The 57,671-nt window shown below is 38.3% G+C and carries 50 protein-coding genes (2 of these 50 cut by a window edge); 36 read left to right on the plus strand and 14 right to left on the minus strand.

Going from position 1 to position 57,671, the window contains the following annotated elements:
• The 3 genes from cas7e to PT281_RS00545 form a co-directional block, all read left to right on the plus strand.
• On the plus strand, nt 1 holds a 1-nt sliver of the coding sequence (cas7e, locus tag PT281_RS00535) for a type I-E CRISPR-associated protein Cas7/Cse4/CasC (RefSeq protein WP_277151082.1). The gene continues 1,085 nt to the left of window position 1, outside the view; only 1 of the gene's 1,086 nt is visible here; the start codon falls outside the window, past its left edge; the stop codon is cut by the window's left edge — 1 of its three bases falls inside, at nt 1.
• Between the two features lie 34 nt (nt 2-35).
• On the plus strand, nt 36-659 hold the full coding sequence (gene cas6e, locus PT281_RS00540) for a type I-E CRISPR-associated protein Cas6/Cse3/CasE (RefSeq protein WP_277151083.1): 624 nt from the start codon (nt 36-38) through the stop codon (nt 657-659).
• A 169-nt stretch (nt 660-828) separates the two neighbouring features.
• Nucleotides 829-2,583 carry a thiamine pyrophosphate-dependent enzyme gene (locus PT281_RS00545; protein ID WP_277151084.1) on the plus strand — a complete coding sequence of 585 codons (1,755 nt, stop codon included), beginning with the start codon at nt 829-831 and terminating at the stop codon, nt 2,581-2,583.
• A 61-nt stretch (nt 2,584-2,644) separates the two neighbouring features.
• Here PT281_RS00545 and PT281_RS00550 read toward each other — a convergent pair whose 3' ends face one another.
• Nucleotides 2,645-3,310, minus strand: coding sequence for a cobalamin biosynthesis protein CobQ (locus tag PT281_RS00550; RefSeq protein WP_277151085.1), 666 nt, complete (start codon nt 3,308-3,310; stop codon nt 2,645-2,647).
• Between the two features lie 225 nt (nt 3,311-3,535).
• Here PT281_RS00550 and PT281_RS00555 point away from each other — a divergent pair, with 225 nt between their 5' ends.
• Nucleotides 3,536-4,129 (plus strand): hypothetical protein, encoded by a 594-nt coding sequence (locus tag PT281_RS00555; RefSeq protein WP_277151086.1) that lies wholly within the window; start codon nt 3,536-3,538, stop codon nt 4,127-4,129.
• 37 nt (nt 4,130-4,166) lie between these two features.
• On the opposite strand, the gene thiD is transcribed toward PT281_RS00555, so the two are convergent.
• Nucleotides 4,167-4,979, minus strand: a complete 813-nt coding sequence (gene thiD / locus PT281_RS00560) for a bifunctional hydroxymethylpyrimidine kinase/phosphomethylpyrimidine kinase (protein ID WP_277151087.1) — start codon at nt 4,977-4,979, stop codon at nt 4,167-4,169.
• A gap of 140 nt (nt 4,980-5,119) precedes the next feature.
• Here thiD and glpK point away from each other — a divergent pair, with 140 nt between their 5' ends.
• The 3 genes from glpK to PT281_RS00575 are packed head-to-tail and all read left to right on the plus strand — an operon-like array spanning nt 5,120 to nt 7,929.
• Nucleotides 5,120-6,622 carry a glycerol kinase GlpK gene (gene glpK, locus PT281_RS00565; protein WP_277151088.1) on the plus strand — a complete coding sequence of 501 codons (1,503 nt, stop codon included), beginning with the start codon at nt 5,120-5,122 and terminating at the stop codon, nt 6,620-6,622.
• A 33-nt stretch (nt 6,623-6,655) separates the two neighbouring features.
• Nucleotides 6,656-7,429 (plus strand): tyrosine-protein phosphatase, encoded by a 774-nt coding sequence (locus tag PT281_RS00570; RefSeq protein ID WP_277151089.1) that lies wholly within the window; start codon nt 6,656-6,658, stop codon nt 7,427-7,429.
• On the plus strand, nt 7,429-7,929 hold the full coding sequence (locus tag PT281_RS00575) for an O-acetyl-ADP-ribose deacetylase (RefSeq protein ID WP_277151090.1): 501 nt from the start codon (nt 7,429-7,431) through the stop codon (nt 7,927-7,929). The genes PT281_RS00570 and PT281_RS00575 overlap by 1 nt, the downstream gene beginning before the upstream one ends.
• A gap of 56 nt (nt 7,930-7,985) precedes the next feature.
• On the opposite strand, the gene PT281_RS00580 is transcribed toward PT281_RS00575, so the two are convergent.
• Nucleotides 7,986-9,059, minus strand: a complete 1,074-nt coding sequence (locus tag PT281_RS00580; protein WP_277151091.1) for a P1 family peptidase — start codon at nt 9,057-9,059, stop codon at nt 7,986-7,988.
• A gap of 24 nt (nt 9,060-9,083) precedes the next feature.
• The gene (locus PT281_RS00585) at nt 9,084-10,307 is read right to left on the minus strand and encodes a C39 family peptidase (RefSeq protein WP_277151092.1); all 1,224 of its coding nucleotides are present in this window, start codon (nt 10,305-10,307) and stop codon (nt 9,084-9,086) included.
• Nucleotides 10,308-10,585: 278 nt separating this feature from the next.
• Here PT281_RS00585 and PT281_RS00590 point away from each other — a divergent pair, with 278 nt between their 5' ends.
• The 6 genes from PT281_RS00590 (at nt 10,586) to PT281_RS00615 (ending at nt 18,088) form a co-directional block, all read left to right on the plus strand.
• Nucleotides 10,586-11,956: an amino acid permease gene (locus PT281_RS00590; RefSeq protein WP_277151093.1), complete on the plus strand. Its 1,371-nt coding sequence runs from the start codon at nt 10,586-10,588 to the stop codon at nt 11,954-11,956.
• A gap of 10 nt (nt 11,957-11,966) precedes the next feature.
• Nucleotides 11,967-12,554 carry a M15 family metallopeptidase gene (locus tag PT281_RS00595; protein WP_277151094.1) on the plus strand — a complete coding sequence of 196 codons (588 nt, stop codon included), beginning with the start codon at nt 11,967-11,969 and terminating at the stop codon, nt 12,552-12,554.
• A 238-nt stretch (nt 12,555-12,792) separates the two neighbouring features.
• A complete protein-coding gene (locus tag PT281_RS07820) occupies nt 12,793-13,683 on the plus strand; it encodes a PRD domain-containing protein (protein WP_277151095.1) in 891 nt (296 codons plus the stop codon).
• A 129-nt stretch (nt 13,684-13,812) separates the two neighbouring features.
• Nucleotides 13,813-15,780 carry a beta-glucoside-specific PTS transporter subunit IIABC gene (locus PT281_RS00605; protein WP_277151096.1) on the plus strand — a complete coding sequence of 656 codons (1,968 nt, stop codon included), beginning with the start codon at nt 13,813-13,815 and terminating at the stop codon, nt 15,778-15,780.
• A 21-nt stretch (nt 15,781-15,801) separates the two neighbouring features.
• Nucleotides 15,802-17,247 carry a 6-phospho-beta-glucosidase gene (locus tag PT281_RS00610; protein ID WP_277151097.1) on the plus strand — a complete coding sequence of 482 codons (1,446 nt, stop codon included), beginning with the start codon at nt 15,802-15,804 and terminating at the stop codon, nt 17,245-17,247.
• 13 nt (nt 17,248-17,260) lie between these two features.
• The gene (locus PT281_RS00615) at nt 17,261-18,088 is read left to right on the plus strand and encodes a histidine phosphatase family protein (protein WP_277151098.1); all 828 of its coding nucleotides are present in this window, start codon (nt 17,261-17,263) and stop codon (nt 18,086-18,088) included.
• Between the two features lie 76 nt (nt 18,089-18,164).
• On the opposite strand, the gene PT281_RS00620 is transcribed toward PT281_RS00615, so the two are convergent.
• Nucleotides 18,165-19,406 carry an MFS transporter gene (locus PT281_RS00620; RefSeq protein ID WP_277151376.1) on the minus strand — a complete coding sequence of 414 codons (1,242 nt, stop codon included), beginning with the start codon at nt 19,404-19,406 and terminating at the stop codon, nt 18,165-18,167.
• Nucleotides 19,407-19,541: 135 nt separating this feature from the next.
• Here PT281_RS00620 and PT281_RS00625 point away from each other — a divergent pair, with 135 nt between their 5' ends.
• Both PT281_RS00625 and PT281_RS00630 read left to right on the plus strand, forming a co-directional pair.
• A complete protein-coding gene (locus PT281_RS00625) occupies nt 19,542-20,477 on the plus strand; it encodes a cytochrome C5 (protein ID WP_277151099.1) in 936 nt (311 codons plus the stop codon).
• 64 nt (nt 20,478-20,541) lie between these two features.
• Nucleotides 20,542-20,826: a hypothetical protein gene (locus PT281_RS00630; protein WP_277151100.1), complete on the plus strand. Its 285-nt coding sequence runs from the start codon at nt 20,542-20,544 to the stop codon at nt 20,824-20,826.
• 33 nt (nt 20,827-20,859) lie between these two features.
• Here the strand turns inward: PT281_RS00630 and PT281_RS00635 are convergent, their stop codons facing one another.
• Nucleotides 20,860-22,119, minus strand: a complete 1,260-nt coding sequence (locus PT281_RS00635; RefSeq protein WP_277151101.1) for an MFS transporter — start codon at nt 22,117-22,119, stop codon at nt 20,860-20,862.
• A 130-nt stretch (nt 22,120-22,249) separates the two neighbouring features.
• Between PT281_RS00635 and PT281_RS00640 the strand changes: the two genes are divergently transcribed.
• Nucleotides 22,250-23,095: an Rgg/GadR/MutR family transcriptional regulator gene (locus PT281_RS00640; RefSeq protein ID WP_277151102.1), complete on the plus strand. Its 846-nt coding sequence runs from the start codon at nt 22,250-22,252 to the stop codon at nt 23,093-23,095.
• Nucleotides 23,096-23,099: 4 nt separating this feature from the next.
• Here PT281_RS00640 and PT281_RS00645 read toward each other — a convergent pair whose 3' ends face one another.
• A complete protein-coding gene (locus PT281_RS00645; protein ID WP_277151103.1) occupies nt 23,100-25,109 on the minus strand; it encodes a DNA topoisomerase in 2,010 nt (669 codons plus the stop codon).
• A gap of 210 nt (nt 25,110-25,319) precedes the next feature.
• Complete coding sequence (locus PT281_RS00650) at nt 25,320-28,310, minus strand: TIM-barrel domain-containing protein (protein ID WP_277151104.1); 2,991 nt, start codon at nt 28,308-28,310, stop codon at nt 25,320-25,322.
• A 152-nt stretch (nt 28,311-28,462) separates the two neighbouring features.
• Here PT281_RS00650 and nagA point away from each other — a divergent pair, with 152 nt between their 5' ends.
• Nucleotides 28,463-29,617 carry an N-acetylglucosamine-6-phosphate deacetylase gene (gene nagA, locus PT281_RS00655; protein ID WP_277151105.1) on the plus strand — a complete coding sequence of 385 codons (1,155 nt, stop codon included), beginning with the start codon at nt 28,463-28,465 and terminating at the stop codon, nt 29,615-29,617.
• A 55-nt stretch (nt 29,618-29,672) separates the two neighbouring features.
• Here the strand turns inward: nagA and PT281_RS00660 are convergent, their stop codons facing one another.
• Both PT281_RS00660 and PT281_RS00665 read right to left on the minus strand, forming a co-directional pair.
• Nucleotides 29,673-30,149 carry a nucleoside 2-deoxyribosyltransferase gene (locus PT281_RS00660; protein ID WP_277151106.1) on the minus strand — a complete coding sequence of 159 codons (477 nt, stop codon included), beginning with the start codon at nt 30,147-30,149 and terminating at the stop codon, nt 29,673-29,675.
• Between the two features lie 19 nt (nt 30,150-30,168).
• Nucleotides 30,169-30,969 (minus strand): tyrosine-protein phosphatase, encoded by an 801-nt coding sequence (locus tag PT281_RS00665; protein ID WP_277151107.1) that lies wholly within the window; start codon nt 30,967-30,969, stop codon nt 30,169-30,171.
• Nucleotides 30,970-31,112: 143 nt separating this feature from the next.
• Here PT281_RS00665 and PT281_RS00670 point away from each other — a divergent pair, with 143 nt between their 5' ends.
• The 8 genes from PT281_RS00670 (at nt 31,113) to phnE (PT281_RS00705) (ending at nt 37,872) form a co-directional block, all read left to right on the plus strand.
• Nucleotides 31,113-31,592 (plus strand): universal stress protein, encoded by a 480-nt coding sequence (locus PT281_RS00670; protein ID WP_277130247.1) that lies wholly within the window; start codon nt 31,113-31,115, stop codon nt 31,590-31,592.
• 268 nt (nt 31,593-31,860) lie between these two features.
• Nucleotides 31,861-32,787 carry a phosphate/phosphite/phosphonate ABC transporter substrate-binding protein gene (locus tag PT281_RS00675; RefSeq protein WP_277151108.1) on the plus strand — a complete coding sequence of 309 codons (927 nt, stop codon included), beginning with the start codon at nt 31,861-31,863 and terminating at the stop codon, nt 32,785-32,787.
• Between the two features lie 326 nt (nt 32,788-33,113).
• Complete coding sequence (locus PT281_RS00680; RefSeq protein ID WP_277151109.1) at nt 33,114-34,052, plus strand: phosphate/phosphite/phosphonate ABC transporter substrate-binding protein; 939 nt, start codon at nt 33,114-33,116, stop codon at nt 34,050-34,052.
• Between the two features lie 315 nt (nt 34,053-34,367).
• On the plus strand, nt 34,368-34,526 hold the full coding sequence (locus PT281_RS00685; protein WP_277130250.1) for a hypothetical protein: 159 nt from the start codon (nt 34,368-34,370) through the stop codon (nt 34,524-34,526).
• Between the two features lie 16 nt (nt 34,527-34,542).
• Nucleotides 34,543-35,469, plus strand: coding sequence for a phosphate/phosphite/phosphonate ABC transporter substrate-binding protein (locus PT281_RS00690; RefSeq protein WP_277151110.1), 927 nt, complete (start codon nt 34,543-34,545; stop codon nt 35,467-35,469).
• Between the two features lie 21 nt (nt 35,470-35,490).
• On the plus strand, nt 35,491-36,264 hold the full coding sequence (gene phnC, locus PT281_RS00695; RefSeq protein ID WP_277151111.1) for a phosphonate ABC transporter ATP-binding protein: 774 nt from the start codon (nt 35,491-35,493) through the stop codon (nt 36,262-36,264).
• The gene (gene phnE, locus PT281_RS00700; protein ID WP_277151112.1) at nt 36,257-37,060 is read left to right on the plus strand and encodes a phosphonate ABC transporter, permease protein PhnE; all 804 of its coding nucleotides are present in this window, start codon (nt 36,257-36,259) and stop codon (nt 37,058-37,060) included. Before phnC ends, phnE (PT281_RS00700) begins: the two co-directional genes overlap by 8 nt.
• Entirely contained in the window at nt 37,060-37,872 is an 813-nt protein-coding gene (phnE, locus tag PT281_RS00705) for a phosphonate ABC transporter, permease protein PhnE (protein ID WP_277151113.1), read from the plus strand. Before phnE (PT281_RS00700) ends, phnE (PT281_RS00705) begins: the two co-directional genes overlap by 1 nt.
• Nucleotides 37,873-38,168: 296 nt before the next feature.
• On the opposite strand, the gene PT281_RS00710 is transcribed toward phnE (PT281_RS00705), so the two are convergent.
• Nucleotides 38,169-38,735, minus strand: coding sequence for a DNA-3-methyladenine glycosylase I (locus tag PT281_RS00710; protein ID WP_277151114.1), 567 nt, complete (start codon nt 38,733-38,735; stop codon nt 38,169-38,171).
• 168 nt (nt 38,736-38,903) lie between these two features.
• Here PT281_RS00710 and PT281_RS00715 point away from each other — a divergent pair, with 168 nt between their 5' ends.
• On the plus strand, nt 38,904-39,950 hold the full coding sequence (locus PT281_RS00715) for an aldose epimerase family protein (protein ID WP_277151115.1): 1,047 nt from the start codon (nt 38,904-38,906) through the stop codon (nt 39,948-39,950).
• A 62-nt stretch (nt 39,951-40,012) separates the two neighbouring features.
• On the opposite strand, the gene PT281_RS00720 is transcribed toward PT281_RS00715, so the two are convergent.
• Together PT281_RS00720 and PT281_RS00725 are read right to left on the minus strand one after the other, a co-directional pair.
• Nucleotides 40,013-41,410, minus strand: a complete 1,398-nt coding sequence (locus PT281_RS00720; RefSeq protein ID WP_277151116.1) for a basic amino acid/polyamine antiporter — start codon at nt 41,408-41,410, stop codon at nt 40,013-40,015.
• Nucleotides 41,411-41,675: 265 nt separating this feature from the next.
• On the minus strand, nt 41,676-42,326 hold the full coding sequence (locus PT281_RS00725; RefSeq protein ID WP_277151117.1) for a GntR family transcriptional regulator: 651 nt from the start codon (nt 42,324-42,326) through the stop codon (nt 41,676-41,678).
• Between the two features lie 165 nt (nt 42,327-42,491).
• Here PT281_RS00725 and arcA point away from each other — a divergent pair, with 165 nt between their 5' ends.
• From arcA to PT281_RS00775, 10 genes are all read left to right on the plus strand, one after another.
• Entirely contained in the window at nt 42,492-43,721 is a 1,230-nt protein-coding gene (gene arcA / locus PT281_RS00730) for an arginine deiminase (protein WP_277140881.1), read from the plus strand.
• 27 nt (nt 43,722-43,748) lie between these two features.
• Nucleotides 43,749-44,789 (plus strand): ornithine carbamoyltransferase, encoded by a 1,041-nt coding sequence (gene argF / locus PT281_RS00735; RefSeq protein WP_277151118.1) that lies wholly within the window; start codon nt 43,749-43,751, stop codon nt 44,787-44,789.
• Nucleotides 44,790-44,900: 111 nt separating this feature from the next.
• Nucleotides 44,901-46,319, plus strand: a complete 1,419-nt coding sequence (locus PT281_RS00740; protein WP_277151119.1) for a basic amino acid/polyamine antiporter — start codon at nt 44,901-44,903, stop codon at nt 46,317-46,319.
• Nucleotides 46,320-46,343: 24 nt separating this feature from the next.
• Complete coding sequence (arcC, locus tag PT281_RS00745; RefSeq protein WP_277151120.1) at nt 46,344-47,285, plus strand: carbamate kinase; 942 nt, start codon at nt 46,344-46,346, stop codon at nt 47,283-47,285.
• Between the two features lie 165 nt (nt 47,286-47,450).
• The gene (locus PT281_RS00750; protein ID WP_277151121.1) at nt 47,451-47,936 is read left to right on the plus strand and encodes a hypothetical protein; all 486 of its coding nucleotides are present in this window, start codon (nt 47,451-47,453) and stop codon (nt 47,934-47,936) included.
• Between the two features lie 53 nt (nt 47,937-47,989).
• Nucleotides 47,990-49,387: a metallophosphoesterase gene (locus tag PT281_RS00755; protein WP_277151122.1), complete on the plus strand. Its 1,398-nt coding sequence runs from the start codon at nt 47,990-47,992 to the stop codon at nt 49,385-49,387.
• Between the two features lie 108 nt (nt 49,388-49,495).
• The gene (asnB, locus tag PT281_RS00760) at nt 49,496-51,445 is read left to right on the plus strand and encodes an asparagine synthase (glutamine-hydrolyzing) (RefSeq protein ID WP_277151123.1); all 1,950 of its coding nucleotides are present in this window, start codon (nt 49,496-49,498) and stop codon (nt 51,443-51,445) included.
• A 13-nt stretch (nt 51,446-51,458) separates the two neighbouring features.
• The gene (locus PT281_RS00765; RefSeq protein WP_277151124.1) at nt 51,459-52,733 is read left to right on the plus strand and encodes a carboxylate--amine ligase; all 1,275 of its coding nucleotides are present in this window, start codon (nt 51,459-51,461) and stop codon (nt 52,731-52,733) included.
• Between the two features lie 109 nt (nt 52,734-52,842).
• Entirely contained in the window at nt 52,843-54,063 is a 1,221-nt protein-coding gene (locus PT281_RS00770) for an MFS transporter (protein WP_277151126.1), read from the plus strand.
• Nucleotides 54,064-54,153: 90 nt separating this feature from the next.
• On the plus strand, nt 54,154-56,103 hold the full coding sequence (locus tag PT281_RS00775) for a M13 family metallopeptidase (protein WP_277151127.1): 1,950 nt from the start codon (nt 54,154-54,156) through the stop codon (nt 56,101-56,103).
• Between the two features lie 62 nt (nt 56,104-56,165).
• On the opposite strand, the gene PT281_RS00780 is transcribed toward PT281_RS00775, so the two are convergent.
• Nucleotides 56,166-57,671 carry the 3' portion of a KUP/HAK/KT family potassium transporter gene (locus tag PT281_RS00780; RefSeq protein WP_277151129.1) on the minus strand. The gene runs 522 nt beyond the window's last position, so only the last 1,506 of its 2,028 coding nucleotides appear in the window; its start codon lies off the right edge, out of view — the gene reads right to left on this strand; the stop codon is at nt 56,166-56,168.

Here is a 57,671-nt window from a genome sequence, read left to right on the forward strand (position 1 = left end):
ATAGCTTATAAGGTAATTGAAGGAGGGAAGCAGAAGTGTATCTATCAAGAGTTGAAATTGATGTTAACAATTGGCCGAAAGCTAAGGAATTAACGCAACTTTCTGCGTTTCACAATTGGGTAGAACAAAGTTTTCCTGATGAGGTCGAATCTGAGGATCAAGAGCCCCATTTATGGCGAATTGATCGTTTGGTGAATAAGGAATATCTATTAATTGTTAGCAAAAGCAAACCTGATTCTAGCAGCCTCTTAGAGTATGGTGTTTCAGGTACTGTTGATATTGTGGATTATGATGAATTTTTAAGTAAAATTAAATCAGATCAAGTCATGCAATTTAGATTAGCTGCAGATCCATCGTTTAAATCAAAAGATGGTAAAGTAAAGCCTGCTGTTACTGTAAAAGAGCAAGTACGGTGGTTGCTTGAGCAAGCAGAAAAAAATGGCTTTCAAGTAAAAATTCCAGAATTACAAATTATTAGTCGAGATTGGCCGATAGCATTCCATCAAGATAGTCGAAGAGTACGCCTTAGTGGCATAATGTTTGAAGGTAAGTTAGTAGTAAAAGGTGTTGACATATTTAAACAAGCTTTAACTAATGGTGTCGGGTTAGAGAAGACTTTCGGTATGGGTCTCATGACAGTTATTCCTCAAGCTGAATAATATTTTAGAATAAAAAGCGATTCATGATGGATCGCTTTTTTTTGTATATTTGAAAAACTCTGACAGAAGTAAGGTATTATATCTTTACTTACAAAAAGTAAGTGATATTATTTAGAAATGCTTACAAAAAGTAAGCTTAATGATTAATTCAAAGAATGGAGTTTTGACAATGACAAAGATGATGGCAGGTCAAGCACTTGCAAAAGTATTAGAGAAGTGGAATATTGATCATGTTTACGGCATTACTGCTGATTCAATTAATAATACAGTTGACGGTTTATACCAAGAACGTGACCAAATTAAGTATATTCAAGTACGTCATGAGGAAGTTGGTGCTTTGGCAGCAGCAGCTGATGCCAAGCTAACTGGTAAGATTGGGGTTGCCTTTGGTTCTGCCGGTCCTGGATCAGTTCACATGTTAAATGGTCTTTACGATGCCAAGATGGATCATGTACCCGTACTAGCTTTAGTTGGTCAGACTTTAACGGCTTTTATGAATACTAATTTCTTCCAAGAATTAAATCAGGATCCGATTTATGCTGATGTCGCACAATTTCATAAGTTAGCTGCTAATGCTGAGCAAATTCCTAGTCTAATTGATGAGGCAATTCGTTCAGCTTATGCAACTAAGTCAGTGTCAGTTGTCGTCTTGCCTGATGATCTTTCAGGACAAGAAATTGAATACGTAGCAGCTAAGACAGCCACACTAAGTACAACTAATAACAAGATTGCAGCTAAGGAAGCGGATGTAGACGCTATTTCTGCCGCAATTAAGAATGCTAAAAAGCCAGTGATGTGGCTAGGTCAGGGTGCGCGAGGCAGTCGTGATGCCGCAGTTCTAGTTGCTGATAAGTTTAGTTTACCAGTTTTGACTACTGCACCGGCAGCTGATGTCTTTCCTACCGATCACCCTAACTACATGGGTGCGCGTGGACGTTTGGGAACTAAACCTGCCTTTGATGTTTCTCAAGACAGCGACCTGATTTTGTATGTTGGTACTAATTATCCGTTTGCGCGCTTTTTGCCAAATGACAAGACAATTATTCAGGTTAACAACAATTTGGCTGATTTGGGTAAGCAATATGACGCTGATATTACTGTTTTGGCTGATGCAGAGGACTTTTTAGCAAAATTAGCCGCAGTAGATTATCAAGCAGAACCAACTGCATTTTTAAAGGCAGCTCAACAAGACCGCGTTTTATGGGTAAACTGGTTAGAAAAGCTTGCTGCTGATGATCATGATGGTTTGCGTGCTGAAAGTGTAATCCAAGCAGTTAAGTACAATTCATCAAAGGATGCCGTCTTTGGTCTTGATGTCGGCAATAATACAGAGTGGGCCTTACGGCAATTGCCATTTGATCGGGAACAGAAATTCGCAATGTCTGCTTGGTATGGTACGATGGGCTTTGGCTTGCCAGCAGGGCTTGCAGCTAAGTTATCATTTGCTGACCGCCAAGTTTGGACAATTTCTGGTGATGGTGGCTATTCAATGGTAATGCCCGACTTGTTAACGGAAGTTAAGTATCATTTACCTGTAATTAACGTGGTTTTAGAGAACAAGTCGTTTGGTTTCATTGGTCATGAAAAATTGCAGGCAGGACAAGCACCTTATGGTATTGACTTGGTTGGTGCAGATTGGGCCAAGGCAGCCGAGAGTATGGGCGCAATTGGTTTAACTGTCACTAATTTGGCGGAATTAAAAGAGGCAATGGTTAAGATTAAGCAGCTGCAAGATAGTGGTAATGATTTACCGATTGTTTTGGATGCTAAGATTTTAGATATTGATCCAATTGATACCAACATTGTTATGACTGACGAAAATGTGTTTGGTACAGAAGCCGTAGCTGATTATCGTAAGACTTATGAATTAGATGCAGCAGACCAACCAACATTTAGTGAATTGTTGGCTGCCGCAAACAAGTAATAAAACAAAAATAAAAACATCTTCAGTTTAATCTGAAGATGTTTTTATTTTGGCATAATGATTAGTCAGTTACACGTTCTTGGTGCCAATCAAGAACCATCTTGACAATGGCATTGGCGATATTCAAGTTGCGCAAAATTGGTCCGTGAGAATAAGTCCCAATGAAGTTATTATAGTGCAAACCTTCAAGCCCATCTTGAGGATTGTTGCCATAACCGGTGATCATTTTGCCTAATGGCTGCAAACTTTGGTCGTCAAAATAAGTTTGACCTGAATGATTTTCAAAGGCTTTAACTTCACCCCATTTGGTGTTGTAGTGAGTATCACCGATCATGCGCTTGTCTGCTTTAAAAACGGTGTGAAATGGTAAGATATCCAATCCTTTAATTGTGGCGCCGCCAATTGTTTTGTAGTAAGTGCCAACAAGCTGGTAACCGCCACAAACGCCGAGCATTGGGTGACCAGCATTAATATAATTAGTTAATGTTTCTTTATGCCGTGGCAGATCTTTAGCAACAACAGTTTGCTCGAAGTCCTGTCCCCCACCAAAAAAGACAAAGTCATAATCAAAGGCATTGAATGGATCACCTAGGGAAACATTGTCAATTTGAGTGTTATAGTTTTGTTTCTTTAATAGGTAACGAATAATTTTAACGTCACCAGAATCACCATAGGTATTCATTAAATCTTCGTATAAGTATGCAATTTTAATTGTCTTGTCTGCCATCGCGTTTCAACCTCGTATTTTTGTAATAAATTATAGCGTAAAAAGTTGGTATTAAGCAAAAGAAGATTCTAATTATGAGGTAAATTAACTGTTTTTTAAGAACCAATGGATAAACTAAATGTCATGTGGAAATAATTGTAACAAGCTTGTTATAATATAACAATTGTTATTGATCTATAATATTTGGTGAAGATGATATTTATTTTAGATAAAAGGAGAATTTAAATGAAGCATTCAAATTTATTAGCTTTACTTGCAGCTGCAGCACTTGCTAGTGCAGCTGGAGCAAGCACAACTGTCCAAGCTCAAACTATTAAACCAGTTAAGTCTGTTACCCAAAAAGTTACCAATACTTATTCTTTCCCTAAGAAGTGGCGCGGTAAATGGTATAGTAGCAATATTTTAACTCCTAAGCCCTTAATCATTAAGTTAGGCAGCTATACATCACCTAAAACTGGTCAGACTGTTAAAATGACCAGTGTCGCTAACGCACCAACTACTGGTAAATTAACTTCAGAAATAACTAGTGTTAGTCAGGATCAAGATTCTACTAAGCTTGCAGCATTAGCGACAGGGACTACAAAGAAAATTAATCATATTACTTGGTCACTTGTGACACCAGCTGGTAAAGATGCAGAAAGTGCAGCTTATTCAATGAAAGTTGAAAAGCTCAACGGCAAGAAAGTTCAAGTATTGTTCCAAGCACAACCAGATACTGGTAAAGTTTATAACCAATACTTTAAGTCAAAGAAATTAGCTAAAAAATACGGTAATCATCATTTTAAGAAGATTAGTTATACAGAATATAATTATCGTTAATCAAAAAAGAGTCATACGACTCTTTTTTTGATTAGGATTATTTCATGTCTTGCTGGGCAGCAAAGTGATTGATTGGACCGTATTTAGAACCCACGGCAATCGGATGAGCGATTGCTTCATAAGTAAAATCTTTGGCAATTTTGACACTGTCGATAATTGATTTACCTTTGGCTAATTCAGCGGCAATCACGGCAGATAGGGTGTCGCCAGTACCGTTAATTCGGTTAGTATCAATAAAAGGCTTGGTAAATTCATAAAAAGCTCCGTCAGCCGTCAATAAGATATCTGTAACAGCTGACTGCTTGTTATTATCGTGGCGGCCCTTCATTAGAACGTTTTTGGCACCCATTTCTTGTAATTTTCGGGCACCTTGTTTGATTTCTTCCTTAGTAGTTAATGCAAGACCAGTTAGCTTTTGTTGTTCATAAAAATTAGGGGTGATGATATCAGCCAGCGGTAATAATTCGTCCAAAAAGGCTTGATAAGCATCATCGTCAAGCAAAGTATTGCCATGCTTGGTCATGATAACAGGGTCAAGAACAATTTTGCCCATGTTGTATTGGCGCAGATTAGTCGCGACACAATTAATGACCTCTTTGTTAGCCAGCATGCCAGTCTTTAATGCGTCAATTTTAAAATCTTCATTTAAAACATCAAATTGTTTTTGAATAAAGGGTAGTGGCATTACTTCTTGAGCATAAATTCCAGTAGTGTTGCCAGCAACGGCTGCGGTGAGCAATCCCATACCGTATACTTTTCGTGCATAAAAGGAGTGTAAGTCAGCCGTCATACCTGCACTACCATCACTATCATTACCAGCAATTGTTAGAGCGATAATTTCTTTGTTCATAATTTTGCCTTCCTCTTTAATCCAAGTTTTAGTTTCAAGTATAACTTAAAATGGGGACAATGATATAATTATTTCTTGTAAAATCGCAGCTAGATAAGTAAAATTATTTTAAAACCGCTTTCTTGAGAAAGGATATAATTATGTTAAAAAAATATATTATGGCGATTGACGAGGGCACGACTTCAACTCGGGCAATGATTATTGATCATCAAGGCAAGAAAGTTGCGTCATCGCAAAAGGAATTTCCGCAATATTTTCCTCAACCAGGTTGGGTTGAGCACAAGGCCGAAGAAATTTGGCATGCTGTGCAGACAACAATTGCTAATGCAATTATTAATTCTGGCTTGCGGCCAGATCAGATTGCCGGTATCGGGATTACTAACCAAAGAGAAACAACTGTTATCTGGGATAAGAAGACCGGTAAGCCAATTTATAATGCGATTGTATGGCAATCGCGGCAGACGACTGCTTTAGCTGAAGAATTGAAAAAAGCTGGTTACAGTGACATGATTCATAAAAAGACGGGTCTCATTATTGACCCGTACTTTAGTGCAACGAAAATTCGCTGGATTTTAGATCATGTTGATGGTGCTCAGGAAAAAGCTGAAAATGGCGATTTACTGTTTGGGACGATTGATTCCTGGCTATTATGGAAATTAACTGATGGTGAGGTACATGTGACCGATTATACCAACGCTTCAAGAACCATGCTCTTTAACATTCATGATTTGAAGTGGGATGATGATATTCTTAAAATACTGAATATTCCTAAGAAAATGCTGCCGGAAGTTAAGTCAAATTCAGAAGTTTATGGTTATACCAAGTCTTATACCTTTTTTGGCGGCAAAGTGCCGATTTGCGGGATGGCCGGCGACCAGCAGGCAGCACTTGTAGGTCAACTTGCGTTAAAGAAGGGTATGGTTAAGAATACTTATGGTACCGGGTCATTCATTGTGATGAATACGGGTGAGGAACCGACTGAGTCTGATAATAACTTGTTAACTACGATTGCCTATGGGATTAACGGTAAGGTTTCTTATGCACTTGAGGGTTCTGTCTTTGTTTCTGGAAGTGCGGTTCAATGGCTGCGTGATTCAATGAAAATGATTAAAACGGCGGCAGAATCGGAGACAGCAGCACGTGCATCTAAGTCAGAAAATGAAGTATATGTAGTACCAGCATTTACAGGACTGGGTGCGCCATATTGGGATTCTGAGGCACGAGGTTCTGTCTTTGGTGTTACACGTGGAACAGATAGAAATGACTTTATTAAGGCAACACTGCAGTCGCTTGCTTATCAAACTAGAGATGTTGTTGATACAATGCAGATTGATTCTGGGATTGATATTCCGACACTGCGGGTCGATGGCGGTGCTTCTAATAATGATTATCTTTTGCAATTTCAAGCCGATATCTTAGGAATTAAGATTGATCGTTCAAAAACGCTTGAGACAACGGCAATGGGTGCTGCCTTTTTGGCTGGTCTTGCAGTTGGCTATTGGAAAGATGTTGATGAACTGAAAAATATTTTTGTTGTTGGCAAGACTTTTGATGCGCGAATGCCTAAGGAAGAACGCGATCATTTGTATGCTGGTTGGAAGCGTGCGGTTAAGGCGACCCAAGTTTATGCTCATGGCGAATAGTAAAGAAATTTAAGGGAAAAGAAGTGAGAACTTATGGCACACAAGCGAATTGTGGCTCTTGATGGTCCGCTAAATTTTAGAGATGTCGGTGGTTATCAAACTAAGACTGGTCAGACGGTTAAATGGAATAAAATTTATCGCGCGGACTCATTAAGTTCACTTACGCCCAATGACCAACAAAAACTGGCAGATTTGCATGTTACTATTGATTGTGATTTACGTTCAGCGTATGAAAAGGAGACGTCTCCTGATAAGTCATGGTTTAAACGTGAATTTGTCGATGTTCCTGTTTATTCTGAAGATATTGCTGATCAGCAAAATGACCATAAGGTGTATCGTTTTTTACATCATATTCCAGATATGAAGGATAATTTTATCGGGCGAATATACCAACAGACACTTCTCAGTTCCCATAGTCAGGACATTTTTACCCGAATTTTTGCACAACTGCTGGAATTACCAGAAGATGAGGCACTTGTCTATCATTGTAGTGCTGGTAAGGATAGGACGGGAATGGTATCTGCCCTGATTTTAATGGCGTTGGGTGTCGATGATGATACCATTGCCCGTGATTATTTATTGACTAATGAATTATTTGATTTTGCTATTTCGCGGCAGTTGCCTAGTAATGACGACATTTCTAAAATGGTTGCTAAGATGAATGTTACTAAAGGTGAAGGTGTTGCTATTCGCGGCATTACAGAAACCATACGCGGCGGCTGGGGTGACTTTGCCAATTTCTTTCAAAAACAGTTGGGTTTTACTGCAGATGATTTGGCTCAATTAAGGCGGATGTATTTAGAATAATGTTGAAAATTAAAGTTATTAAAGGTGACATTACTAAACTAAAAGTTGATGCGGTTGTGAATGCGGCCAACGAAACATTACTTGGTGGTTTAGGAGTAGATGGTGCAATTCATAAAGCAGCTGGACCGGAATTATTGGCTGAGTGCCAAACCTTGCATGGCTGTAAAACTGGTCAGGCTAAGATAACGCAAGGCTATCATTTACCGGCTAAGTATGTTATTCATACTGTTGGGCCCATTTATTCGGGACGGGCAAGAGATGACGCGTTTTTGCGGGCATGTTATGTTAATTCACTTGATCTAGCTAAAGAAAACAACTTGCATAGTATTGCTTTTCCTGCAATTTCAACGGGAGCGTATGGGTTCCCAACTGGTCGAGCAGCCTTAATTGCTTTCCAAACGGTTAAAAAATGGCTGCGAAAAAATGAGGCAGCTAAAATAGAAGTAATAATGTGTGCGTTTGATGACAAGACGGCAGCACTTTATCAAAAACAAGTATAAAAATAGGACCATCGAATTATTATAATTCGATGGTCCTATTTAGTTAAAGAAACAAATTAAAGTCCCAATTGTTCCTTTAACTTAATGGCATCTGGATCATTGCCCAACTCGTTTAAAGCATCTGGCAAACCGTAAACAGGCTTGCCGTTACAGTTGATAAAGGTTTTGCCATGAGCTAATGAACTTAAAATAGCTTCATTAACAATATCAACCGTGATTCTGAAGTAGCGGTCAATCTTGTCATCAGTAATTGCTTGAATTGAGCTTAGTTCACTTTCTGGGAAGTGGCTTACCCGATTGGCAGTTGAAAAGGCAAGGGTGATTTCACCGCTGCCGTTACCAGTGAAGGAGCCACTACGGGTAATCCCAACACTTGAGCGGCGTGCAATTCGTTTTAGTTGTCGTGAATTGAAAGGAATATCGGTAGCAATAATTGTGATAATACTGCCTTTTTCCTTATCTTTCTTCATTTGGGTGATTTTCTTGCCAATATGCTCACCATAGATATTTAAATCTTCGCCAAAACCAAAGTTGGACATTACCAGTGCGCCCATTGTGAAGGTTTTGCCGTCGATCTCAACTTGCCGTGATGCAGAACCGATCCCGCCTTTGAGGTCATAACAGCACATACCGGTACCGCCGCCAACGGGTCCTTCTTTAAAAGTAACGTCAGCTGCCGCAAAAGCATCATTAACGTCATCCTCTGTAACACCCAAATCACGAATATGGTTAATATTGCTGTCATTACATTCCATGACAATCGGATTAACGCTACCAGTTGTAGTCCCGATTTCCGGATTTTCAGCGAGCATCTGTTTAACTAAGGCAGTATAACCAGTCCCGACACTTAGCGTGTTGGTTAAGACCAGCGGTGTTTCAATAGTTCCGAGTTCTTCTACTTGAACCAGACCGGTGCTTTTGCCGAAACCGTTAATTACTTGAACTGCGGCGGGCATTTTTTCTCTAAAGATATTGTCTTGGCAAGGCTTGATTACTGTGACTCCAGTGTTTAGACGGTCAGTCTTGACTGTTTTGTGTCCGACAGTAATTCCAGCAACATCAGTAATTAAATTCTTTGGTCCTCTCTTGGCATCGCTGAGTGCGTTTAAAAGTGGTTTGTTAAGTCCCATAATTTTTCTTCTTTCTTAAATATACTACATAATTTCGATTGCCCATTGTCTAACATTATATGCTTGCATAAAAGTGGATTTTGTCAACCAATAATGACCGTCAATGGGGTCAGAAACATGAAACAAATCTTCACTGAAGCCATCTAATAAGACGGCGTGATTGTTTTTGTAAGTTTTGCCCCATGGGTAAGTGTCTGGGTCTGGCGGCGTGAAATTGGTGGTGACATAAGTTAGAACTGGGTTGCCGCGTTTAATGGCGGCAATTAGTTCTGGCTCACTAGCACCATTCAAGTCACGCAAAGTTGTAAATTTTTGTCCCCAAGTTAATAGCGCTGGCGGAAAAATCGCTTCAAAACGACCGGTTACGTTCTCGTAAGGTGAGCCGCCAAAGCCAAGATATGGATTGTAGTCTGGGGATAGCGGCATCTCATCAATGAAAGTTTGGTAATTCGTTGTTTTCAGTTTGCCTTGATAATGCAGCCCCATTAGTAAAGCAGCAGCTTCACAGCCATTTTGGATACCCCAAAACATTTGGTTAATATTTTCAGTAATAAGCAGCTGCGGCGATTGCGGTTTTAATTGCTGCGGGTAATCATGCAAAAGGCAATCTGTTGTTGGAATAAAAGTATCTGGTCCAATTTGCAGGTATTCATTACCAAATATATCTTCTTTAACTGCTGTGACTGAAAGCGGCTTGTTTGGCTTAATCATGTCGAAATTTTGTCCTAGATGATCGCGGGCAATTGAACCATGAGGATTGATAACTAGAGTTTTGGTTTGGCTTAGATCATGAGCACGCTTGATTAACGGCTCGCCATCAAGCCAGACATCACGTTTTTTAAGCCAAGTGCCATTAGAAGTCATTAACCAAGTTTGGTGAAATAAGTCCTCACCCTGACCGAAAAATTGCAGGCTGCTTGCCAACGGTTGCTGTGTGAGCAATTGGTGCTGGTTAGAATAGGTATTTGTGCCATGTGGGTTTTTGATTTTTCCCCACTTAACTTGAGTAAAAAGGTCAAGCCCACTAAAGTAATTTAATTTTTCAAAATATGCATCATTAAATGATAATAAGCCTTGTGAAGTGTCAAAATAAATCTTTTTCTGATGATTTTTGACCAAATTATTAACTAAAAATTTTTGACCGATTTCACAGGTAGTACTAATTTGCAAATTCTCATTAATTAAAACGGCAGTTTGGTTATTAATAATAATTGTCTGAGGATTATGAAAGTGATAAATGATTTCCATTCAAGACTCCTTCTAAATAATTAAATCTATCATAGCATATTATTTGCAATTAGATTGCATTAAATCAAACAATTATTAATGCAGTATATTGACAAATAGTATGTTTTGCCTTAATCTTTTTTTAAGTTAAATGGTAACGCAATAGAAGTTGCAGGACATTGTCTTGATTATCTAAGGAGCGCTAGCTAATTTGTCTAAAATGATTAAATTTAGTCTCATTGTTTTGTTAGGATAATGAGGCTTTTGTTTGGGTTAGCTTGATTTTAAGAGGTGTTATTTTGAAGGAAAAAAGTGAAGAAAACGCGCCGCAGCTAAAGAAGTCGATTGGCGTGTTTGGTGGTAGTAATATTTTAATTGGGATCATGATTGGCTCAGGGATTTTTTACATTGGGTCATATGTTCTGCAGCGTTCGCAAATGTCAATGGGCTATGCGCTACTTGCATGGTTAATTGGCGGTCTAGTTACTCTGATGGGGAGTTTGTGTTTTGCGGAATTAGGTGCTATGAATCCCGAAACTGGCGGTATCTATGTCTATCTGTCAGATGCTTATTCACCAGTAGTTGGGTATATGTTTACTTTTCAAAGTATGGTGATTGGCGGTCCTGGTTCAATTGCGGCAATTGCGATTGCGCTGCCGATGGCCTTGACAAGCTTTTTCCATTTTAGTGATTTAACAGTAAAAATAATTGCCATTTTGTTAATTATTATTTTCACGGTTGTTAATTACTTTGGTGTTAATGTTGGCGAATGGGTGCAAAATTTCTTCACGGTTTTGAAGGTTTTGCCGCTGGTCTTAATTATTGGCTTAGGTGTCTTCTTTGGTCACTATACGCCGAACTTATCATTGTCGTTTCCTGCTGGTAAAGGCAATGTAGTTGATATTATTCAGATGATCGCCTTTGCGGTCATCGCCTCGCTTTGGGCCTTTGAGGGCTGGACCAACCTCAATACGGTTGCTGGTGAAATGAAAAATCCGCAAAAGAATTTGCCTAAAGCATTAATCTTATCAGTTGGTTTTACAACTATTGTTTACGTGCTGTTCAACTTTGCGATATATCGTTCACTACCAGCTAAGGCAATTGCTAAGTCAATTAAGGCGGGACAATTGTATTTGGGTACTAATGTTGCGCAAACATTCATGGGCTATGCTGGTACGATTTTAGTTGCAGTTACAATGGTTTTGGCAATGATTAGTTCGCTAAATGGCATGATTTTAGCCTTTTCACGTTACTATTATGCCGTTGCCAAAGACGGTTTATTATGGAAAACATTTGAACATATCCATCCCAAATACCGCACCCCAGATCACGGTTTGATTATGCAGATGATTATCTCAATTGCCCTAGTTTTGACTCGGGACTTAAATGAACTTACTTCCTTAGTTGTCTTCAGTGGTGCAATTTTTAACTTGCTGTCAATTTTAGCTGTGCCGGTTTTGCGTTACCGTAAGCCAAATCTTGCTAGACCATATAAAGTTTGGGCTTATCCGTGGACAGTCATCATTGCTGTTATTGCCTTTTTGATTATTTTAATCAATAACTTCTTTGATGATCCGGTAACTTCACTATTAGGTTTACTAATTCCGGCAATTTCTGTTGGTGTTTACTATTACTTTAGACACAAGTATCCAGTTAATGAGTTAAATTAGGGGGTAAGTAATGACTAAAGAGAAAATTATCGCGGCCGCTAAGGCAATTAAGCCCGATCCAGCATTTTTGAATATTCAAACAGTTGATCCATCAATTATCGTGGATTTGAAATATGCCACGATGGATAATTTTACAAGTCATGTGATTTACGATTTTACAACAGCAATTGCTCGTGCTGGTACCGCTAGAAAATTGGGCGTGGCAGCTAAACTATTAAAAGAGCAGGGTTACCGGATTAAAGTTTGGGATGCTTTTCGACCAAGTACGGCTCAAATTAAAATGTACCAAGTTTATCCCCATGATGAATGGGTGGCTGCACCTAATCCTAATTACAGCCATGAAAAGGGGGTTACCTTTGATCTGACAATTACGGATATGGCAGGGAATGAACTCTTGATGCAAAGTGGCTTTGATGATTTTACCGGTAAGGCTTTGCGTTCATATCCACGTACCAAGGAGCAGGAACATAATTACCAAATTTTAGATGATGCAATGGCGAAGGCTGGCTTTCATGGTTATGAAAGTGAATGGTGGGATTATCAAGATGATGATTCTGATTTATATCAGCCAGCACAAGCTGATCCTAATGATTATTAAGTATATATGATTACTTATTTGGTAAATTTAACATAATATAAGTTAGCTATTTATATTAAAAATAATACTGATAAAAAATATGCAAATAACTATTGAAATCGCTTTAATACTGATTTATAATTTTAAGAGTAAATAAGCGTGTTACTGATTCGATCAGGCATTAACCTATAAATAAACAATAACTCATAATTTGCTATTGGTTATTTGTAGGTTTTTTTATTAAAAAGAGGTTAGCAAAGTGAAATTTGTCAAGAATTTTAATAACAATGCTGCTTTAGTGTCTGATGAATCCGGTGTTGACTGGGTTGTAATTGGTAATGGGATCGGCTTTGGCAAAAAAGCTGGCGACGAGATTGATGAGAGCAAGATCAGTCGACGGTTTGTTGCGGTTGAGAAGAATATTGAGTTAGCCAATAGTATCGGTGATATTGATACGCGTACATTAGCACTGACCACTGAGGTTATTCAACTTGCTTCGCAAAAATTGCAAACTAGGTTTTCTGATTATCAATATTTCGCGTTAGCTGATCATATTGATTTTGTGCTTAAAAGAGCTGATGAAGGTATTGACTTGGGTCAAGAAACGGTCCGTTGGGAAATACATAAACTATTCCCCAAAGAGTACGATGCAGCTCTTGCAGCAATTAAGTTGATTGAAGATAAGACAAATTTGACTTTGCCGCGTAGTGAAGCAGTTTATCTGACATATCACTTTATTAATGCTGGTTCTGATCAAACTAAGCTGCAGGACACGATTAAGATTACTAAGTTAATCCATGGTGTCATTGCTATTATCGAGTATCAATATGGGATGCAGCTTGACACCGAATCATTTAGTTTTAACCGTTTTATGACGCATTTACGAGCATTTATGGTTCGACATATTTGCGGTATCAATGATGATAGTGGGAGTGAGCTTGACCGGTCTTTACTGGAATTAATGAAAGTAAAGTATCGGATGGCTTATGACACGGTCTTAAAGATTGGCACTTATTTACAAAAGCAAGCTGGTTGGGAATTGCAGCCTGATGATCAGGTTTATCTGACTTTGCATGTTTGGCGGGTAACGCACAGGCAGAATAGTTCAGAACCTGATGATGAGGCTGAACAATTAACAACCGGCAAATAATATTGTTTATCTGGTGTGTTACTGGTAAGGCAGGCATTAACCCGAGAACATGAGTAAATCCTTTGCTAACAGCTAGGTAATGCTTTTTATGTCCGCGGGTTTTATTTTGTCTATTTTTTAGGAGGAATTATGGCTTACGAAGATTTAAGTCAAAAGATTATCACCAATGTTGGTGGTAAGGACAACGTAGCCAGTGTTGTTCACTGTACAACACGGTTACGCTTTAAGTTGAAGGATGAAAAGAAGGCTAACGATGCTGCAATGAAATCAACCGATGGGGTTATTTCATTGGTTAAATCTGGTGGGCAGTATCAAGTAGTTATCGGTAATAATGTAGCTGATGTTTACGATACTTTGATTAAGGTCGGTGGCTTTTCCGATGGCGGCGAAGTTGATGATGATTATGTTGATACCAGTAATATGAGTATCGCTGACCGCTTTATTGATCTGATTTCTGGTATTTTCAACCCAATCTTAGGACCAATGTGTGCGGCCGGAATGATTAAAGGTTTCAATGCCATGTTCGTTGCATTGGGCTGGGAAGCACAAACTTCAGGTACCTATGTAGTATTAAATGCCATTGGCGACAGTTTGTTCTACTTCTTGCCAGTTATCTTAGGTATTTCTGCTGCTAAGAAGTTTAAGCTTGATGGTTACCTCGGCGCGACAATTGGTGCTGCACTTTGTTACCCAACAATTGTTGCAATGAATAGCAGTAAGACAACTCTGTTCACTTTATTCAAGGGAACAATTTTCCAAGCTCCAATCCACATGACTTTCCTGGGTATTCCGGTAATTTCGATGAACTATACTTCATCAGTTATTCCGATTATCTTGGCTATTTGGTTTGCTTCCAAAGTACATAAATTAGCACGGAAGATTATTCCTGACGTTGTTAAGACATTCCTAGTGCCATTTATGGTTCTGCTGATTACTATTCCAGTAACTTTTATCGTAATTGGACCAATTGCTACTTGGCTTGGTAATGCAATCGCTGCTGGTGTTAGTGCCGTTTACAACTTCAGCCCAATCTTAGCTGGTGTTCTGATGGGTGCATTCTGGCAAGTATTCGTTATCTTTGGTGTTCACTGGGGCTTTGTTGCCGTTATGATGACCAACATTGCAGCTATGGGTTATGACCCAATCTTAGGTTTATCACTTGCTGCATCATTTGCCCAAACTGGTGTTGTAGCTGCTATTATTTTCCAAACTAAGAACGAAAAGACTCGTAGTTTAGCTATTCCGGCTGTTGTTTCAGGAATCTTTGGTGTTACTGAGCCAGCTATTTATGGTGTTACTTTACCGCGTAAGAAGCCGTTCTACATCAGTTGTATTGCTTCCGCAATCGGTGGTGGTTTAATCGGAATGTTTGGTACTAAAGTTTACATTATGGCCGGAATGGGAATCTTCTCAATTCCAGACGCAATTAGTAAAAATGGTATCGACATGCGTGTTTATGGTTTGATTATTGCCATGGCAGTTGCTACTGTTTTAGGTTTTGTAATGCAGATGTTATTCGGTAAGAGTAGTGTTGATGCTCCGCTTGATGGTGAAGCAGTTCCTGCTGGCGCAGCCGTTGCTGAAGGTAACGCTAACGCTGAAGTTGAAACCATTGCTAATGATGAAGCTGCTGATACTGCAGTTAAAGCTGAAGTAGTTGCTGCCCCATTAAATGGTACAGTTGTTGATTTAAAAGATGTTAAAGATAAAGTATTTTCAAGTGGTGCCATGGGTCAAGGTGCCGCAATTGAACCAAGTGAAGGCAAAGTTTATTCACCAGTTAATGGTAAGATTGCCATGGTCTTCCCAACCGGACATGCGATTGGCTTAAGATCTGATAATGGTGCCGAAGTAATGATCCATATTGGTATGGATACAGTTGAACTTGATGGTAAGGGCTTTAAGACCTTAGTTGAAAAGGATCAAACTGTTAAAGTTGGCGATCCATTAATTGAATTTGACATTGCTGCCATTAAAAAAGCCGGTTATGTTGTTACAACTCCAGTAATCGTAACTAATTCAAAGGACTATAATGATGTTAAGGTGCTTGCAGATGGTCAAGTTAAGGCCACTGACGCCTTTATTGACTTAAAATAGTTACAGAAAGGTTAGATAAAGATGGATACAAGTAATTTTCCGAAAGACTTTTTATGGGGTGGCGCTACTGCTGCCAATCAATTAGAAGGAGCTTATCAAGAAGGCGGTAAGGGGCTATCACTACCTGATGTTTTGCCAGGTGGTAAGGAACGGATGACTGTTGTTAATGCACCTGATTTTGACTTTACGATTGATCCTAAGCGCTTCTATCCTAACCATATTGGGATTGACCACTATCACCATTTTAAAGAAGATATTGCACTGTTTGCAGAGATGGGCTTTAAGTGTTACCGCTTTTCAATTGCATGGTCTAGAATTTTTCCTAATGGTGATGAAACTGAACCTAATGAAGAAGGTTTGAAGTTTTACGATGCCCTAATTGATGAATGTTTGAAATACAAGATTGAGCCTGTAATTACCATTTCGCACTATGAATTACCATTGAACTTGGTTAAGAAGTACGGTGGCTGGAAGAACAAGCAATTAATCGACTTTTATGAGCGGTTTGCTCAGACAGTATTAACTCGTTATCATGATAAAGTTAAATATTGGATGACTTTTAACGAAATTAACAGTGCTGCGCACTTCCCAGTAATGAGTCAAGGTCTAGTTGCTTCTAACGGTGCTAATGATAAGAAGAATATCTATCAAGCATGGCACAACCAATTTGTTGGTAGTAGTAAAGCTGTTAAGATTGGTCATGAATTAGATCCTGATTTAAAGATTGGCTGCATGATTTTATATGCTACTACTTACAGTTATGATTGTGATCCTAAGAACCAATTAGCTGCATTGCAAGATAACCAAGCCAATAACTTCTTCTGTGCTGATGTTCAAGTACGCGGTCACTATCCAGCTTACACTAAGAGTTTACTAGCTCGTAATGGGGTTAAGTTGAGCGATCTTGACTACACTCAAGAGGAATTAGATCTATTAGCTAAGTATCCTGTTGATTACATTGGTTTTAGTTATTACATGTCATCAGTTGTTGATGTTACTCATGAAAAGCAAGAAACAGTTAATGGTAACTTAATGGGCGGTGTTAAGAACCCATTCCTGAAGAGTAGTGATTGGGGCTGGCAAATTGACCCAACTGGATTACGAATTGCTTTGAACCAATTATCTGATCGTTACCAAAAGCCTGTCTTTGTCGTTGAAAATGGTCTTGGTGCAATTGATAAGCCAGATGAAAACCACTATGTCGTTGATGATTACCGCATTGATTATTTACGTGAACATATCGAAGCAATTTCAGGCGCGATTGATGATGGTGTTGATGTCATGGGTTACACGCCATGGGGCTGTATTGACTTAGTCAGTGCTTCAACTGGTGAAATGTCCAAACGTTACGGCTTTATCTATGTTGATGAAGACGATCATTGTGAAGGCAGTTTTAAACGTTATAAGAAGAAGTCATTTGACTGGTATAAGCAGGTAATTGCTTCTAACGGTCAAGATTTAGGATAACTGGTAAATAATTATGAAAAAATGGATGAAAGCAGTTGTGTCATTCATTAGTGTATTTACGCTCTTTTTAGTTGGAACAAACGAAGTGTCTGCTAAGAGCAGTAAGGCAAATAAACCAGTAGTTATTTATTTAACTCGTCATGGTGAAACTACTGCTAATGTAATGCACTTAGCTCAAGGCTGGAGCGATTATACTCTAACTGATAATGGTGTTAAGGGTGCTCAATATCTGGGAATGGGATTGAAGGGCACCAAGTTTAAAGCTGCGTATTCTGGTGATTTAACTCGTCAGGAAAAGACAGCTCAAGGTGCTTTGGACTATTCTGGTAATAAGAAGATCAAATTACAGATTGATTGGCGGCTTCGTGAATGCAATTATGGTAGTTATGAAGGTCGTCCAGATATTGCTAAAAATGTTCCTGAAATTGCAGCTTATTATGGTTACAGCAGTACTGAAGACTTTCAGGCTAAGACTGGTAAATTATTCCAAAATAAGATGCAAGATGGCTACTATGCTTTAGATCAAGCTAATAAGTTAAATACTACTCTGCCGCAACAATATCGCGCAGAGCAGTCAACCGCGGTTCAAAAGCGAATGACGGAAGCATTAACTGCTATTGCTAAAAAGTATCAAAAGAAGGGCGGTAATGTCCTTGTAGTTAGCTCAGGAATGTCGATTAATATGTTCTTGTCTGCTCAAGACTACCCAGAATATCAAGGCGTTGGGATAGCTAATGATGCTGTTACTAAGTTGACTTATAAAAATGGTAAATTTAAGTTAGCAGGACCAATTGGCGATTTGAAATATTTCAATGCTGGTAAAGAGATAGCTGATAAGTAATAAAATTTTACAAAACCCTTTCAAAAAAGAAAAAAAGTCTAGTCACAGAATAATTGTGACTAGACTTTTTTGATTGCTATTTATGTTGTTTTTTCAAAGTGAAGAAAATGATCAGAATGAAGTTGATTAGTAGGGTAAAGCCGGTTGTCCAAAAGACCGTGGCGTAATTGAAGACACCAGAGATAATTGAGCCCATCATGGAGCCGAAGACGGAACCAACGGCTTGGAATGACTGATTATAACTAAAGATCCGCCCGAAACTTTCTACTGGTGTATTGAGTGTTAAGACTGTTTGCGCTGCTGGTAACATTGCTGCACTGGCAATACCTAGCAAAAATCTTAATCCTGCAAGGATCCATGGTGAGTGGGTGAGGGCCATTGGAACGAAAAGAATGGCACCAACAATTAATCCTAAGCGTAAAATTTTCAATGGTCCAATTTCATCCATTTTGTGACCAACGCGAGAAGCGGCGAGCAGTGTCCCTAGACCCGGAGTTGCCGCGACGATGCCGGCAACAAAGGCAATATTCTTGCTGTTGGGCATCATTGATTTGACATAAAGAGAAACAATGGGGTCAATTGACATGTTAGCTGCTTGAACGAGCAAGGTAGTAACAAACATGACAACAATTAGCTTAATGTTTGGTAACTCGTGCATGATTTCGCCCATTGGTTTCATTTCTTCACGAGAAATCGGGGTAAATTCTTCGCTAACTAGGAACGTAGATCCAATAAAGACTAGTAACATTAAGAAGCCAGTGATAAAGAAGGGAATTCGATATCCCCACACGCCGCCGAGCCAATTACCGAAGAAACTGGATAAAACGCCGCCAAGTAGTGGACCGACTAAGTTGCCGGCAGTTCCGGCAGTCATCATTTGGCTCATTACCCAACCGCTGCGTTGGTGGGGTGTTTCACCAGCAATTAATGCCGTGGCGTTATTGATGTATCCGGAAAACGCGCCTTGAATAAACCGCATGACGATAATATAAATAGCGTTGGGTGCAAACCCGGTTGCGGTAATGGTTAAAGCCATCACACCGGAGGCCCGCATACACATTAGCTTGCGTCCCTTGCGGTCAGCAAGGTTGCCCCAATAAGGCGAAACGATTGCCTGCGCAATGAAGGTCATAGCAAAGGCTAGTCCAGAATATAGGTTGATTTGCAACTTACTGTAGTGACCAAGGTCCGCGATAAATAAAGAAATAAAGGGCATTGTCATTGAATAGCCCATACCTGTAATAAAGCAGCCAAGCCAGAGGGTATAAAATGATTTATGCCATCCAGCTGGTAACTTGTAAGATTTTGTCAAAATGATCCATCCTTCTATATTAATTAAAAAAATATTAATCCTTTTTATTTTAGCACATAAAAATTGCTAAAAATTTACTAAAAACAAGAAATTTGACTGTTAAACATGGTAGGATAGTGTTTCTGAAAGGATGGGTACATTATGGGGAAAGATCCACGCATAACAAGGCGTGAATATCGCAAACGATATGTCGAAAGTGAAACAGATAGAGAAAAAGTTGTCCAACAAAGTGTTGAGACCAAGCATTATTCATTGCGCGTGCCGACACGTACGAATTATCGTCATTTAAAGTTGAATTTTTGGGAAATTTTTTCTGATCGCCCGTATATTGCTGTTGCGATTATTGTCTTGGCAATTTTCTTCATTATGGCAAAATTATGGTGGCTGTTAGTTCTGTTATTAGTGCTGGTCGTAATTGGCATTTATCTTATTGGTCGCAGCCATCATCCTGACCGCGTTCTAAGTCTGGAATTTAAGTTAAAAGCATCGCGCAAACTTAGTATGCTGCGGGCATTACAGTTTGGTGGGGCAATTGTTATCTTCTTGGCAACATATATGAAAAAAGTAGTCAATGTCGACTTTTCGTCTGCTGGATCAACTGACGGTTTTCAAATTGTGCAGGGACTATTATCTGATCGCGGCGGCGTGTATGGGCAACAAGGTTCATATTTTTTGAATTTGCTTAATACACTAACTGGCGGTCAATTGTGGGGAACATATCGTTACGCGACAAATAGCGCGCAAATGATGAACAGCAATGCAGGACGCTGGATTGTAATTTGGGTATTGCTATTAATGATTGCCCCAGCATTTTGCGTGTTGGCGCAGTTCTTTAGAGAGCCGTATTCGCGCAATACAATGTTAGTTGCGTCAGGCATAACTACGATTAGCTTTATCTTAACGCCGACTTTGATGCGGAAATGGATTGTGGCGTATGCCACGGAAAATCAGATGTCTCAAGTGCAGGCACAGGCGGCAGTGAGTGTTGGACCAATGGCCTATGTGGCAATGGGCTGTGCCTTGATGGTGTTAATAATTTCAATTTACCGTGTGATTAAAAAAGACCGCTTTGAATAAAATTGCCTTTTGCTCAAGAAACTATTAAAATAATATTATTTTAATAGTTAGGGAGTGGTCGATAATGGACTTTGACGAAATGGTAAATCTGGCATTAAAGCCAGACGGCAATTTAAAATTAATTCTAAAAGGTAATGTTGAACAGGTAAATGATGAACCGCTAGGCGTTGTTGCGGTAGTTTATCTGACAAGTGATGCTCAATTGGCTAAAAAGAAATTTACCGAATTAAATGAAAATAAAACAGCTGACGAATTTTATATGGTTTATAGTTGTCCACAAGATACGTATTTGCCAACTTTAGGTCATTATCCTTCGCTTGAAATTTCTAGAGCAGATTTAGGCATGTAAAAAGACGAGAATTTAAGTTCTCGTCTTTTTTGTTTAGTCAATATTTGATTCTACTGCTGGTGTTGGCTTGTGTGTCTTCTTCATTACGTACAGAATAATTGCAAACACAAGGACACTAACAATGATTAGACCAAACAGGGCATAGTTGATTCCCACCGTACTGGTAATACTGGTAAAAATCGTGGTCATTAAAGGACCAGCAACTTGTAAAATTGTATTTAAAGCACCGATTGAGGACGATAAGATTGTATGATCAACCGAAGATACTAGCCACTGTGTCATTTTTGGATTAGCAACACCAGCAAAGAAGCCGAGAACAGAGCCCAAAATTAAACAGCTAATTATATTTTTGCTAAAAATTGCTAATATCATGCCGACACTAAAAACAGTGTCAATTAAAGAAATCATAAATAATGAGGTTTTCTTAAACAGCGTGGTACCTATGGCACTGCCAAGAGCCATTCCGATTGAATCAACAGCACCAACTAGAGCGATGGTAAAACTGTAAGTACCAATTATCATACTTTTATTACCAGCAATTACAATAGAAATTAATGGTTCAAGTGCCATCAAAATACCATTTAGTAAAGCAATAACTGAGATAACAGTTAGTAGCCCGTTGGCTTTTTTAACTTGGCTAAAGGATGATTTGAAAGTAGACCAAAAATTTTGGTTATTGACTTGGACATTTTGATTAGGGTGGTCTTTAAGATAGCTGTGACCAACACTGGCATAGAGCAAGCCCGCACATAAAAAGGTTAAGGCGTTAACGATTGCTAAGTTAGAATATGATAGAAATAGTAGTAAGCCAGAGCCTATAAATTGGGCAACTGTTGAAATAACTTGTGAAATACCGCTAGAAAATCCGGTAGCTTCAGATATTTCGTTTTGACCAACCAGATCAACAATTAGTGGCGTTGCTAAGCCGCTTGAATACATACCCGAAATGTCAGAGATGAAGTTGATGCCAATAACGATTAGAACCAAGTTCCAGCCGGCAATGTTAGTGACAAATAGTAACCCGACGATCAGATAAAGAACGAAGCGAATAATTGCTAGCCAAACAATCATTTTGAATTTGTTTTTAGTTCTGTCAGCGTAATAGCCGCTTAGACTTTCGATTAATCGCGGAATACCTTCAGTAATTGAAATTAATGAGATCGCCAGCGTGTAATTATGCAATTTGCTGGCATAAGTCATTAGTGCCAAGTAGAACAGAATGTCGCCAGCAGTTGATAACCAGCTGGCAAGTGTTAGTTTACGAAAGTTTTTATTCTTTAAGAAAATGCCCATAATTGATAACTCCTTTTTTCATTTAACATATATTTAGTATATTTGAGTTAAAATAAATTAAAGGGGAAGTGTCGTATTTGACACAAACTTGCGTATTCGCAAGTTGATTAAGTTAGGGAGCATTTAACAAGTGACAATTGGAGAACTATTAAAAAAGTACCGGCTAGAGAGCCTAAAAACACAAAAAGAGTGGGTTGGTGACATTGTTAGTCCCTCTTATTATTCTAAAGTCGAGAAGAATATTCATCGGATTACGGCAGAGGATTTATTACAGCTACTAAAATATAACAATGTTTCATTGGCGGCGTTTTTTAAGCAGCTTAATCAGGAGCAGGAAACAGAGCAAGAACAAGAGGAACAGCTGTTTAACTTGGCACAGGAGGCTAATTATAAAAATTCTGTCGCAGATTTGCGTAAATTAAAACGAATTTTTAAGGAAAGTAATTTTGCGGATAAGGAAGAGCGAATTGTCTACATTGATGCGGAAATTGCGGAAATGACCGACCAAAAACTACCAGTAGAAGAAGAGCAAACTTTGAAGCAGTTAATTTTTAAGGTTGCGGATTTTAATGAAGATAATCTGCGGCTGTATTGCAACTATATGATGGCAATTTTTGATATTGACAGTAATTTGATTATTGCTAAAAGGGTAGTTAAGCAGTTTATTAATTCTCCCAAATGGAAACTGCAAGCAATTATTTTAGCAATTATTGCCAATATGATAATCCAGTGCATAGAAAATAAGCGCGAAGATGAAGCGGACTTTTTTATTGAAAGCGCCCAGCAGGTTACAGTTATCCCAGAAAACTTCTTTTATAAGAACATCTTGCAGTTTATGGCGAATATTATCAGATATCATCAAACTGGCGATGAAAAGTTATTAACGCAATGTCAAACAGTGATTGCTAATTTGGCTTTTACAGGGATGCCTGAATATAGTAAGCAGCTGCATAAATTTTATTTAGAAAATAAGTAAATTATTAGTCAAAATCAGCCTTAAAACCGACGAATTGGTGACCTTGGTAAGTTTGTTTAGCTAATTTGCCCGTGATTTTTCGCTTATTTAAGATGAATGCAATCGACTTGCCAGCAAAAAGATGCTTAAGCTCGCGTTCATTAAAGGTGTGTTTGCCCCAAGTCTGATTAATTGCAGTTTCTTTGCCGCGCCAAGTTCCCGTAACTTTGGGCTTAGGCGTAAAGGTAGTTTTTTTAGCTGTTTGCAGTTTGGCTAGTTTGGGGTTTTTGCTCAAATTGGTCGCATTTTTTTGTTCAATTGCTAGGTCGTGCTTAACGATTTGATTAATCAAAAAGGGCACGTTGCGATAGTCAAACTTGCCTTGTTTGACCATTTTCATCGTGTCTTGTAATTGTTCGGTGACTTTGGGCGAGGCAATGTAGGTTTGGTCACACAAGATTGATTGGACTAAACCAGGGAAAGTTAAAGAATATTTTTCCTTCGTGTTTTTGATTAGGGCGCTTTTGCCAGTGGAGATGTTGGCTAACGTCTGTTCTTGGGTTGCTCCTGTGCCAATTTTGTCTTTTTTAAGAAAATCGATAATAAACCGGTGAGTTGGCGATTTAGGCTTAGGGTTGTGTCCTTCATAAATAAAAGGTTGTGCGCTTGAGCCAAAAGGTAATACTTCTTGAGCATTTGTGTCATCAAGGTCGTGTTCGTTAAAAATCAGCTTGTAATTCAACTCGCGGGGTAAATTAATTGTGCAGGTAAATTTGGGATAATCGGCAAGGTGGGCCTGTTCTTGGTCATAAAGGTAATCTTCAGCTAAAATTGCTAAAAAACTTTTGGCGACAGCTTCATAAATGATGCGTCCACATTTACCAAATTTCTCTTCAATTTCTGCTAGACTTCTTGGGACATTCAGACCAGGACGATTGGCACCGTGAGTGGCGTTATTTGCCAAGAATTTCTTTCGAAGTGTTGTGTGCGCTAATAATTTGGGGTCAACGTGGGTGACACGGGCAATTTGCTTAGCCAGTGGCAATAATTGGTCGAACTGTTCCTGGGTGATTTTAGTGTCTTCGGTTCGAGGATATGATAAAAAGCCAGCTTCATACATTTTTTGGTAAGTTGTAAGCACTTCTTTTGAAGCATAGCCCTTTTTTCCAACTAAAATTGCCAGGTGACTTAGGTCAAGTAAGTCAGGTGGTGCTTGGTGTTTAGTAACCTTAGTATCAATAATAATTTGCGCCTTGTGAAATTTTGATAACTCCAGCTTGGCATCGGCTTCTGTCGTAAATTTTGCCTTTTGCCCTTGTTTAAAGATATTTTGGTTAGCATCACGAAAGCGGACTTCATAATATGACTTTTTGACATAATTTTGCCGCGCGGTTTCTTGTTGGTAAACCTGATTAACAATCGTTGATTTAAGCCGTCCTAAACGCAATGACTTCGGCTGAAAGCCGGCTTGTCTAGCAATGATTAAGGCAATTCGCGATAGTTGCATTGAAGCAAAGTCAAACCGTTCGCGGCCAGTTGCTTCTAAAAACTCGCCTTGTTGGTATTGGTTAGTGACGTCAACCTTTTGCAGCAAGGCTTTTTTAATATTAGTTGGTGTTTCATCGGCAAAGCGAATCCGAAAAACGCGCTTGGTCCATTTAATCGCGTTGATAATTTCCCAGCCTAACAAGTCGCCCTCGCCTGACGGGTCATCATCGGTGGCAATTACGATTGCATCGCACTTTTGGGCGGCATTCTTAATATTAGCTAAGGCTGGCTCCATGCCGGGAATAACTTCTTTTTCCCAAGTAAAGTCAAGCAGGTTCCACGGATAATTATTCAAATCGTACCAGTCGCTATATTTAGCAGCCTTATCTTGGGCAACCATTTGATGTGGCTCTTTGAATTGTAATAAGTGCCCGTGAGCGTGGACAATTTGGTAGCTGTCGTGATTGAAGCTGCCCTTCAAGCCGCCTAATGCTGTGGCAAAGTTCTTAGCGGCGCTAGCTTTTTCTGTTAGAAGCAAAAGTTTCAAGTTAATCAGTTCCTTGATAAAGATAAAATTTGTGGGCAAACTCTTGTTTGACTTAATTAGTATATCTTGTATTTAGCAAATGAACAAATTTATTTATTTTATAATAAGCAGCCTTTGAATTACTAAATCAATTGATTAGAAAGTAAAATGGCTCGAGAAAAATGAAGTCAAAATAAAAAAGCAATCCTAATTGGATTGCTTTTTGACTGATTACTTTTTCGCCCTAAAGAAGATTACTTCACGAGCCGCAATTAACGGTCCGGAAGCCTGATGAATAGTTAACCTAATTCCTTTAGCCCGAACATCGCGTAAGCCAACTACCTTGTTCTTACTGTCAGCTTTCCAATTAAGGTGGTCGAAGTAAGTAACATAATTAAAGCCATCTGTTGAAACAGCGATACTAATGTCGGTAGGATCAAAATTGTGGTCAATATTGCGCGGGACAAAGACCATCCGACTTAATTTTTCTACTTGACCAAAGTCAAAGGTTAATTCTAACGGCTTGTTTGGCATTAGTGCTTGCGCTGATTGCCATTCACTTGCTAGCTTGAGGTCGGTTAAGTAAGCCAGCGGCTGGGTTGGGCTATTAGGATAGTTGCTAGTAACATTAATCTTGTCAATGGCGTAATCGATCGCCGCGTGCTTGGTAATGACACCAAATGGGTCTGACCATTCGGATACCTTATTTCCAGAGGCGTAGCGCATGCGAATAATGTAGCGGGTATTAGGCAGTAACTCGTGGAAAGAAAAGCAATTCCCAGAAATACCTTCATATAAAAGACCATTGATTTCAATTTGAACAGTAGTCTGCTTGGACCAAGCAAGCTCGAATGAATGAGCTGAGATTTTACTTGGATCAACACCGGGAAGTTTTGGCGAAGGCAATAGACCATCAGTGATTTCATGGACTAGAACATTTTCACCGTAAGTATAATTATGAATAGCAATTTTAATTTTGCTGTTGGTAACATCGCGACTTGCTAGTTTAATCTGCAAGGCTGTTTGCCTGGCATCGTGATAATGATTGAACTCGGGTACAGGACTATAATTAGTATTGAAGAAAATCCCTTCACGAGCATGATTAAATGCTTCGATTGTACCGTATTCCTGCAAATTGATTAGTTGGTCGTTGACTTTGACTGAGATTTGATCGGGATAAGCATCACACATAATTGCCAAGTTCGTTGGTTGGTCAACTTCAAATCCAGGGTAATTGCCCTTAACTGGATTAATGGTAATTGTTAAATTACCGGAACTTTGCTTGGTATCAATGCAAGTTTCACAATAATTATGATTAAAGTCTGTCAAATCATCATCATCATAAACTAGCGTTCTACTTTGTCCTTGCGGATAAAGGACGTAATCTCGTTTGCCAAGGTCAAAGACGCTGCCGCCGCGAACAAAGACAGGCAAATGCCAGACAGGATAAGATAAGTTGTTGTAGACACGACCGCCGGCATACTTTTCCCCAGTAAACAGGTCAAGCCACATTGTTCGACTGTCTGGTAAGTAAAGGTTGTCCTTACGGGAATTACCGTGTTCATCTTCGCGGCCGTTGGTAATCGGCGCGATTAGCAGATTATTGCCCAGCATAAATTCACTGCTAAATTGTTCAGTATAATTACTGCGTTCGTCAGGGAACGCGATAAATAGCGGCTGCATGATGAAATTACCAGCTTGGGCTTGGTGGTTAAGGGTGTAGAGGTAATTTTGTAATTGTGCTCGTAAGATTGAATAGGCGTGATTGATTTCCGTGATTTTTTTATTATAGGCAAACGGTGTTTTACTAAAATTGCCTTGGTCATCAAGGTTGAATAACAGCGGCGTAAAACTTTTCCATTCAAAATCACGGACGCTGATTTGAGCATTACCGCCGCCTGAAGTACCATCAATTGCGGCGCCAACAAGTGGTTGACCCGAAAGATTACTGCCGATAAAGCTGGCCACTTGAGTAGAAATATTCTCCCAGTTGCCGCCTGGTGCGCCAAAAGCTAAAGCAGCGTTTTTTTGCATACCTTGAGTACCGGTATTTTGCAAAACCAGTGGCTTTTTGCGCTGTAAATTATTATTTAAAGTAGCATAATCACTTGCGATATGCTGATTAGTAAAGGTAAAAGAAGTATATTCTGGTAATTGATCAGGTTTATCCTCATGCCAAAAGCCAGCCGCGACATCTTGAGTTTGGGCGTAATCATTGAAGCAATTGAGGGATTCAATGGTTGAGTTTGTTACGCCATAATTAGGTACGAACCAGCTAAGGGGGAAGTGCGCACTCTTATAGCGGTCGATCATGGCACGAGCGGAGAATTGATAGTCTTCTTCACCGTTAAGTGAAGCTTTACCAGCAGTATTAGCCTTATTACTTGTTCGGGTGTAATAATTATTGCCAAATTTGCTGGCATTGCGTTCCTTGGCTTCACTTGGCTGCCACAGAGTAGTACAGAAATTACCAATATGACCAAGTCCCAATGCATATTTTGGCAGCATCATTGGTTTACCAGTTAAGGCATAATATTTAGCCAAAATCGTTTGTGGGGTATTGCCAATAATATAAAAATTATCAAAAATCCCATCTTGGTGGGTGATGGTAGTTAAATTACTGTAAGTAGTCCCAAAGTCATAGCTACCATTAGTGTTAGTATTGCGAAACTCACCATAACCAGCATTGGACCAAAAAAATGGCACTTGGGTAATAACCCCTTCCTTGCCGGTAATGTGGTCAGACATAATTGCTAATTTATGCCCTTTATGGCTGAAATAGCCGCATTGTAAGCCGCCGCCAAAGTAAAATTCATTTTTATTTTGGTTTAAAAATTCAGTGGTTTGGTTAGCAGCTAGTTCGAGCGGTTGTGCCTGCTTCATTCGAATACCATGCAAAGTTTCATCGAAGATACTCATGACAGCAGGTTTTTGCCCAAAAATAACTTGATAATTGCCTACCTGAATAATTAATGAGTCACTAGTTGCCCGCACTTGTGAATGCTCAAAAAATTCATTGTTAAAATTAAGCTGAAGCATTGATGTTTGCGTGATTGGAGAATTAGTATTGGGGTCAAGTACAAACCGAAAAATACCGTCAGCTAAAATATAAAACCGGGCTGTTTCGCCAGTTGCGTAATGCAATTCATAATAGTTTTCACATCTGTTGGCACCAGTTAATGCGCCTAGTTGGTGTTTGTTTGTTTGCATATATTCTGTCATAATCTTTGCTTCCTAATTTAGTTTGCTTAATATCTATTATAACTAAAAATTCAAGTTTTTCCGCAGTATTTGTGATTAAACTGGTTAAGACCAATTTAATGGGTTAAAATGAACATATAATGAAGTGAATGTTCGCAAAGAGGGAGGAAATAATGACTTATTATATTCACGCTGATAAATTTTTTCTGGAAAATATAACTACTGAAGGGGGCTATCTTGAAATCCAAGATAATGGACAGTTTGGTTATTATTATTCAGAACAGGAAAAGCCAGTGGGTAAGATTGTTGACTATTCTGGTAAGTGGATTGCTCCTGGCTTAGTTGATACTCACGTTCACGGCTCATTAAACGAGGACGTGATGAGGAGTGATTGGAACGGAATTAATCACTTATCCGAAGGCTTTTTGCAATCGGGTGTCACCAGCTGGCTGCCAACGACTTACACGGCTGGTGCCGATACTTTGAGCCGAATTTGCCGAATGTTTGGCGACCATCAAGGTGAAGAAACCGGTGCTAAAATTCAAGGTTTGCACTTTGAAGGACCCTACTTCACTGCCGAACATGCTGGTGCTGAAAATCCGAAGTATTTACTTGATCCGGATATTAACCAATTTAACAAGTGGCGCAAAGAGTCTAAAGGTCTGTTAAACAAGATTTCTCTTGCTCCTGAACGCAAAGGTTCAAGGGAATTTATCCGTAAAGTTGTCCAAGAAGGCGTTGTTGTTTCCTTAGGACATTCAAGTGCTAATTTTGAGCAGGCTGCAGCTGGCATTGAGGATGGTGCGACCATGTTTACCCACACATTTAATGGGATGCCGGATCCGTCACATCACGCGCCATCAATTTCTAACGCGGCAATGGCGCTCCATAACGTCACCGACGAACTAATATGTGATGGTCACCACGTTAAAAAGGAAATGGTGCGGGCGCTAATTCAACTAAAGGGTGCGGAACACATTGCCCTAATTACCGACTGTATGGAAGCTGGTATGATGCCTGATGGTGACTATATGCTGGGCGAATTACCAGTTTATGTTCAAGATGGCATGGCTCGCTTAAAGAGTAACGATAACTTGGCCGGCAGTATCTTGCAATTAAAGACAGCTGTTAAGAATGTTGTTGACTGGAATGTCGCAACTCCTGAAGAAGCAATTATGATGGCTGCTTACGTTCCAGCTAAGAGTGCCCATATTTTAGACAAGTGTGGTTCGATTGCTCCAGATAAGGACGCGGATTTTATCGTGCTTAATAAAGACATGACTTTGAGTGAAACCTACCTCAGCGGCAAGTCACGTTACAAGGCCTAATAATTATTTGCTAACAAAAAGGGTTCTCAAAAGAGAACCCTTTTTAATGTACACTTTAGTAAACAGCACCATCGTAAAAGTTAAAGCGAGGTTTATTAAAGTCATAATTTTCTAACTCGCTGAGTTTAATGGCATTATCGCAAACGCCCCAACTCATCAAGTTGATTGGCTTACCGTAATCTTCATCAGGAATAACCAGTAAAATATATTTACCTTGACTTAAAGCATAGCCCAGTTCCATTCCCAAACCAACATCTTCTTCTTCTGGCAGGTAAACGCCAATCATGATGTCGCTGGACTTAATACCAATTAAATCGCCATGGTAAGTTGCAGTTGCCCATTCACGATCGTGTAGATATTCTGGATGTTCTTCAACGTTGATACCTTTATATTGGTGGTCTAATGGAACATAACTGTTTTCCAGGTCAATGGTTGGGTTGGCAGCCAAGGCTTTCATTGCTGCCTGATAAGCATTATTTTGCTTTTCGTTGAACCAACCAGCACCAAAGTAAACGGTCTTTGTTTTAGTCATACAAGGTCTCCTTTAACTATTAATTGAGGTAAATTTTACGTAATTTACTGATTTCCGCATCAGTTAATTTCATAATATCATGTAAATAGTTATCTACGCTACCATATTTTTCATTAATAGTTGCTAAAACATGGTCGATGTATTCAACATGAACGGTTTGGAAGTCTTTTAAAATATTTAATGTGGCATCATCAGCACCCTGCGTTTTAGCTTTTTGCAGCATATCTTCAACGAAGTCAGCAGTGGCAATATTCGTCAACAAGTAGTCCTGTTTGATGATTTCAAGTGGTACACCAAGAGCAGTTAAGATAAGTAAGGCACCAACCCCAGTTCTGTCCTTACCAGCAGTACAATGGAAGATTAAACTTTTGCCATCTTCATCGTTTGCCAATAATAAGTCAAAGAAGTGGCGGTAAGCTTTTTGTGCGGGCTTGCTGGTAATCATATCATCATAAGCAAACAGCATATGTTCAAAACCTGCTTGCGGATTTTTTTGTCCTTGCTTGATAACTTCTTCAATACTCTTAGAAGCGTTGGTTAGGTCCTCGCTGAAAACTGGATCGTAATCATATTCGGCTCCTTCAGGAACGCGGTCAGGTTCATGGTCAACTTCTGCTTGACTTCTGAAATCAACGATGTATTTAACGCCGTAATCATGTAAGAACTTAAGGTCAGTTTCATCTAAAGTACCTAAATTAGCAGTTCTTAACAACTTGTGCATTTTAATCGTCTTGCCGTCAGCAGTTTTATAGCCGCCGAGTTCACGGAAGTTGCGACCGCTCTTAACACCGATTAATTGATTAGTTAAATTTTCTGTCATAAATTCCACCCTTTATCTTTTGACATTTACGTTCTATTTTAGCAATAAACTAAGGTGTAAACAATTATAAAAGAGGTAAATGTTATCAAAAATATGTTAAAATTGAAGTTAAATAAAACAATATATTTATAGAGGGTGAGTACATGAGTACGAAAAAAGACAGCATTTTAGTTCCAGTTGATGGCTCAGAATCAGCTGAAAGATCTTTTGATAAAGCAGTTAAAATTGCACTAACGGAAAATGCTCATATTGATATTTTAAACGTAATTGATACTAGGCAATTTTTGGGTGAAATGCAGGATACGCTTATTTCAGGTGATACTGTTTACCAGATGACCCAAGATACTAGCAAATATTTAAAGAGTTTGAAGCAATGGGCACATGACAACTTTGACTTTGATGATATTGATTATCATATTCGTTATGGCAGCCCTAAGGCAGTTATTTCCTATGACTTTATCAAGGATCATCACGATAACTTAATCATTATGGGTGCAACCGGCTTGAACGCGGTTGAAAGAATGCTGATGGGGTCAGTTACCGAATACGTTAACCAGCATGCTTTGGCTGATGTGTTAATTGTTCGTACTGACGTTGACAACAACCCAATTAGACAAAAGTAATAGCTTATTTGTTAATCTTTTAATGGTTTCGCTTTCATTTAACTTGAATTTCTGCTATTATTCTTATGAATTGATTTTAGGTAAAAGAGGGCGGCACATGATGCAAAGTAATTCCATAACAAAACGAGTTAACTTAGTGTTGTTTGTGTTTGCAAGAGTTCTTTTACAGGGGAATTTATTTACATAATAGGCTTTAAGGCTTGATGTTGATTACATTTCGTAGTTGACATTGAGTCTTTTTTATTCATGACACTTATAGGAGGTAATCATGAAAAAGTTTAAGAAAGTATTAGTTAGTGCACTAGCCATAGTGGGAATTTTTGCATTATCTGCTTGTTCAAATAAAAAGGAAACCAAGAGTAGTAATATGCCGAAATCACTTAATGTACAGTTTGTACCCAGTGATGCTTCTGGCAGAATGGAAGGCGAAGGTAAGCCTCTTGAAAAGATGCTTTCTAAAAGATTGGGCATACCTGTTCACGTTACAACTTCAACTGACAATAATGCTGAAATTGAAGCGATGAAGTCTAAGAAAGTAGATGTCGGTTTTTTGGCGGCTGATGCCTATGTACAGGCACATAAGCAACATGCAGCTGACGTTTTATTGCAATCAGAACGTTACGGCATTAAAGAACCAGGTGGTACTTGGACTAAAAAGTTAGTTCACACTTTGCGTGCTGAAATCGTGGTTAAGAAAAATTCCAAGATTAAGAGCTGGAAGGACTTAAAGGGCAAGTCAATTTCTATTCAAAGTCCAACTTCGACCACTGGTTATATTTTTCCGGTAGCTGAATTAAAAGAAAAGGGCTTGGACGTTACTAAGGAGTGTAAATTAGTAACGGTTAACGGTCATGATACGGCTGTTTTAAATGTCATGAGTGGCGACACTGATGCTGCCTTTGTTTTTGAAGATGCACGTAACAAGGTTCTCCATGATGCACCGAATATCAAAGAAAAGGTAGTGCCGATTTACTTTACAACGCCAATCCCTAACGATACAATTTCTGTTCGTCCAGATATTCCGCAAGCATTCCGGAAGAAGTTAGCCAAAGCTTTTATCGACATTAGTAAGACTAAAGATGGTCAAAAATTGATTCAAAAGATGTATGATCAATATGGATATCGTGCCGCTAAAGACAGTGATTACAATATTGTTCGTAAGTACGAAAAGATTGCACAATCATTGAAGAAATAATCGCAAGTTAATTATTTACTAGGGTATCCGAATTTTCGGGTACTTTTTTAATGGTGTTTCTATAAAAATATTATTCAACTTTCCTTGTTATAACAGGCTTTTGTGTGCTATGCTTTTTATGTAACAGACATCAATATCTTAGTGGGAAGGTCGAGGGCAGTGAATAAACAAGGAGATAGTTTAAATATATCTTTAGTAATTCGCTTAATTCTACATATAAATATAATGACTGTTCGTTTTTATTCAAGAATATTAAAGGGCATGATGTGCTAAGGTCGCATTATGCCTTTTTTGTATTCAGTTAGTTTTTAGCCATGGAGGGCAAGATGAAAAAATTAAAACGAATATTGTTGGGCGTAGTTGTAATGTTGGTTGCAGTGGTGACAGCAGCTTGCGCGAATAAGAGTACTGGTGCTAATAGCAAGGATTACACCCCAAAATCATTAACGGTTGAATTTGTACCTAGTATAGCAGCTAATAAGCTGGAAGGTCGGGCCAAACCGTTAGAAAAGATGCTGTCAGCTAAATTAGGTATTCCAGTTCATGTATTAGTTTCAACTAGTGATAATGCTTTAATGGAAGCCATGAAATCCAAGAAAGTTGACGTTGGTTTTCTGCCGCCAGATGGTTATGTTGTAGCTCATAAGCAGGGTGCTGCTGATGTTCTATTACAATCAGAACGTTTTGATATTAAACAACCTGGTGGTCGCTGGACTAAAACCTTGACCAAATCATTTAGAGCAGAAATTGTTGCTAAGAAAAATTCTAAGATTAAGAGCTGGAAGGATTTGAAGGGTAAGTCAATTTCCATTCAATCACCAACTTCAACTGCGGGTTATATTTATCCAATTGCCGAGTTGAAAGAAAAGGGCTTGGACGTTCCTAAAAGTTGTAAGTTAGTTACTGTTACTGGTCATGATCAAGCTGTTTTAAATGTGTTAAATGGTGATACGGATGCTGCCTTTGTTTTTGAAGATGCACGTAATAAAGTTCTAAAGGACTACCCGAAAATTATGAGTCAAGTTGTACCGATTTACTTTACCAAGGCAAGAATTCCCAATGATACTGTTTCAGTAATTCCAAATATGTCGAAGAAGTTCCAAAAGAAACTTGCCCAGGCTTTTATTGACATTAGCAAGACTAAGAAAGGTCATGCACTGATTGAACAGGTCTATGCTCATGAAGGTTATGTTCCTGCAAAAGATAGTGATTTTGATACAGTACGTAAGTATGAAAAGATTGTTAAGGACATGCAAAATAATTAGTAATTAAAAATTTGGCTAGGTTTTTTGTGTTTTAAGAAAAAGCCGAACCTAGAATTATGAATAGAGCAGTTTTAAACAACATTGTTAAGCAAATCCCGAACAATATTATTTTTGATTTGCTTGCGGTTATTTAAAAGAAGTTGACTAGGATAATTATTGTAATCGATTAAGCAGATAAAATGCTTAATTGCGGGCGTAGCCAACATTTTTTAGCTAAAAAATAGTTTTTTTAAAATAATTTTCTTTTCTAAACAACTAATTTCTGCTATTATTTAATAGAATAAATGCGAGACAGATGAAAGGGGAGTGAAAGTCATGCAAAAAGATGAACGGCGCGTAGCGTTCATTGATGTTTTTGCAATTAAGACTTTTTGCTTTCCTGCAAATGGCAGTATTGTTCGTTTTTTAACCAAAAAAGTTATTGAAAGACTTAATATAATTCACTTTTGTGTTGTTACATTAAGTCTTTTTTGATGTCTAGGAGGGCATGATGAAAAAATTTAAGAAAGTGCTAGCTGGTGCTGCCGTCTTTTTAGTAGCGTTAATGGCAACTGCTTGTTCAAGTAAGAGTAAGAGTCAAGAAAGTTCCACCCCGAAGTCTTTGAATGTTCAATTTGTCCCCAGTCAAGCTGCAACTAAGCTGCAAGCTAGGGCTAAGCCGTTAGAAAAGATGCTTTCTGACCGTTTGGGTATTCCGGTTCACGTGTCAATGTCAACGGATTACAATACGGTTGTTGAAGCCATGAAATCTAAAAAAGTTGACGTTGGCTTTTTGCCGCCAAATGGTTATATTTTAGCGCACAAACAAGGTGCTGCTGATGTTTTATTGCAGGCGCAAAGATATGGTGTTAAGCAACCAGGCGGGAAACCAACTAAGAACTTAGTTAACTTTTACCGGTCAGAAATTTTAGTTAAAAAGAATTCAAAGATTAAGAGCTGGAAAGACTTAAAGGGTAAGTCAATTTCAATTCAAAGTCCAACTTCATCAGCAGGGTACGTTTTCCCAATTGCTGAATTAAAGGAAAAGGGCTTAGATGTTCCTAAGAGTTGTAAGTTAGTAACTGTTACTGGTCAAGACCAAGCAGTTCTAAACGTCTTAAATGGCGACACTGATGCTGCCTTTGTCTTTGAAGATGCACGGACAATCGTTCAAAAAGACAACCCGAAGATTATGAGCCAAGTAGTACCAATTTACTTCACTAAGGCTATTCCTAACGACACGATTTCAGTTGTACCAAGTATGCCAAAGGCATTCCGGAAGAAGTTAGCTAAGGCATTTATTGATATTGGTAAATCTAAGAAGGGTAAGAAGATTATCGAAAGTATTTACACTCATGAAGGTTACGTTCCTGCAAAAGATAGTGACTTTGCTGTTGTTCGTAAATACGAAAAGATTATTGAGTCAACTAAAAAGTAAAATAAATAAAGGAAGTATATAATGGCAGATTCTTCAGTTAAGCCAGTTATTGAATTAAAAAACGTTAAAAAAGTTTATGGCAAAGACGTTGTTGGTTTAAAGAATATCAATTTAACTATCAATAAGGGCGAATTTGTCGTTATTGTTGGTCTCTCTGGTGCTGGTAAGTCGACACTTTTGCGCTCGATTAACCGCCTAATTGATATTACTGATGGTGATATTTTAATTAATGGTAAATCAATTACTAAGGCTAGGGGCAAAGAGCTGCGGATTCTGCGACGCAATGTTGGGATGATTTTCCAGAGCTTCAATCTGGTTAAACGTTCTAGCGTTTTGCGTAATGTCTTAACAGGACGCGTAGGCTACTATCCTACTTGGAAGAGTACACTTAACTTATTTACTAAAGAAGATAAGCAACGTGCTTACGAGGCTTTGCAACAAGTTGACCTGGCTGACAAAGTTTATTCACGTGCTGATGAACTATCAGGTGGGCAACAACAACGTGTTGCGATTGCCCGCGTTTTAACGCAAAACCCAGAAATCATTTTGGCTGATGAGCCAACAGCCTCACTTGACCCGCAAACTTCTCGTCGTGTAATGCAAGATCTTAAGATGTTGAATGAAAAGCATGGCATGACAGTTGTGATTAACTTGCATAGTGTTGAGTTAGCACAAGAATTTGGTAAACGGGTTATTGGTGTACGTGCTGGTGAAATTATTTATGACGGCAAAATGAGTGAGACTCCAGAGTCAACCTTCACCAAGATCTACAATGGTGGTGAACAAGATGAGTAGTACTGATAAAGAAGCGCTCATGACTTTGCCTAAGAAAAAGTTTAAGTTTTGGAACTTGATTTGGGTAATTATCTTTATTGCGGGATTATTTGTATCAACAGATGTTACTAATACTAATCTTGGTACTTTATTTGCTAACTTTAGTCAGTTTACCGATATCTTTTCCCAAATGCTGCATCCAGATTGGTCATATTTAGGACCAGTTATGCCGCTGCTTCTTGAAACAATTAAGATGGCAATCTTGGGAACAGTTATTGGCTCTGTTTTAGCCTTCATTTATTCGCTGTTGATTGCACGTAATATCATTAAGAATAAGGCTGTTACCGGCGTTTTACGGTTAATTATGAATATTATCAGAACTGTACCAGATCTTTTGTTAGGGGCAATCTTTGTTGCCATTGTTGGGATTGGTCCAGTTGCTGGTATTTTGGCCTTAGCTATTTGTACTTTCGGGATTGTCGTTAAGCTCTTTTATGAAGCTATTGAAACGATTGATCCTGGTCCTATTGAGGCTTTGACAGCTGTTGGTGCTAATAAATTACAAATTATTGTTTTTGCTGTTTTACCACAAGTCATTACTTACTTCATTTCTTATTGTTTGTATGCCTTTGAAATTAACGTCCGGGCTTCAACTGTATTAGGATATATCGGTGCCGGTGGTATCGGTCTTTACCTGCAACAAACTTTGCAAGTCTTTGATTACGCTAAGACGGGAACGATTATTCTCGTTATCATTGTGGTTGTAGTCTTAATTGACTACGTTTCGTCTAAATCACGGGAGGCGTTGATGAAATAATGGATACTAATATGAAGAAATTACCTCCTCGCCGAGTTGATGTCCCAAAACGGATATTGCACTGGGGTTTAGCGTTAATTACAATTGTTCTTATCGTCTGGTCATGCACAGGCATGGATTTTGGCGGTATTAAAGCTACTGCCGGTCAAATTGCTGGTGCGATTTTTAGCGGTATTTTCCATCCTGATTGGTCATATGTTTACAATGGCAGTGGTGAAGATTTAGTATCACAATTATGGCAAACTGTATGTATTGCCTTCTTAGGTACATTTATCTCGGCAATTATTTCATTACCATTTGCCTTTTGGGCAGCTCATACCAAGCATAAGAAGTGGTACGTTTCACGGACGGGTAAAATTGTTTTGGCAATTATTCGATCATTCCCTGAAATTGTCCTGGCCTTGATGTTTATTAAGGCTGTTGGTCCGGGTTCAGCTGCTGGTGTTTTGGCATTAGGTTTCCACTCAGTTGGGATGCTGGCAAAATTGTTCTCAGAAGCAATTGAAAATCTTGAAGATGGTCCTAATGAGGCGGTAACAGCTGTTGGGGGTTCAAAAACTAATATTACAATGTTTTCAACTCTGCCTAACTTAATGCCAGCCTTGATTTCCAACACCTTGTACCGGTTTGATGTATCCATTCGGTCAGCTTCAATCCTTGGTTTGGTTGGTGCCGGCGGTATCGGTTACCCGCTGATTATTGCTTTGCAATATCGGCAATGGAATCGTGTCGGGATTATCCTACTTGGTATTATTATCATGGTGATTGTAATTGACTGGATTTCCGGTTTAATTCGAAAGAAATTAGTTTAATAAGAATATGCTAAAAAGCAGTGAATAAATATTTATTCACTGCTTTTTTATTTGGTTGATTTTAAAAATTGCTGCCATTGGTGGTTGAACTGCTAAGAAGTTTGCTCAAGTAATTTGGAGTAAACAAAAATCGTCTTACTTTTACTAGGAAAGGACGGTTAGTTGTTAAACTAAAATTTTCAGGTAATAAACCACTTTTAGTGGCTCTACGTTAAGGAGTTGTGTTACCAGCACAGCTCCTTTTTGTTATAAAAATAGTGTAACACGAAAGGAAAAATTATAAAGATAAGTGATGACTAGCTATGATATTTAAAGGGGCAGGTCTCTAAATGGTCATTAATGAGGCCAATTCCTTGTAAATATGAATAAATTACAACAGGACCAACAAAGGCAAAGCCATCCTTTTTCAATTGTTTTGCCAGTTTTTTAGCGACTTCACTTGTTGTTGGAACTTGAGCCATTGTTTGCGGATGATTGATAAGAGGCGTCTTGATAAATTCTCGTAAATAATGACCAAAACTGCCGTATTTGGCTTCAATAATTAAGATTGCTTTGGCGTTTTTGATAGCAGCAGTAATTTTTTGGCGGTTACGAATAATCGAATTGTCTTGCATCAGAGTTGTAATGTCTGAATTTGTCATTTGTGCGACTTCTTTGGGAATAAAATTTTTGAAAGCACGACGAAAATTTTCTCGTTTGTGCAAAATCACAGACCAATTAAGTCCCGATTGAAATAATTCCAAAACGAGCATTTCATAGAGATATTGCTCGTCTAAGTTGAGTTTGCCCCATTCATGATCGTGATATTGCTGCATTAATTTGTCTTGGCTGTCGCCCCAAGGACAACGGAGATGTTCTGCCATGTTAATTGCTCCTTTAGTTTTGATTTTACTTACTTGATATTAATTACGCAAAAAATGGCGGAATTAATAATATTAGCTTTATGGTATTAATAATTTATTTGCCAACATTTATAAAAAGTAATATATTTGTGTAAGCGAATACATTTATTTGAAAATCAAGGAGATTGAATGATGCAAAAAGTACGCGGAATAGTTAGTGACTTTGACGAATACCAGGGTCATAAAATTCAGAAGTTGAGCTTAACTAATGCTAATGGCGTAACGTTGTCACTCTTAACTTTAGGAGCAACAATTTATGAAATTATGGTACCAACTAAGTCCGGAACACATAATATAGTTTTAAATTATTATAATAGCAAGGATTATCTTGCTAATCCATTTTATGTTTGTATGGCAATCGGTCGCACGGCAGGACGAATTATGGCTGGTCAAATTGTCCTTAATGGTCAAACAACTCAATTACCGCAAAATGAGGGAACAACAACGCTTCATGGGGGACCTGAAGGCTTTAACAGTCAAATTTGGCAGGGAAAAATTATTCAAACAGCCACAGGTGATGCAATTGAGATGAGTCATTTGCAGACAGGAGACGGCTATCCCGGTGAGATGCAAGTTAAAATTATTTATACTCTGTCACCCGATGATGTTATTGGTATCAAGTATATTGCTACCAGTACGGCAGATACAGTCTTTAATCCAACCCAGCATGTTTATTTTAATTTGGGTCGTGAGGATACAATTGCTAAACAGATGCTAAAAATAAACGCGGCGCATATTCAGGAATTAGATCAGAATAAAATTCCAACTGGCAAGCAAATTCCGGTTAAACATACCCCATTTGACTTTCAACAACCGACGAATCTAGGTAAGGCAATTGCAGAGATGAATAATACTACTGAAAAAGGGTTCGACGATATTTTTGTGGTTAATCAAGATCAGAAATTAATTGCAGAATTGTCAGATCCTAAAACTAAAATTAGCGTGGGGATTGAGTCAGATAGAAATGGTTTGGTAATGTTCACGGCTAATTCGTTTACTCATGATCAAATGAACTTGATAAGGACCAAGGGTGTGGGTAAACCATATGAAGGGATCACTCTTGAGCCGCAGACTTTGTCTAAAGCTGGCAGTACCCGTGATTTTTCCGCGATTGAGTTAAAAAAGGGCGAAGAAAAGCCATATACAATAAAGTATCATTTGCATTATAAAAAGTAATAGCAAAATATTGGTTAAAAATAAAAGCACAGTTCGAGTAAAACTGTGCTTTTATTTTTATATTATATGCTTATTTTTTTACTTAGTAACATCCAAATTGCGGCGATACCAATCAATACTATTACTAGCATACCAATCTTTTCTAAAGTAGTTAATTTACGTCTTTTTCTAACTGCTAAATAATATAAATATAGCCCAGGAATATAGATGATTGTACATACCAATAAGTATTTTAATCCTGCAAAAAGAATACCGACAGTTTCAAAAATCAGTGTACCTATGCCGATAAATAATTGCTGCTTATTTTTTTCTTGCGATGACAGTTTGATTTGATAGGAAGCGACAATAATATAAGTGATAATTACAGAAGCTGTGCTTAAACTATAGGCAAATTCGTAAGCTTTGTTTGTAAATAATAGACTAATTAAAAATAATTGTACCATTACCCCAGTTGTAATAAGCGCATAAATTGGTGCACCAAATTTATTGGTTTCTCCTAATTTTTGGGGTAAAAGTTTTTCTTTAGCCATGGCACACATTGTTTCTGACGGTAAAATTGTCCATGAGATCCATGTTCCAATGATTGAAATTAAGACGCCAACGCTAATGAGTAACCCGCCCCAAGGACCAACTATTTTTTCTAAGAGATAAGCCATTGGTGGTTGCGGGGCATTAATTAATTGGGCTCTTGTAAAATACCCATATGGTAGGATTGAGGCCAAAATATAAATAATTAATAATGCTACGACACCGATTAAAGTTGAGCGACCAGCAATTTTTTTGCTTTTTGCCCTGGCAGCAAGAACAGTAGCTCCTTCGATCCCGACGAATAACCACATCATAGTCATAAAACAGTTCTTTACTTGGATAACGGTACTGCTGAAATTAAAAGAATTAGCAAGATTGCCCCAAAAGTGTTGTGAGAAAAAGTTAACCTTGAAAACTAATATACTTGCAATAATAAAAACAATAATTGGTATTAGCTTGCAAATCGTAATAATTGAGTCGACAAAGGCAGCATTTTCAATTCCTAGTGAAACCATAAAGATTAGCAGCCATGAGCAAATACTTGCGCCAATAATGGAATAGATACTGTTACTTTTACTAAAAATCGGGAAGAAGTAACCTAATGTACTCATAAAAATAGTAGAAATCGCAATATTCCCTAGCCAGCAAGACATCCAGTAACCCCAACCGCTAATGAAGCCAACAAAGTCTCCAAATCCTTTTTTGCCATAAGTGAAGATACCATTGAGGGTGGGGCATTTAATCAATAAATTATTAAAAGTTGCAGCAAGAAGAATTACTCCTATGCCAATAATTAGCCAGGCAATTAGCGCGGGACCTTGTGCAGCCGCGTGAGCTAAATCACTACTGAGTGCAAAAATTCCTGCACCAATAGAAGTAGTTACAATCAACATTACTAAAGTAAAACCGTTTATTTTTTTCTTTTCGGTCATAAATTTATTTCCTCAGTTTTTTGAAAAAGCGTTATCAAAAATTGAAAACGTTTTTATAATATCATATTGTAAAAAATTAATCAAAGTAGATATTTTAAAAAGTTAATACTAATTTTGAGAAAATAATATTAATGACTGCATTAAGTAATTGTATACAATATTACTTTTGCAAATTTTATAAGTACCTCAATAATTATTTTACGTTTTTAGATATCTATATAATAGGAAGGAAAAATATTTTTTATTTTTTCTTCCTATTATATATCTATGATATATCGTAACGAGAATTGTCTGGATTCCAATGTACTTCCTCTAAGTACTTACGCAACTCATCGATCTTGTGCTTTTTGAATAAATAATAAATATGTTGATGCTCGTTATTGGTTTGGGTTAATAGATTGGTTATTTCTGTAGAAGATAAATGGGCATAGTCTTTACCAATAAAACTTTTCTTCTTATTAAGGAGTTCGTTTGTAAGTAAGATATTGGAGCATCTATCTAAATAAATAGCATGAAATTGATCCTGTAGTTCATTGTATTTTGTATACAAAGAATTCTTGATAGCGGAAGTCATACTGTCAACGTAGAATTGCATTAGCGAATAATCAGATTCAGTTAATTTATCAATTGTTAGTTCTGCAACTTTGCCATCAAGTAGGCCAATTAAAGTGTATAATTCGCGAATATCTTTTTTAGTGTAGTACCTTACTCTGAAGCCCTTATTGGGAATACGTTCCAGAATATTGTCCATCGAAAGTTCTAGTAGTGCTTCTCTAATTGGAGTTCTACTCATTCCTAGTTGAGTTGCTAATGATTGCTCGGTAATATGGTCGTTACGATTTATTTTTCCTAATGTTAATTGCTGAGCAAGATAGTTATAAACTTTATCCTTCGGTGAAAACTTTTTTGTTGTCATAAAAAAATACCTCCGAACCTGATTATAATACACTTTTGCGACCTTTAAAAAGTGTAAATTGCGGTACATTTTTTAAAAAAAGTGTTTGACAGCGTTTGCAAATGTGGTTAATATCTAACGTGTTGAAAGTGCACTTCAATTGAAAATAGAAAAGGAGTGGTTTTGATGAAAAATTCAGCAATTCACATAACTTCAGAAATTGGAAAATTAAAGACGGTTATTCTCAAGCGACCAAATCATGAAGTTGAGAATATTACACCTGACACGATGGAACGATTATTGTTTGATGATATTCCTTATCTACCAATTGCTCAGGAAGAACACGATGACTTTGCAAATACGTTAAGGGCTAATGGTACAGAAGTATTGTACATGGAGCAATTAGCTGCTCAGTCTTTGGCAGATGAAAAAGTAAAGAATCAATTTTTGGATCAGATGCTTAAGGAATCAGGTCATACAAAGGGTTCAGTTTATGAAGCACTAAAAGATTACTTGCTTGGTTTAAATGACCAAGACATGGTTGACAAGATTATTGCTGGTGTTCGTAAAAATGAGGTTGACGTTGATTTGAAATCTTTGGGCGAATTAGCAGAAGATGCTGATGACCCATTCTTGATGGATCCAATGCCAAACACTTACTTTACTAGAGACCCTGCTGCTGCTATTGGTAATGGTTTATCAATTAACCATATGACATTCCCAGCTCGGCAACGTGAATCATTGTTTATGCAATACATTATTAATTATCATCCACGCTTTAAGGATCAAGGCATTCATGTTTGGCGTAATCGGAATCATGATAGCCGAATCGAAGGCGGCGACGAACTGGTTTTGAGTAATCACGTTCTAGCAATTGGTGTCTCTCAAAGAACTTCAGCTAAGGCAATTGAAGATATTGCACACAATTTATTTAAGGATTCAGACTTTGATACAGTTCTGGCAATTCGAATCCCTCATAATCACGCAATGATGCACCTTGATACAGTCTTTACGATGATTAATTACGATCAATTTACTGTTCATCCAGCCATTTTGAAAGATAACGGTAAGCTCGATGTTTATGTTTTAACACCAGACAAAAACGACGAAATTAAAGTTGAATATCATGATGACATTACTTCAGTTTTGAAGAAAGTACTAAACCAATCAGAGATTGACTTAATTCCTACTGGTAATGGCGATCCAATTGTTGCTCCAAGAGAACAATGGAATGATGGCTCAAATACTTTGGCTATTGCCCCAGGTGAAGTAGTTACTTATAACCGTAATTACGTTTCAAATGATTTATTACGAGAACATGGAATCTTAGTTCACGAAATTCGTTCAAGTGAATTATCACGTGGTCGTGGTGGTCCAAGATGTATGTCAATGCCAATTGTCAGAGAAGATATTTAAAATTATAGAATTTGGAGAATTTAAGTAATGGATAAGAGATTTAACGGTAAGGAATCTAACGTATTTCAAGGCAGAAGCATTTTGGCAGAAACTTCAATGACACCTGCTGAGATGAATTATTTAATTGATTTTGGTTTGCACCTAAAATATCTTAAGCGGAATAATATTCCTCATCGCTATCTTGAAGGAAAGAACATCGCTTTGATTTTTGAAAAAGCATCAACTAGAACTCGTTCTTCCTTTGTGACAGCTGCTGCTGAATTAGGAGCAAATGCTGACTACTTAGGTAAAGATGAGATTCACTTAGGAAAGAAAGAATCAGTTGAAGATACTGCTAAAATTTTAGGTAGTATGTTTGATGGTATTGAATTCAGAGGATTTAAACAATCAACTGTTGAAGGGTTAGCTAAGTATTCAGGTGTTCCTGTTTGGAATGGTTTGACTGATGAATGGCACCCAACCCAAATTATTCCTGACTTGATGACTTTGAAGGAAAACTTTGGTCACCTTAAGGGCTTAACTTTAACTTATGTTGGTGATGGCCACAATAACATGGGTAATTCATTGTTAGTCGGCTGTTCCATGATGGGTGTTAATATTCATATTGTTGCACCTAAAGAGTTATTCCCATCACAAAAGCATGTTGATATTGCTAAAAAGTATGCGGAACAAAGTGGCTCTGAAATTCTGATTACTGATGATATTGATAAGGGTGTTAAGGGATCAAACGCAATTTACACTGATGTTTGGGTTTCTATGGGTGAATCCAACTGGGAAGAACGTGTTAAATTATTAAAGCCATATCAAGTAAATATGAACATGATGAAAAAGACTGGTACCCCAGATGACGAATTGATTTTCTTACATTGTTTGCCGGCTTTCCATGATACAAATACGGATTATGGTCAAGAAATTAGTGAAAAATACGGCATTACTGAAATGGAAGTCACTGATGAAGTATTCCGCAGTAAATATTCTCGCGTCTTTGAAGAAGGAGAAAACCGTAAACATGGTATTAAAGCAATAATGGCCGCAACATTAGGCAACTTGTTTATACCTGAAGTTTAATTAACAACTTATAAATATCTCTTTTATATGTTTACAAAAAGTAGCGGTTTGCTTAAGAAATCTTTAGTAAAACAGCTACTTTTTTTATTAAAGAATGTAAGAAGGTTGAAAATGGATAAAGAAGATGGAATTAGCAAATTTGGGTTAACCGCACTGATTGTTAGTTCGTCAATCGGTACGGGGATATTCGGTATTACTAGTGATATGGCTAATGCTGCAGCACCAGGACCAGCATTATTATCATGGCTATTTTGTGGTATTGGAATTTATGCATTAGTATTGTCACTTAATAACTTGTCAAAGAAACGTCCTGAACTTGATTCTGGTATTTTTAGTTATGCTAAGGCTGCTTTTGGTCCTTTAGGTGGCTTTTTAAGCGGCTGGGGATATTGGCTTTCAGCTTGGTTAGGCAATATTGCCTTTGCAACAATGTTAATGAGTGCAATTGGTTATTTTATTCCAGTATTTAAGGGTGGTCAAAATTTACCATCAATTATTTGTGCAATTATTTTTGTTTGGGCACTGAGTTTATTAGTTAATAATGGTGTTGAGAGTGCAAGTTTTGTTAATACTATCGTTACTATTTGTAAGTTAGTACCGCTAGTTGTATTTATGATCATTGTTGCAATTAGTTTTAAAGTTGGTGTATTTACTGCTGATTTTTGGGGTAACGTTGCAAATAATGTTTTACATGGTGGTAAGGTAATTAGTGTATTCGGTCAGATGAAGCAGAGCATCATGATTATTATGTGGGTCTTTATCGGAATCGAAGGTGCTAGTGTTCTGGCTAATCGAGCTAAAAAACGTTCTGATGCCCAAGCTGCTACTATCATGGGTCTAGCAACTTTGATTATTGTTTATGTTTTTGCATCAATCTTGCCCTACGGTGTTTTAACTCAAGCCCAATTGGCAACAATTAAGCAACCAGCAATGGCTAATATTTTGAAACATGTTGTCGGTGAATGGGGTGCAATCTTCATTAATCTTGGAGTTATTATTTCGACATTAGGTGCTTGGCTTTCATGGACGATGTTGCCAGCGGAAACAACCACTTTAATGGCTAAAGATCATGAACTACCTTCATATTGGGGTAAATTAAATTCGAAGAAAGCACCAACTGTTTCGTTAGTTATTACAGGAATTTTACAAACATTATTTTTGTTCACATTGTTAGCAACTAACTATGCATATAATTTCGCTTATACTTTAGCAACAGCCGCTATTTTATTGAGCTATTTATTGGTTGGTGTCTACCAAATTAAGTATTCATACAAGAATGGCGAATGGGGACAATTATTTATTGGCGTGATTGCAGCTGGCTTTCAATTGCTTGCAATGGTATTAGCTGGTTGGCAACAAGTAATGATGACTACAATCGCTTATTTGCCTGGCTTTTATTTCTACTGGGTAGCATGTAAAGAATGCGGACACAAGATTAGTGTCAAAGAAAAAATTGTGATGGGTATAATTTTAATATTAGCAATTATTACAATTGGCTTAATTATTAACGGTACGATTAAGATCGGATAAAACTTATTATTAGGAGAATAATATATGGCAAACAATAGAATAGTAGTAGCTTTGGGTGGTAATGCAATTTTATCTAAAGATCCTACTGCGCAAGCACAACAAGAAGCAGTTAAAAAAACAGCAAGTGCATTAGTTAATTTCATCAAGAATGGTGATGAATTAATTATTACTCATGGAAATGGTCCACAAGTTGGGAACCTGTTATTGCAACAATTAGCTGCAAATAGCGAAAAAAATCCGGCAATGCCATTAGATACTGTGGGAGCAATGACAGAAGGCAGCATTGGTTATTGGTTCCAAAATGCATTGCAAGAAGAAACCGCTAAAAATAACATTGACAAAGATATTGTTACAGTTGTAACACAAACAATTGTTAATGCTGAAGATCCTGCTTTTGAGAAACCTTCTAAGCCAATTGGTCCCTTCTATTCTAAAGAAGAAGCTGACGATGTGAAGAAAGCATATCCAGATTGGACACTTGTTGAAGATTCTGGTCGTGGTTATCGCCGGGTTGTACCGTCTCCTAAACCACAGGCAATTAAAGAAATAGGTGCAATTCAAAAGATGATTGCTAATGGGATTGTACCAATCGTTTCTGGTGGTGGCGGTATTCCAGTGGTAAAAGACGGAGCTCATTTCACCGGTAAAGAAGCAGTTATTGATAAAGATTTTAGTGCGGCAAAAGTTGCAGAATTAGTATCAGCAGATAAGTTGATTATTTTAACTGCTGTTGATGGTGTGTGCATTAATTTTGGTAAACCAAATCAAACGTGCTTGACTAAGACAAATGTTAAAGAATTAGAGGAATATATTGCTGAAGACCAATTTGCAGCTGGAAGTATGCTGCCTAAGGTTCAAGCTGCTTTAACTTTTGTTAAAAATACAGGTAAGAAGGCAATTATTGGTTCTTTGGATAATGTCAACGAGATTATTGCTGGCAATACTGGAACGGTTATTGAGCTATAAGATATTATTGCCAATGCATTTTCAAGCTAAGTTTTATTTTTGTTAAGGTAAAGTCTTTTTATAAAGCAAGATTTTTGAACTTTGGGTTTTAAGTTAAAAAGTAACAAAATAGCTTCCTTAACCGCTGTTTTTGGTATAATATAAGTTGAACTTTAGGAGGATACCATGGATAAGTTAGAGACAATTACTTTGGCCGATGACTTGGCCGCAAACCAAGAAGAAATTTTGAATAAGGAACGAGACTTTGATGCCGAGGCGGTATATCGTGCAATTGATAGTCTACACGTCTTAAACAAGCCAGTTAAGGAATACTTTGACATGACACAGGAGCAATATTATGAAACCGAAAGCGATCATAAATTGACTTTGATTAAATTGTCGGAGAAGTTAACGGACTTGCATGATCGTATTTTAACTAATCATGTGGATGGTTTTGTGGATAAGGATGAGATCAATCTGACCTATAACCATGAAGATCCTTATGAGGATAGTTTTTATAACAGTACAGTTGATTATCATGTTGTTGCATATAGTCTTAAGGTAATTAGCGCGGTTCAAGCAATCGCCTTTAAGGGATTACAAGGGGTATTGTCAAAGGATGCTGTTTTGTCAATTGGCTTGGCAGCACATGCTTTGGCAGAGAATGCATAATTTTTAAGCTGGACTATTATTGGTCTAGCTTTTTTGTTAGGGGCCAAAAAATCATGAATGTGTTTAAGCATGCAGAAGGATTATTTGATCATTTAATTGGTGTGAAAAAGCGAGCTGCGTTTAAGAAAAAGGACGACTCACTTGACCCGATGCAAGAATATATGACAGTCGGTGAATATCAAGTTGGTAGTGAGCAGAAAACACCTGGAGGTCAGCCGTATAATTTGACCGTGTATAAGGATGAGAACGGCGTTTTACATCAGGCACTTAGTTTGGAAAGCACGGAAAAATTAGCGCCAGAATATGTGCGTGAATTTAACGAGGAGCTAGGCTGTTATCGTGCGTTCGCCAATAAAAAGACTGGTCGCCGCTATGTGACTGAGCAATACCTCGACCAATTTATTGATCGGGTTCACGATCACGTCAGACAAGGTAAAAATTCCGTTAATGTCAGCGTGATTTCTGATACGCATTATAAAGATCGCAACAGCAGCGATTTTTATGGTTGGAACGGATTAACCCATGTTAATGAATTTTCTTATCTTGATGATTCAGGTCTGCTTAACCTTAAGGTCCACTTGGGTGACTGGATTGATGGTTCAGATGCTGGCTTTTTGGGCGAAAGTGAATTGATGAAATTACGCGATTCCTTTGTTTCAGATCGCGTTCCAACAATCATGATTAAGGGCAATCATGACGAAAACGATAAGTTTGATGAGCATCATGATTTAAAAGCATCATTTCCTGAAAATGAATTTGAAAATATCATGTGGCCGAGCATGTATGCGCAAAAGGATATCCATTATATTTCACGCCAGCATGGTGTTTGTTATTATGATGTTGATGATGTCCGTTTTATTTCAGTTAATACTTCTGATGTTCCTTATGAACTTGACGCGCAAGGTCAGAAAAAATATGATACCAAAATCACATTAGCCGTTAGAGAAGATCAGATTGAAGAAATTATTGAGATTTTAGCGCAATCGTCAAATAAAAAAATTATCTTGATGAGTCATGCTAATCCAATTAATCGCAAGGGGACTAATGCCCTGAAGTATAATGGCCGCTCATTACATGAACTCCTTGTTGCGTTTAATCAACGTGAAAAAGGGCAGATGCATTCCAGCCGCGGCATTCCACCGGAATTTCGGTTGGCGAATGATTTTGACTTTACTAATATTAAAAACGCCCGCATTATTGCCTACTTCTGCGGACACCGCCATCGTGAGGATCAATATCGGATTAATGGTATTCAGTATATTTTGTTTAACTGTTCGGCGTTGATGGGACCTAATCATGTATTGACAACTAAGTATAATAAAAATTGGAACCGGCAAATTGACCACCACACTGAATTTGCTGGTTACATTGTCAATGTTGACTCACGGCGCCATGTTATCCAGGTTTTTGGCTATGGTGCCGCTGCTAAGCGCAGAATCTTTTATATTTAGTAAAATTAAGCTGGACAGTTTGGTAATTGTCCGGCTTTTAGCATATAATGAAACAGTTAATATGAAGAATTTAATAGATTAATAAAACTAATTAAGGGAAGATAAACTATGTGCGGAATTGTCGCATTTTATGATCCAGAAATAAATGACAAACAAAAAGCCATTGGTAAAATGATGGCAACGATTAAACACAGAGGCCCAGATTCTGATGGGATGTATACCAATGATAAGGTAGCGTTGGGCTTTAGAAGATTGTCAATCATTGATTTGCGTTGTGGTAGCCAGCCAATCTTTAACGAAGATGATACTAGGGCAATTATTTTTAATGGTGAAATTTATAATTTTCAGCCATTAAGAAAAGAATTAGTTGCTGCTGGGCATACTTTTACTACTGAAACTGATACAGAAGTTTTGTTGCACGGTTTTGAAGAATGGGGTATGGACGGTCTGCTCAAGCGCGTGCGCGGGATGTTTGCCTTCGCTATTTGGGATGATAATACCCAAACGTTGTATGGTGCCCGTGATTTCTTTGGGATTAAGCCGTTATATTATAGTGATGAAGATGGTCATTTGCTTATCGGTTCAGAGCTCAAGAGTTTCTTGGCTTTCCCAGGCTTTAAGCGTCGGTTAAATACGGAAGCAGTTAAGCCATACTTAATGAACCAATATAATGACCTTAACGAAACATTCTTTAAGGGCATTCACCGCTTCCCAGCTGGTCACTGGTTTGAATATCAAGACGGTAAGATGAAGATGCATCAATATTGGGATGCCGAATACAAGGCTAACAATTTGAGCTTTGAAGAAACCGTTAAAAAGATTGATGATGACCTAAAAGAAACGGTTGACTTATACCGTATTGCTGATGTTCCGGTTGGTGCTTTCTTGTCAGAAGGGGTGGATTCTAGTTATATCACTAGTATTTTAGATCCTGATGATGTATTTTCAATTTCATTTGACGATGCAACTTATGATGAAGCCTCAAAGGCTAAGGCTCTAGCTGACATTAAGGGCTGGAAGTTCTTTTCCGACAAAGTAAAGTCGGATGAAGCAATGCATGATTTTCCTGAGATGCAATACCACATGGATGAACCAGACGCGAACCCATCAATTATTCCACTTTGGTACTTGTGCAAGATGGCGCGCAAGCATGTCACGGTTGCTCTATCAGGTGAGGGTGCTGACGAATTATTTGCCGGCTATGTCAATTACGGCATGCACACGCATAACAATGTAATTAAGGTCTTTACGTCACAACTAACTAAATTGCCGAAAAAGACAAAAGTTAAGTTGGCACATAAGATTAAGAAGATGCCTAACTTCCCAGGTAAGGTACACTTGTATACCAATTTGGCTGAGCCAAGCGAGTTTTATGTTGGTCAATCCGTGATTTACGATATGGATTACCCGACAATTTTTACTTCTGAAGATGCTAATGGTATTTTGAAGCCATCATACCGTAACAAATTAACCGTTAACAGTATCTACCAATCTGACTTTAAGAAGGTTAAGGATCTTGATAATGTTCGGCAGATGCAGTATATTGACCTGCACCACTTTATGCTAAATGATATTGAGCAAAAGGCGGACAAGATTTCAATGGCGCACTCATTAGAATTGCGAGTACCGTACCTTGACCGCAAGATTGCTGAACGGGCAAATTCAATTCCAACTGAATATCTGGTTAATAAGCATGATACTAAGTATGCTTTACGCAAGGCTTCGGAGCGAGTTTTGCCAGATGAATGGGCTAAACGGCCGAAATTAGGCTTCCCAACGCCAATCAAGGAATGGCTGCAAGAGCCACGCTTTGACAAGCAAGTTCGGGAAATGTTCAGTGAAGATTTTGTCAGCGATATTTTTGAACAAGATAAAATTTTGCAATTACTTGATGAAAACTTCCATGGTGATGGTTCTCACCGTCGGCAAATTTGGACAATCTATACCTTCCTTGTATGGTATAAGTTATTCTTTGTTGATTATGAAGGAACCGTTGCTAAGTACCAACACGTTCAGCCAGAAGTAGCCAGCTTGATCGAACAAGGTAAGCTAGTTTAATAGGAGCAAGATAATGAATCAAGATTTTACGCCAATTTTATTGGGTAGCGACATTAATGTCTATGGCATGGCGCGCTCGTTTAATCAAGCTTATGGTATTAAGGTTAAGGCTCTGGCTGATAGTCAGCTTGCGGCAACGCGTTACTCCAAAATAGTTGAAGTTGAGTTGCACCACGGCTTTAGTGAAGATCCAACCTTTATGACGGTGATGCGTGAGCAGATGAAACTTTACAAGGACCATCAAGAGCCGGTAATCTTAATTGCTTGCGGGGATGGTTATGCCGAACTATTAGCTAAGCACAAAGATGAATTACAAGATGTATTTATCGTTCCTTATATTGATTACGATCTGCTTGAAAAGTTAATCTCTAAGGAAGGCTTCTATCAAATCGCGGAAGAATATGGCTTGCCGTATCCTAAGACTAAGATTGTTACGATGGCTGACTATCAGGCTGAGGATTATTTAAATCTGCCATTCAATTACCCAATTGAATTAAAGCCGGAAGACCCTGTTTCTTGGCTTGATGTTCATTTTGAAGGTCGCAAAAAGGCTTTTACGATTCATGATGAAGCTGAATTAAAAGATATTGTTGGTAAGATTTACGGCAATGGCTATCAGGCTGACCTAATTTTGCAAGACTTTATCCCTGGTGATGACTCTAACATGCGGGTGTTGAATGCTTATGTTGATAAAGACCATCATATTAAGATGATGTGTATGGGTCATCCGCTGCTGGAAGACCCAACACCGCAAGCAATTGGTAATTATATGGCGATTTTGCCGGAATATAATGAAAAACTATATGAGCAAGTTGAAACTTTTTTAGAAAAGATCAATTATACAGGGATGGCTAACTTTGATATTAAGTATGATAGCCGCGATGGTCAGTATAAGTTCTTTGAAATCAACTTGCGCCAGGGTCGGTCTAGTTTTTACGTTACTTTAAATGGCTATAATTTGGCTAAATGGTACGTTGACGATTACGTTTATGACAGTTTGAAAGAACAGCCAACTGTTTATGGTAACAAGCTAAAATCTAAGCACGTTCTGTGGCTGGGAGTTCCGGTGAAGATTTTTAAGGAATATGCTGCTGATAATGAAGCTAAAAAGGCTGCCGAAGAATTAATTCATGAGGGTCGCTATGGCACCACTGTCTTTTATGATAAGGATCGTAATTTTAAGCGCTGGCTATTAATGAAGTACATGTTCCATAATTATTATGACCGGTATAAGAAGTTTTATCAGGTAAACAAGGGTCAATTCTTTGAGAAGAAACCACAAAAATAAAAATTATTATAAGTAAACTTTTTGGAACACCTCATTGCAATGGGGGTGTTCTTTTTTGATACTTCTTGCTACACTGGTAATTGGAACTTAGATAGGAAGGACTGAATAAATGAAACTTACACATGGATCTAACGATGAAACAGAAGTTAAATTACGTTGGCTGCTGCTAGGTGAATTAGCCACGTGGATTGGGTCAAGCTTTGTTTGGCCGCTGACCTCTGTCTATTTAAATAAGCAATTACATATCAGCCTCTCAATGATTGGGGTTGTATTGTTTTGCAATTGTGCGGGCAATGTGCTCGGATCAGTTGTGGCAGGACGTTTTTATGACCGCTGTAATCCTTATCCTTTAATTGTAGTGGGATTAACGCTTGATGCGCTCATCTTATTTTTGATGGCCTTTTTCCATGGGTGGCCTGCTTATTGGATTTGGTTAACGTTAACTGGATTAACTAGTGGCTGGAACGGTACGATGATTAATTCAATTGCGACTAGCTTGCGTAAATATCCGGGACGCTATGTTTTTAATTTGATTTATTTTGCTCAAAATGTGGGGACTGTCACGGGTACACTCTTAGTTGGATATCTATATGACTTCTCAATTGAATTCCTGTTTATTTTGGCCGCGGCACTGTTTGCGATTGCCGCGATTAATGCCGCAATTAATTACCGACCAATTATTAATTTTCATAAGCAGCGGCAGGCCAAAACGGTGGCGACTGGCAAGAAACCACAGTCACAAGCAATGCCGAAGTATAATATGATGCTCACTATTGGCTTTTTAATCTCACTAGCTGTGACCTGGCTGATGTACATGAATTGGGAGTCTAATTTGTCTGTTTACATGGTTTCGCTGGGCATACCATTTCATATGTACAGTTTGCTCTGGACATTGAATGGTGCGGTAATTGTGATTATCCAAGTGATTTTGGCGCGTTATCCGCATATATTTAAAAATCTGTTCCACCAGATTATTTTTGGGACATTAATGTTTGCCATTTCCTTCGTGACCCTAATTTTTGCTCGTGATTTTGCGCATTTCGCGCTCTCAATGCTGATTTTGACCTTTGGTGAAGCCACGGCCTTTCCGGCCGTGCCAGCTTACATCAATGACTTGTCGCCATTATCCAGTAAAGGGAAGTATCAAGGGGCAATTAATGTGGCTCGTGGAATTGGACAGGCATTTGGTCCGTTATTTGGCGGTTTAGTGATTGATCGTTCTGGGTACATTCCGTTCTTTATTATCGCGGCTGTGGGGATTTTTCTGATGATTATCTTGCTAATCCCATTGCATGCTAAATTGCGGAAACATTTGACAATGTACAAGTGATTTTGTAAATATTTTTTAACAATAGTTATTTAATTGAAATGATATTATTAATTTAACTTATTTTAATTTAATATCAGGGAGGATTTTTGAATGAAAAAATTTATTGCAGTTCGAGGTGGCAGTGGTAATGTTATTGAGCCTAAAGTGGGCACTAGACCACAGGACAATATGTACCTTGCCGTTAATTCAGAATGGTTAGAAAAAACTGAAATTCCATCTGACCGTTCACGAATGGCATCATTTGATGGCATTGATGTTAATGTTGAAAAGCATTTGATGGCTGACTTTGCGGATTTTGCTGCTGGCAAAAAGGATATTCCTGATGTGCCCAATATGGATAAGGCTGTCGAATTATATAAATTGGCCAAAGACTTCACCAAGCGTAATGAAGATGGTGCCGCACCAATTAAGTCAGACTTGGAATTGTTAAAAGATATCAGAGATTTTTCTGATTATAATTTGAATGCTCCAGATTTGGCTACTTTTGCATCAATTCCGTTTAGCTTAAGTGTTGAGCCAGATATGAAGAATACTAAGATTAACGTGCTCAACTTTGCTGGTCCAGGAACATTTTTGCCTGATACAACAACTTATGAAACTGCTGATGCCGCAAAGTTACTAGCAATCTTACAGAAGCAATCTGTTAAATTACTGGAGATGGCAGGGGTTGAAACTGCTGAAGCTGAAAAGTACGCCGCAGATGCAATTAAGTTTGATGCCAAGCTGGCTAAAGTAGTTAAATCAACTGAAGAATGGGCTGATTACCCAGCTTGCTACAACCCGATGAAGATTGCAGACTTTGAAGCCAAATTTAAAGACTTTAAGATTGGTTACTACTTAAAGGAAGTTGTTGGCGAAGAACCTGACCGCATTATTGTTGAAGAGCCACGCTATCTTGACCACGTTAATGAAATTATCAACAAGTCTAATTTTGATGAGATTAAGGGTTGGATGATTATTAACTTCATTAATGATGTAGCTTCAGACTTGTCACAAGAATTTCGTGAAGCTGCCTTTCCATTTAGTCAGGCTTTGTCAGGTCAACCAAAATTGCAATCGGGTGAAAAGCAGGCATATCATATTGCTAATGGTACTTTTAGCGAAGTTGTTGGCGTTTATTATGGTCAGACTTACTTTGGTGCTGATGCCAAAAAAGACGTTGAAGATATGATTCGCCGGATGCTGGCTGTTTATGAAGAACGCTTGCAAAACAATAGCTGGCTCTCAGAAGCAACTAAGAAGAAGGCAGTTGTTAAGCTGGATGCTTTGGAATTAAAGATTGGCTATCCAGATAAGATTGAAGAAATTTACAATCGTTTGCAAGTTGTTCCAGCCAGTCAAGGTGGCAGTCTCTATTCAAATGGTCGTGCTTTTGCTGTTGAAGAACAAAAGTATAATATTGAACAGCTGCATAAGGAAGTTGATCGGACAGTTTGGGCAATGCCAGGGAATTTGGTTAATGCTTGTTATGATCCGCAAAGAAACGACTTGACGTTCCCAGCCGCTATTTTACAAGCACCATTTTATGATTTGAAGCAGGATCGTGCAACTAACTTTGGTGGTATTGGTACAGTAATTGCCCACGAAGTTTCGCATGCTTTTGACAATAATGGGGCGCAATTTGATGAGTTAGGTAATATGACTAACTGGTGGACCGACGAAGATTACGCCGAATTTAAGAAGCGGACACAGGCTGAAATTGATATCTTTGATGGCATTGAATATGGTCCGGTTAAATTGAACGGTAAGCAGATTGTTTCTGAAAATATTGCCGATCAAGGTGGTTTGACAGCTGCAGTTGAGGCCGCTAAAAATGAAGGCGACGATTTGAAGAAGTTGTTTGAAAACTTTGCTCGAATTTGGGCTAACAAGCAATTGACTGAATCAATTAAGACACAAACGGCTGTTGATGTTCACGCGCCGGGTCCTGAGCGAGCTAATGTTCAAATTCAATGTCAAGACGACTTCTATAAGGTCTTTGACGTGAAGCCAACTGATGGTATGTGGCTTGATCCAGACAAGCGAGTTCACATTTGGTAATTTAATTAATATGAAAAAAGTGCAGTAGCAATTAAGCTACTGCACTTTTTGTGTTTAAAATTTTAATTTTCTTCGTTCTTTAAATTAGAATAGTCGCGTGTTGCTACCCGTTTGATGTGTAAATTACGTTCGGGCTTGCCTAAGATCAGAGGGACACGTTCGACAACTGTATCGGTGTATTCAAGGCCAAACCAAGTTGCGGGGTTAGATGATAAATTCTGCAGCCAAACCCGTGCTTGAACAATCCACTTGTCAAAGCCCTTAAGTTTCGTCAATGGACTAACGACGTCGTTAACAATAACGAAGGAGAAGTCGCCAACTTCACGTCCAGGCATTGTAGTGTATTCTTGTGGTTGTGCTTCAATTGTGCCGTCTTTGATTAAGTCATGGACAATTTGCCGCAAGTAGACGTTAACACTAGTCTGCTTTTTGAAACCGAGGAACAATTGAACGTTAATCACGTTCTTAGTGTCGTAAGTGTTAACGGCATATTTGGCAGTGAATGGTTCGTTAGTAATATTGACTGAGACAAACCAATAAGCATGTGCCCGCTTAGGGCGTTTATCCAAGATTGAATACAAAATTTCGCGTTTAATGAACTTATTGTACTTAACCTTAGCCATGTAAACTAAGTTAGTGGCATAGACAGGGAAGTCATCATCATGACTTAAGTCCGTTAGCATATCAGTAAATTCGTCAAGACGTACGTAAGTATTAGCACCTTCGTGCTTGTCGCGCACTTTGTTGCCAAAGTACCAGATGAACATAATAATGCCGATAAAGCCGGCAATTAAGACAGTTACGTAACCACCACGCATGAACTTGGTCAAACTAGAAATCAAGAACATGCTTTCGATGAAACCAAACACTAATAAGAAGCTTAGTCGCAAAAGCAGTGGCGTCTTTTTGGTACCTAAATATTCGAATAATAATAGCGTGGTCATTAGCATCGTTACCGTGATCGACAGACCATAGGCTGCTTCCATGTGTTCAGATGTTTGGAAGAAAATAACAATGGCGATTGTGGCCACACAGAGCATCTTGTTTACAGATGGGATATAAATCTGTCCGTGTTCGGTAGTTGGATAGTTGATATTCATCCGCGGCAGGAATTTTAATCCGCTGGCTTCAGAAACTAGGGTAAAAGAGCCGGTAATCAAGGCTTGTGAGGCAATAATAGCAGCAACAGTTGCCAAAATAATGGCAAATAATCGTAAGTTGCCTGGAACAGCTTCAAAGAAAGGATTTAGCTCGGTACCGTGAGTTTGGTAATTAGGATTTTGCAAAATCCAAACGCCTTGACCAAGGTAGTTGAGAGCTAAACAAATGAAAACATACGGCCAAGAACCATGAATGTTGCCTTTACCAACATGACCAACATCAGAATATAAGGCTTCAGCCCCAGTAGTTGCCAAAAAGATTGATCCTAGGATGAAGATTCCCACCTTGTTAGCCGGACTAAATAGAATCTTAATTGCCCAATATGGATTAAGTGCTTCTAAAATTGACCAGTCATGTGACATGTTGAGAATGCCAATTGCACCTAAAAAGGTGAACCAGACAAGCAT

Origin of the sequence: Lactobacillus sp. ESL0701, from assembly GCF_029433445.1 — a bacterium.
Classification (GTDB): domain Bacteria; phylum Bacillota; class Bacilli; order Lactobacillales; family Lactobacillaceae; genus Lactobacillus.

Excerpts from the sequence above, each read along its gene's own strand:
- PT281_RS00545 (WP_277151084.1), top strand. The coding sequence starts at position 829 with ATGACAAAGATGATGGCAGGTCAAGCACTTGCAAAAGTATTAGAGAAG.
- PT281_RS00550 (WP_277151085.1), bottom strand. The coding sequence starts at position 3,310 with ATGGCAGACAAGACAATTAAAATTGCATACTTATACGAAGATTTAATG.
- PT281_RS00555 (WP_277151086.1), top strand. The coding sequence starts at position 3,536 with ATGAAGCATTCAAATTTATTAGCTTTACTTGCAGCTGCAGCACTTGCT.
- thiD (WP_277151087.1), bottom strand. The coding sequence starts at position 4,979 with ATGAACAAAGAAATTATCGCTCTAACAATTGCTGGTAATGATAGTGAT.
- glpK (WP_277151088.1), top strand. The coding sequence starts at position 5,120 with ATGTTAAAAAAATATATTATGGCGATTGACGAGGGCACGACTTCAACT.
- PT281_RS00570 (WP_277151089.1), top strand. The coding sequence starts at position 6,656 with ATGGCACACAAGCGAATTGTGGCTCTTGATGGTCCGCTAAATTTTAGA.
- PT281_RS00575 (WP_277151090.1), top strand. The coding sequence starts at position 7,429 with ATGTTGAAAATTAAAGTTATTAAAGGTGACATTACTAAACTAAAAGTT.
- PT281_RS00580 (WP_277151091.1), bottom strand. The coding sequence starts at position 9,059 with ATGGGACTTAACAAACCACTTTTAAACGCACTCAGCGATGCCAAGAGA.
- PT281_RS00585 (WP_277151092.1), bottom strand. The coding sequence starts at position 10,307 with ATGGAAATCATTTATCACTTTCATAATCCTCAGACAATTATTATTAAT.
- PT281_RS00595 (WP_277151094.1), top strand. The coding sequence starts at position 11,967 with ATGACTAAAGAGAAAATTATCGCGGCCGCTAAGGCAATTAAGCCCGAT.
- PT281_RS00605 (WP_277151096.1), top strand. The coding sequence starts at position 13,813 with ATGGCTTACGAAGATTTAAGTCAAAAGATTATCACCAATGTTGGTGGT.
- PT281_RS00610 (WP_277151097.1), top strand. The coding sequence starts at position 15,802 with ATGGATACAAGTAATTTTCCGAAAGACTTTTTATGGGGTGGCGCTACT.
- PT281_RS00615 (WP_277151098.1), top strand. The coding sequence starts at position 17,261 with ATGAAAAAATGGATGAAAGCAGTTGTGTCATTCATTAGTGTATTTACG.
- PT281_RS00625 (WP_277151099.1), top strand. The coding sequence starts at position 19,542 with ATGGGGAAAGATCCACGCATAACAAGGCGTGAATATCGCAAACGATAT.
- PT281_RS00630 (WP_277151100.1), top strand. The coding sequence starts at position 20,542 with ATGGACTTTGACGAAATGGTAAATCTGGCATTAAAGCCAGACGGCAAT.
- PT281_RS00635 (WP_277151101.1), bottom strand. The coding sequence starts at position 22,119 with ATGGGCATTTTCTTAAAGAATAAAAACTTTCGTAAACTAACACTTGCC.
- PT281_RS00650 (WP_277151104.1), bottom strand. The coding sequence starts at position 28,310 with ATGACAGAATATATGCAAACAAACAAACACCAACTAGGCGCATTAACT.
- nagA (WP_277151105.1), top strand. The coding sequence starts at position 28,463 with ATGACTTATTATATTCACGCTGATAAATTTTTTCTGGAAAATATAACT.
- PT281_RS00660 (WP_277151106.1), bottom strand. The coding sequence starts at position 30,149 with ATGACTAAAACAAAGACCGTTTACTTTGGTGCTGGTTGGTTCAACGAA.
- PT281_RS00665 (WP_277151107.1), bottom strand. The coding sequence starts at position 30,969 with ATGACAGAAAATTTAACTAATCAATTAATCGGTGTTAAGAGCGGTCGC.
- PT281_RS00670 (WP_277130247.1), top strand. The coding sequence starts at position 31,113 with ATGAGTACGAAAAAAGACAGCATTTTAGTTCCAGTTGATGGCTCAGAA.
- PT281_RS00675 (WP_277151108.1), top strand. The coding sequence starts at position 31,861 with ATGAAAAAGTTTAAGAAAGTATTAGTTAGTGCACTAGCCATAGTGGGA.
- PT281_RS00680 (WP_277151109.1), top strand. The coding sequence starts at position 33,114 with ATGAAAAAATTAAAACGAATATTGTTGGGCGTAGTTGTAATGTTGGTT.
- PT281_RS00685 (WP_277130250.1), top strand. The coding sequence starts at position 34,368 with ATGCAAAAAGATGAACGGCGCGTAGCGTTCATTGATGTTTTTGCAATT.
- PT281_RS00690 (WP_277151110.1), top strand. The coding sequence starts at position 34,543 with ATGAAAAAATTTAAGAAAGTGCTAGCTGGTGCTGCCGTCTTTTTAGTA.
- phnC (WP_277151111.1), top strand. The coding sequence starts at position 35,491 with ATGGCAGATTCTTCAGTTAAGCCAGTTATTGAATTAAAAAACGTTAAA.
- phnE (WP_277151112.1), top strand. The coding sequence starts at position 36,257 with ATGAGTAGTACTGATAAAGAAGCGCTCATGACTTTGCCTAAGAAAAAG.
- phnE (WP_277151113.1), top strand. The coding sequence starts at position 37,060 with ATGGATACTAATATGAAGAAATTACCTCCTCGCCGAGTTGATGTCCCA.
- PT281_RS00710 (WP_277151114.1), bottom strand. The coding sequence starts at position 38,735 with ATGGCAGAACATCTCCGTTGTCCTTGGGGCGACAGCCAAGACAAATTA.
- PT281_RS00715 (WP_277151115.1), top strand. The coding sequence starts at position 38,904 with ATGATGCAAAAAGTACGCGGAATAGTTAGTGACTTTGACGAATACCAG.
- PT281_RS00720 (WP_277151116.1), bottom strand. The coding sequence starts at position 41,410 with ATGACCGAAAAGAAAAAAATAAACGGTTTTACTTTAGTAATGTTGATT.
- PT281_RS00725 (WP_277151117.1), bottom strand. The coding sequence starts at position 42,326 with ATGACAACAAAAAAGTTTTCACCGAAGGATAAAGTTTATAACTATCTT.
- arcA (WP_277140881.1), top strand. The coding sequence starts at position 42,492 with ATGAAAAATTCAGCAATTCACATAACTTCAGAAATTGGAAAATTAAAG.
- argF (WP_277151118.1), top strand. The coding sequence starts at position 43,749 with ATGGATAAGAGATTTAACGGTAAGGAATCTAACGTATTTCAAGGCAGA.
- PT281_RS00740 (WP_277151119.1), top strand. The coding sequence starts at position 44,901 with ATGGATAAAGAAGATGGAATTAGCAAATTTGGGTTAACCGCACTGATT.
- arcC (WP_277151120.1), top strand. The coding sequence starts at position 46,344 with ATGGCAAACAATAGAATAGTAGTAGCTTTGGGTGGTAATGCAATTTTA.
- PT281_RS00750 (WP_277151121.1), top strand. The coding sequence starts at position 47,451 with ATGGATAAGTTAGAGACAATTACTTTGGCCGATGACTTGGCCGCAAAC.
- PT281_RS00755 (WP_277151122.1), top strand. The coding sequence starts at position 47,990 with ATGAATGTGTTTAAGCATGCAGAAGGATTATTTGATCATTTAATTGGT.
- asnB (WP_277151123.1), top strand. The coding sequence starts at position 49,496 with ATGTGCGGAATTGTCGCATTTTATGATCCAGAAATAAATGACAAACAA.
- PT281_RS00765 (WP_277151124.1), top strand. The coding sequence starts at position 51,459 with ATGAATCAAGATTTTACGCCAATTTTATTGGGTAGCGACATTAATGTC.
- PT281_RS00770 (WP_277151126.1), top strand. The coding sequence starts at position 52,843 with ATGAAACTTACACATGGATCTAACGATGAAACAGAAGTTAAATTACGT.
- PT281_RS00775 (WP_277151127.1), top strand. The coding sequence starts at position 54,154 with ATGAAAAAATTTATTGCAGTTCGAGGTGGCAGTGGTAATGTTATTGAG.